Origin of the sequence: Variovorax pasteuri, from assembly GCF_051216435.1 — a bacterium.
Classification (GTDB): Bacteria; Pseudomonadota; Gammaproteobacteria; order Burkholderiales; family Burkholderiaceae_C; genus Variovorax.
In genome coordinates this window covers 109,411-165,313 of the sequence record NZ_JBPJZS010000012.1, presented here as the reverse complement: position 1 = coordinate 165,313, position 55,903 = coordinate 109,411, and the positions used below count along the sequence as shown (strand labels likewise).

The 55,903-nt window shown below is 67.5% G+C and carries 53 protein-coding genes (1 of these 53 cut by a window edge); 34 read left to right on the top strand and 19 right to left on the bottom strand.

What is annotated here, in order from left to right; translation table 11 throughout:
- From ACSFBM_RS30665 to ACSFBM_RS30640, 6 genes are all read left to right on the top strand, one after another.
- On the top strand, positions 1-128 hold part of the coding region annotated (locus tag ACSFBM_RS30665; RefSeq protein WP_435487754.1) for a type VI secretion system Vgr family protein (this coding region is incomplete at its 5' end). The annotated region extends 1,554 nt beyond the left edge of the window; 128 of 1,682 annotated nt are visible.
- Between the two features lie 197 nt (positions 129-325).
- On the top strand, positions 326-670 hold the full coding sequence (locus ACSFBM_RS30660; RefSeq protein ID WP_435487753.1) for a hypothetical protein: 345 nt from the start codon (positions 326-328) through the stop codon (positions 668-670).
- Between the two features lie 316 nt (positions 671-986).
- On the top strand, positions 987-1,631 hold the full coding sequence (locus ACSFBM_RS30655) for a T6SS immunity protein Tli3 family protein (RefSeq protein WP_435487752.1): 645 nt from the start codon (positions 987-989) through the stop codon (positions 1,629-1,631).
- Positions 1,628-2,380, top strand: a complete 753-nt coding sequence (locus tag ACSFBM_RS30650; protein ID WP_435487751.1) for a T6SS immunity protein Tli3 family protein — start codon at positions 1,628-1,630, stop codon at positions 2,378-2,380. Before ACSFBM_RS30655 ends, ACSFBM_RS30650 begins: the two co-directional genes overlap by 4 nt.
- Entirely contained in the window at positions 2,377-4,485 is a 2,109-nt protein-coding gene (locus ACSFBM_RS30645) for a T6SS effector phospholipase Tle3 domain-containing protein (RefSeq protein ID WP_435487750.1), read from the top strand. The genes ACSFBM_RS30650 and ACSFBM_RS30645 overlap by 4 nt, the downstream gene beginning before the upstream one ends.
- The gene (locus ACSFBM_RS30640; RefSeq protein ID WP_435487749.1) at positions 4,482-5,837 is read left to right on the top strand and encodes a hypothetical protein; all 1,356 of its coding nucleotides are present in this window, start codon (positions 4,482-4,484) and stop codon (positions 5,835-5,837) included. The genes ACSFBM_RS30645 and ACSFBM_RS30640 overlap by 4 nt, the downstream gene beginning before the upstream one ends.
- A 51-nt stretch (positions 5,838-5,888) precedes the next feature.
- Here the strand turns inward: ACSFBM_RS30640 and ACSFBM_RS30635 are convergent, their stop codons facing one another.
- From ACSFBM_RS30635 to ACSFBM_RS30625, 3 genes are all read right to left on the bottom strand, one after another.
- The gene (locus tag ACSFBM_RS30635; protein ID WP_435487748.1) at positions 5,889-7,487 is read right to left on the bottom strand and encodes an OpgD/OpgG family glucan biosynthesis protein; all 1,599 of its coding nucleotides are present in this window, start codon (positions 7,485-7,487) and stop codon (positions 5,889-5,891) included.
- Between the two features lie 222 nt (positions 7,488-7,709).
- Positions 7,710-8,552, bottom strand: a complete 843-nt coding sequence (locus tag ACSFBM_RS30630) for a class I SAM-dependent methyltransferase (protein ID WP_435487747.1) — start codon at positions 8,550-8,552, stop codon at positions 7,710-7,712.
- Between the two features lie 142 nt (positions 8,553-8,694).
- On the bottom strand, positions 8,695-10,593 hold the full coding sequence (locus ACSFBM_RS30625) for a sigma-54-dependent Fis family transcriptional regulator (RefSeq protein WP_435487746.1): 1,899 nt from the start codon (positions 10,591-10,593) through the stop codon (positions 8,695-8,697).
- A gap of 213 nt (positions 10,594-10,806) precedes the next feature.
- On the opposite strand from ACSFBM_RS30625, the gene adh reads away from it, so the two are divergent.
- The 11 genes from adh to ACSFBM_RS30570 all read left to right on the top strand — a co-directional run bounded on the left by adh (position 10,807) and on the right by ACSFBM_RS30570 (position 24,692).
- Positions 10,807-12,327: an aldehyde dehydrogenase gene (gene adh / locus ACSFBM_RS30620; RefSeq protein ID WP_435487745.1), complete on the top strand. Its 1,521-nt coding sequence runs from the start codon at positions 10,807-10,809 to the stop codon at positions 12,325-12,327.
- Positions 12,327-12,698: a DUF779 domain-containing protein gene (locus tag ACSFBM_RS30615; RefSeq protein WP_435487744.1), complete on the top strand. Its 372-nt coding sequence runs from the start codon at positions 12,327-12,329 to the stop codon at positions 12,696-12,698. Before adh ends, ACSFBM_RS30615 begins: the two co-directional genes overlap by 1 nt.
- A 221-nt stretch (positions 12,699-12,919) precedes the next feature.
- On the top strand, positions 12,920-13,336 hold the full coding sequence (locus ACSFBM_RS30610) for a YjfI family protein (protein ID WP_435487743.1): 417 nt from the start codon (positions 12,920-12,922) through the stop codon (positions 13,334-13,336).
- A 12-nt stretch (positions 13,337-13,348) separates the two neighbouring features.
- Positions 13,349-14,065, top strand: a complete 717-nt coding sequence (locus tag ACSFBM_RS30605) for a PspA/IM30 family protein (protein ID WP_435487742.1) — start codon at positions 13,349-13,351, stop codon at positions 14,063-14,065.
- 2 nt (positions 14,066-14,067) lie between these two features.
- Complete coding sequence (locus ACSFBM_RS30600; RefSeq protein ID WP_435487741.1) at positions 14,068-14,433, top strand: hypothetical protein; 366 nt, start codon at positions 14,068-14,070, stop codon at positions 14,431-14,433.
- A gap of 38 nt (positions 14,434-14,471) precedes the next feature.
- Entirely contained in the window at positions 14,472-15,125 is a 654-nt protein-coding gene (locus ACSFBM_RS30595; protein WP_435487740.1) for a ubiquinone biosynthesis protein, read from the top strand.
- 106 nt (positions 15,126-15,231) lie between these two features.
- Positions 15,232-17,400: a hypothetical protein gene (locus ACSFBM_RS30590; protein WP_435487739.1), complete on the top strand. Its 2,169-nt coding sequence runs from the start codon at positions 15,232-15,234 to the stop codon at positions 17,398-17,400.
- Between the two features lie 14 nt (positions 17,401-17,414).
- Positions 17,415-17,960: a TFIIB-type zinc ribbon-containing protein gene (locus ACSFBM_RS30585; protein WP_435487738.1), complete on the top strand. Its 546-nt coding sequence runs from the start codon at positions 17,415-17,417 to the stop codon at positions 17,958-17,960.
- 12 nt (positions 17,961-17,972) lie between these two features.
- A complete protein-coding gene (locus tag ACSFBM_RS30580; protein WP_435487737.1) occupies positions 17,973-23,219 on the top strand; it encodes a DNA repair ATPase in 5,247 nt (1,748 codons plus the stop codon).
- Between the two features lies 1 nt (position 23,220).
- A complete protein-coding gene (locus ACSFBM_RS30575; protein ID WP_435487736.1) occupies positions 23,221-23,922 on the top strand; it encodes a phospholipase D-like domain-containing protein in 702 nt (233 codons plus the stop codon).
- Positions 23,919-24,692: a hypothetical protein gene (locus tag ACSFBM_RS30570; RefSeq protein ID WP_435487735.1), complete on the top strand. Its 774-nt coding sequence runs from the start codon at positions 23,919-23,921 to the stop codon at positions 24,690-24,692. Before ACSFBM_RS30575 ends, ACSFBM_RS30570 begins: the two co-directional genes overlap by 4 nt.
- Positions 24,693-24,737: 45 nt before the next feature.
- Here ACSFBM_RS30570 and ACSFBM_RS30565 read toward each other — a convergent pair whose 3' ends face one another.
- Together ACSFBM_RS30565 and ACSFBM_RS30560 are read right to left on the bottom strand one after the other, a co-directional pair.
- Positions 24,738-24,884, bottom strand: coding sequence for a hypothetical protein (locus tag ACSFBM_RS30565; RefSeq protein WP_435439319.1), 147 nt, complete (start codon positions 24,882-24,884; stop codon positions 24,738-24,740).
- 209 nt (positions 24,885-25,093) lie between these two features.
- A complete protein-coding gene (locus ACSFBM_RS30560) occupies positions 25,094-25,936 on the bottom strand; it encodes an oxidoreductase (RefSeq protein WP_435439318.1) in 843 nt (280 codons plus the stop codon).
- 210 nt (positions 25,937-26,146) lie between these two features.
- On the opposite strand from ACSFBM_RS30560, the gene ACSFBM_RS30555 reads away from it, so the two are divergent.
- The gene (locus tag ACSFBM_RS30555) at positions 26,147-27,055 is read left to right on the top strand and encodes an AraC family transcriptional regulator (protein ID WP_435487761.1); all 909 of its coding nucleotides are present in this window, start codon (positions 26,147-26,149) and stop codon (positions 27,053-27,055) included.
- Between the two features lie 21 nt (positions 27,056-27,076).
- Here ACSFBM_RS30555 and ACSFBM_RS30550 read toward each other — a convergent pair whose 3' ends face one another.
- Complete coding sequence (locus tag ACSFBM_RS30550) at positions 27,077-27,643, bottom strand: LuxR C-terminal-related transcriptional regulator (protein WP_435487734.1); 567 nt, start codon at positions 27,641-27,643, stop codon at positions 27,077-27,079.
- Positions 27,644-27,736: 93 nt separating this feature from the next.
- On the opposite strand from ACSFBM_RS30550, the gene ACSFBM_RS30545 reads away from it, so the two are divergent.
- The 5 genes from ACSFBM_RS30545 (at position 27,737) to ACSFBM_RS30525 (ending at position 32,108) form a co-directional block, all read left to right on the top strand.
- Positions 27,737-28,549, top strand: coding sequence for a CoA transferase subunit A (locus ACSFBM_RS30545; RefSeq protein WP_435487733.1), 813 nt, complete (start codon positions 27,737-27,739; stop codon positions 28,547-28,549).
- A 1-nt stretch (position 28,550) separates the two neighbouring features.
- Positions 28,551-29,189, top strand: a complete 639-nt coding sequence (locus ACSFBM_RS30540) for a 3-oxoacid CoA-transferase subunit B (RefSeq protein ID WP_435487732.1) — start codon at positions 28,551-28,553, stop codon at positions 29,187-29,189.
- 95 nt (positions 29,190-29,284) lie between these two features.
- A complete protein-coding gene (locus tag ACSFBM_RS30535; RefSeq protein ID WP_435487731.1) occupies positions 29,285-30,679 on the top strand; it encodes a CoA transferase in 1,395 nt (464 codons plus the stop codon).
- A gap of 12 nt (positions 30,680-30,691) precedes the next feature.
- A complete protein-coding gene (locus ACSFBM_RS30530) occupies positions 30,692-31,768 on the top strand; it encodes a DUF4241 domain-containing protein (protein ID WP_435487730.1) in 1,077 nt (358 codons plus the stop codon).
- A gap of 16 nt (positions 31,769-31,784) precedes the next feature.
- Positions 31,785-32,108, top strand: coding sequence for a hypothetical protein (locus tag ACSFBM_RS30525; RefSeq protein ID WP_435487729.1), 324 nt, complete (start codon positions 31,785-31,787; stop codon positions 32,106-32,108).
- Between the two features lie 9 nt (positions 32,109-32,117).
- Here ACSFBM_RS30525 and ACSFBM_RS30520 read toward each other — a convergent pair whose 3' ends face one another.
- The gene (locus ACSFBM_RS30520) at positions 32,118-33,011 is read right to left on the bottom strand and encodes a LysR family transcriptional regulator (protein WP_435439311.1); all 894 of its coding nucleotides are present in this window, start codon (positions 33,009-33,011) and stop codon (positions 32,118-32,120) included.
- A gap of 169 nt (positions 33,012-33,180) precedes the next feature.
- Between ACSFBM_RS30520 and ACSFBM_RS30515 the strand changes: the two genes are divergently transcribed.
- The 5 genes from ACSFBM_RS30515 to mmsB are packed head-to-tail and all read left to right on the top strand — an operon-like array spanning position 33,181 to position 38,360.
- A complete protein-coding gene (locus tag ACSFBM_RS30515) occupies positions 33,181-34,725 on the top strand; it encodes a CoA-acylating methylmalonate-semialdehyde dehydrogenase (protein WP_435487728.1) in 1,545 nt (514 codons plus the stop codon).
- A 47-nt stretch (positions 34,726-34,772) separates the two neighbouring features.
- The gene (locus tag ACSFBM_RS30510) at positions 34,773-35,135 is read left to right on the top strand and encodes a lysozyme inhibitor LprI family protein (protein ID WP_435487727.1); all 363 of its coding nucleotides are present in this window, start codon (positions 34,773-34,775) and stop codon (positions 35,133-35,135) included.
- On the top strand, positions 35,132-36,286 hold the full coding sequence (locus ACSFBM_RS30505) for an acyl-CoA dehydrogenase family protein (protein WP_435487726.1): 1,155 nt from the start codon (positions 35,132-35,134) through the stop codon (positions 36,284-36,286). Before ACSFBM_RS30510 ends, ACSFBM_RS30505 begins: the two co-directional genes overlap by 4 nt.
- 28 nt (positions 36,287-36,314) lie before the next feature.
- Entirely contained in the window at positions 36,315-37,430 is a 1,116-nt protein-coding gene (locus ACSFBM_RS30500; protein ID WP_435487725.1) for an enoyl-CoA hydratase/isomerase family protein, read from the top strand.
- A gap of 33 nt (positions 37,431-37,463) precedes the next feature.
- Positions 37,464-38,360, top strand: a complete 897-nt coding sequence (mmsB, locus tag ACSFBM_RS30495) for a 3-hydroxyisobutyrate dehydrogenase (protein WP_435487724.1) — start codon at positions 37,464-37,466, stop codon at positions 38,358-38,360.
- 12 nt (positions 38,361-38,372) lie between these two features.
- Here the strand turns inward: mmsB and ACSFBM_RS30490 are convergent, their stop codons facing one another.
- The gene (locus tag ACSFBM_RS30490; protein WP_435487723.1) at positions 38,373-38,531 is read right to left on the bottom strand and encodes a hypothetical protein; all 159 of its coding nucleotides are present in this window, start codon (positions 38,529-38,531) and stop codon (positions 38,373-38,375) included.
- 177 nt (positions 38,532-38,708) lie between these two features.
- On the opposite strand from ACSFBM_RS30490, the gene ACSFBM_RS30485 reads away from it, so the two are divergent.
- A complete protein-coding gene (locus tag ACSFBM_RS30485; protein ID WP_435487722.1) occupies positions 38,709-39,380 on the top strand; it encodes a DUF1345 domain-containing protein in 672 nt (223 codons plus the stop codon).
- 5 nt (positions 39,381-39,385) lie between these two features.
- The gene (locus tag ACSFBM_RS30480; RefSeq protein WP_435487721.1) at positions 39,386-40,120 is read left to right on the top strand and encodes a hypothetical protein; all 735 of its coding nucleotides are present in this window, start codon (positions 39,386-39,388) and stop codon (positions 40,118-40,120) included.
- A 144-nt stretch (positions 40,121-40,264) separates the two neighbouring features.
- Here the strand turns inward: ACSFBM_RS30480 and ACSFBM_RS30475 are convergent, their stop codons facing one another.
- A complete protein-coding gene (locus ACSFBM_RS30475) occupies positions 40,265-41,191 on the bottom strand; it encodes a LysR family transcriptional regulator (protein ID WP_435487720.1) in 927 nt (308 codons plus the stop codon).
- Between the two features lie 98 nt (positions 41,192-41,289).
- On the opposite strand from ACSFBM_RS30475, the gene metE reads away from it, so the two are divergent.
- The 3 genes from metE to ACSFBM_RS30460 all read left to right on the top strand — a co-directional run bounded on the left by metE (position 41,290) and on the right by ACSFBM_RS30460 (position 45,123).
- The gene (gene metE, locus ACSFBM_RS30470; protein WP_435487719.1) at positions 41,290-43,644 is read left to right on the top strand and encodes a 5-methyltetrahydropteroyltriglutamate--homocysteine S-methyltransferase; all 2,355 of its coding nucleotides are present in this window, start codon (positions 41,290-41,292) and stop codon (positions 43,642-43,644) included.
- A gap of 59 nt (positions 43,645-43,703) precedes the next feature.
- Entirely contained in the window at positions 43,704-44,567 is an 864-nt protein-coding gene (locus ACSFBM_RS30465) for a hypothetical protein (RefSeq protein WP_435487718.1), read from the top strand.
- A 208-nt stretch (positions 44,568-44,775) separates the two neighbouring features.
- On the top strand, positions 44,776-45,123 hold the full coding sequence (locus tag ACSFBM_RS30460; protein ID WP_435439299.1) for an alpha/beta hydrolase: 348 nt from the start codon (positions 44,776-44,778) through the stop codon (positions 45,121-45,123).
- 77 nt (positions 45,124-45,200) lie between these two features.
- On the opposite strand, the gene ACSFBM_RS30455 is transcribed toward ACSFBM_RS30460, so the two are convergent.
- On the bottom strand, positions 45,201-45,779 hold the full coding sequence (locus ACSFBM_RS30455) for a DNA-3-methyladenine glycosylase I (protein WP_435487717.1): 579 nt from the start codon (positions 45,777-45,779) through the stop codon (positions 45,201-45,203).
- Positions 45,780-45,838: 59 nt separating this feature from the next.
- On the opposite strand from ACSFBM_RS30455, the gene ACSFBM_RS30450 reads away from it, so the two are divergent.
- Positions 45,839-47,581: a dipeptidase gene (locus ACSFBM_RS30450; RefSeq protein ID WP_435487716.1), complete on the top strand. Its 1,743-nt coding sequence runs from the start codon at positions 45,839-45,841 to the stop codon at positions 47,579-47,581.
- Here ACSFBM_RS30450 and ACSFBM_RS30445 read toward each other — a convergent pair.
- From ACSFBM_RS30445 to ACSFBM_RS30405, 9 genes are all read right to left on the bottom strand, one after another.
- The gene (locus tag ACSFBM_RS30445; protein WP_435487715.1) at positions 47,565-48,077 is read right to left on the bottom strand and encodes a MerR family DNA-binding protein; all 513 of its coding nucleotides are present in this window, start codon (positions 48,075-48,077) and stop codon (positions 47,565-47,567) included. The genes ACSFBM_RS30450 and ACSFBM_RS30445 overlap by 17 nt on opposite strands.
- 134 nt (positions 48,078-48,211) lie before the next feature.
- A complete protein-coding gene (locus tag ACSFBM_RS30440; protein WP_435487714.1) occupies positions 48,212-48,535 on the bottom strand; it encodes a chaperone modulator CbpM in 324 nt (107 codons plus the stop codon).
- A 2-nt stretch (positions 48,536-48,537) separates the two neighbouring features.
- Positions 48,538-49,500, bottom strand: coding sequence for a DnaJ C-terminal domain-containing protein (locus ACSFBM_RS30435; RefSeq protein ID WP_435487713.1), 963 nt, complete (start codon positions 49,498-49,500; stop codon positions 48,538-48,540).
- A 61-nt stretch (positions 49,501-49,561) separates the two neighbouring features.
- Entirely contained in the window at positions 49,562-50,206 is a 645-nt protein-coding gene (locus ACSFBM_RS30430) for a histidine phosphatase family protein (protein ID WP_435487712.1), read from the bottom strand.
- Positions 50,207-50,240: 34 nt separating this feature from the next.
- Complete coding sequence (locus ACSFBM_RS30425) at positions 50,241-52,646, bottom strand: penicillin acylase family protein (protein ID WP_435487711.1); 2,406 nt, start codon at positions 52,644-52,646, stop codon at positions 50,241-50,243.
- 96 nt (positions 52,647-52,742) lie between these two features.
- Positions 52,743-53,318 (bottom strand): glutathione S-transferase family protein, encoded by a 576-nt coding sequence (locus ACSFBM_RS30420; RefSeq protein WP_435487710.1) that lies wholly within the window; start codon positions 53,316-53,318, stop codon positions 52,743-52,745.
- Positions 53,319-53,354: 36 nt separating this feature from the next.
- Positions 53,355-53,987 carry a CDP-alcohol phosphatidyltransferase family protein gene (locus tag ACSFBM_RS30415; protein ID WP_435439292.1) on the bottom strand — a complete coding sequence of 211 codons (633 nt, stop codon included), beginning with the start codon at positions 53,985-53,987 and terminating at the stop codon, positions 53,355-53,357.
- A gap of 135 nt (positions 53,988-54,122) precedes the next feature.
- Positions 54,123-54,863, bottom strand: coding sequence for a glutamine amidotransferase (locus ACSFBM_RS30410; RefSeq protein ID WP_435487709.1), 741 nt, complete (start codon positions 54,861-54,863; stop codon positions 54,123-54,125).
- Between the two features lie 47 nt (positions 54,864-54,910).
- Positions 54,911-55,810: a LysR family transcriptional regulator gene (locus tag ACSFBM_RS30405; protein WP_435487708.1), complete on the bottom strand. Its 900-nt coding sequence runs from the start codon at positions 55,808-55,810 to the stop codon at positions 54,911-54,913.
- Between the last annotated feature and the right edge of the window lie 93 nt (positions 55,811-55,903).

The window sequence follows — 55,903 nt, the reverse complement described above, 5'->3', positions numbered from 1 at the left end:
ACAAGGCCGATGGCTTGCCCAGCCGCGCTTACAGCCTCGTCAAGGCCAGCGGGGGCGGTAGCAATGCGCAATCCGGCGGTGACGCGATTTCCAGGCTCGACGAGAGCAAGCCGTTCGATATCACTTGAACCACACCCAGCACTCGACAAGTCAAGACACGAGGACATATGAGGATGAAGAAACCACGCTCTTTCCCCTGCAAGGCCCAAGCCGTGGCCGGGAGCATTGCGGGACAAACGGCCAACTTCTTGTTGGGGGTGCTGGGCGCTTGCGCAAGCACATACCCAGTGGCCAAGAAAATCAGCGCTGTCGCGAAGGAAATGACATGAAGCTCATTTCAATCGCATGCGCTGCGTTGCTCGTGTCGTTTCTCTTTGGGTGTTCTTCGCCGGCGCCCAAGTCGAAGAAAACGCCAGAGTCCGTGCCGGAAAAAAACGTCGCGTTTCCAAGGGCACAAGGCATCGCGCCAGCCAAGAGCGGCCAAAACAATCTCCGGATTCCCTATCCCAATGGAGAGGTCGCCGTTAGAACGCGCGACGGGAAGATCTCACGTTTCAAAAGCGACGACAAGGGATTGGTCCGCCTGCCCGATGGCGATCTTTTCGACCCCGAGCAGCTGGAAATTCTGGTGTGCCGGTCGTCGACCGGCTGCCCAGCGCCGACGTACTGACATGAGTGCAGCGCGATGACTTTCGATGCGCAAACTTCCATCGGCCCTTCCTGTCGCTTCGACATGACACTTCGCCGACTTCATCGGCGTGGCCGGTGGCCGTCGCCGTGTGCTGCTCGAGCTGGCGCATGTCGCGACCTGCCCGATGCAGTCGAAATTGTGGTCAAGCCCGCATGTCATGTGCCGCACCTTGCGTGTCCTGCCGATCGCGCACCGACGCGATTTACAGGTGCTCTCGCGACAAACCGTTTGCGCTGCTTGAGACGCACCGCGTCTATTTGATCGGCTTTCAACACAACACAGGGAGAGAATTTTCATGAGCAAGAGCGACTTCAGGTCAGTGTGGGGGCTGACTTTGGCCGCATTGGTATTGGCGCTGAGTGCGTGCGCAGTTGGCAGGGCTTCGCCGCCACCAACGCATCGGCCCGACATTCCACCGCAAGTGGCCTACCGTATCGACGAGCACAGGTATTTCGAGATCACGCCGGAAGACAACTGCTATGGCGACATGCTGTACTTCATCGACACGGCCAAGGGCATCCGTTCGGAAGTGGTGGGCTTCGACGCGGTGATGAACCGAACCACGCTCATCATCGACGCCGCCAACGATCAATATCTGGTGACGCCTGTGACGCGAGGGGGCATCAACTGCTCGTCGGGGGGAGGTGGGTGCGCGGCCGCCACGATGCCTTACTCCATCGATGGAGGTCGAACATGGAGACGAGTGTGGTCACCGGGGACCACCTATGACTTGATGGTCAGCGGGTCGACGGCGTATCAGTCGTATTCCCGCCGTGCTTATGGCATCACAAGCACCGATGCACTGGATCTGACGATATCCAACCCCCAAAGCAATGACTGGCAAGGTCTGGATGACCGGCACTTCATCTTCAAGCCCCGCATTGCACCGATGGATACCAAGGTGCAATGCAAAGCCCAAGACAGCGGGAGCGGCGAATGAGTCGGGACAACGACCTGAGTTCGCTTCTCCCCGTAGTACCCGAACCCGGCAAGTACCAATGGGTCAAAGGCAAATCCACCGGCATCGAAGGTAAGCAGAAAGACCGCACGCACATCCGCCGCCTGCGCTGGCTGACCTCTGTTGCGCTGGTGCTGGGCTTGGGCGCCTGCGCCCAGGGCGGCAGCCCTCCCAAGGTCTGGCCCGCCGAGCCGGCAAAGCCGCCCGCGCCGCCGGTGACGCCGCAGGTTGCCTACCGTATCGACGAGCACAGGTACTTCGAGATCACGCCGGAAGACAACTGCTATGGCGACATGCTTTACTTCGTCGACACGGCCAAGGGCATCCGTTCGGAAGTGGTGGGCTTCGACGCGGTGATGAACCGAACCACCCTCATCATCGACGCCGCCAACGATCAGTATTTGGTGGCGCCTGTGACGCGAGGGGGTATCAACTGCTCGTCGGGGGGAGGTGGGTGCGCGGCCGCCACGATGCCTTACTCCATCGATGGAGGTCGAACATGGAAACGAGTGTGGTCACCGGGGACCACCTATGACTTGATGGTTAGCGGATCGACGGCGTATCAGTCGCACCGCAATGTGGACGTGATCACGGACGGGCTCGATTTGACGCACCCCACACCGCAGAGCAGTGATTGGACGTATCTTCCTGGCTTCGTTTTCAAGCCGCGCATTCCACCTGCCGATATCAAGGTGCAGTGCAAAGCCCAAGACAGCGGAAGTCGCAAATGAGCCAGGACACCGACCTGAGTTCGCTCACCCCCGTAGTACCCGAACCCGGCAAGTACCAATGGGTCAGAGGCAAATCCACCGGCACCGATGACAAGCAGAAGGAGCGCACACACACAGTCGGAGTGCCGGACCTGATGCCCGGCATCATCATCTTCGTACACGGGGTCAATTCCGATGGAGAGTGGTATTTCGATGCGTCAGGGCAGTTTGCAGAAGGATTGAACCAGAGGCTGGGCAGGGACGATCTGAGGCAACTGGCTCAGGACAAGGAAGGCAATAAGGACAAGGTCACTGCCAACCGCTATCTCAAAATCGACAAAGATGGCAAGCGCGTCAAGTCCCCCGTCATCCCCTTCTGGTGGGGCTACCAAACCCAACCCACCGAGCGCAGGATAGTCAAGGGCACAGACCAGCGGGGCAACACTCCTGCCAAGACCGATCAATACGGCAACCCTTTGCGCACCGACGGCGCCTGGGGCGGTGGCCCCTTCCAAAACGGCGGCGCCTCGCTCACCTCCTTCTGGCTTCCCACGGGATTTCGCAAAGACGTCCTGTTCGGCACGGTCGACGTCAACTCCATCAACCCTGTGGTCGGCCGCATGCTGTGCGACTGCCCGCCGCGCTTGTACTACGCACACGCGGCACGACGCCTGGCGAACCTGGTCACGGACATCCGCAAGAACCTGCCCAACGAGCCGATCAACATCGTCTCGCACAGCCAGGGCACCATCGTCGCGCTGTGCTCGCTGTTCTTCCTGGACAAGGTGCGCGGGCCCGACACCGTGATCCTCAACAGTTCGCCCTACCGTTTCGACACGGCGATCACCGACGTCATCAGCGCGTCTGACGGCAAGCGCAGCGTGCAGCCAGGGCCGGCGCGCATCGACACTTTCGTCAATGCCGCGAAGATCGTGGCCGAGGCCACCAAGGGCTACCCGGCGCCGCCGGAGCCGAAGTTCGCATGCACCGTCGAACACAAGCCGCGACACGCCTACGACGACGCCGTGTATTGCCACAAGCCCGCCGACGCACCGCTGTGGCAGGCCGAAATTGGCGGCAAGGTCGAAGACCCCGACGGCCCCCGCGGGCAAGACGGCAAGCCGTGGTGGAGCGACCCCAAGTTCGAGCGCAGCGACACCCGCGGCAAGCTGGTCGTCAACTTCAACCCCGGCGACCGAGTGATCGGTGTATCTGCCGTCTCCGGCATGGGCTGGCGCGGCATTCCGCCCAAATACATGGAGAAGGTCAACCAGGGCGAGAACGTGCAACAGCGTCTTTTTGCGCGCGGCACCAATGGCGAGCACAACCCGCCTGTAGGCGCTAAGCCCACCGGCAAGGCGCAGCCCTACTTCTACAGGCAGCTCGTGCCGGTCGCGGCCGGCCCGAATGGCGAATCTGGGGAGAAGCGCCAGGAGTCGCGCTACCTGGACGGCAGCAAGCCCGATGCCATGTGGAAGATCGAGCCGGAAAAGATACTGGGCCTCGTGCCGGTGCAGGGAGACCTCCTGCCCAACGGGCGCGGCGAGGTGGAGAGCGTGATCGTTAATGCACCGGAAGTGCCATGGCCACTGGATCTGCCTCAAGAGTTTGATGCCGGCTATGTGATGTATGACGGCAAGCAAGGCATGGCGCCGGACGGCACGCCGGTGAAAGCAAGCATTGAACAACAGGAAGACTTCAGAGACGACGTGATGTACCAGGAGCGGCAGACCGTCATGCGGCGGGACGAAAAGGGGTTGCCTACGCATGTGACCTACGAAAGCTGGGAAGAAGTCGAAGAGCGACGCAGGAAAAAGGTCGGCAAGATCCCTGTGTCCCCCACCAATCATGCGGCCATCCTGCGTTTCAAGAATCAGAAAACTGACGCTTCACCTGTGGCGAACGTACTCAGCTACGACGTCACCGTAGGCTTGGGCTACGCCTGGCACGACGAGAAGTATTGGAACTACCTGCTCGACCTGGCCGACTGGAAGAAGAGCGACCCGTACTACGAAACGGGCAAGCTGCCCGACTCCGACAGAACGATGCCGCCCGGCATCGTGACTGGCAACGCGCCGGCATCTGCGTCCCAGTCAACTTTCAATTCGACCGGAGCACCGCAGTGACAAGACGCTATCGCTATCATCCCGCCGCCGCATCTCCCGCCAGGTTCTTGCATGTCTCGGGGGTGGGGCTGCGTGTGGAGCAGGTGCCCGCCGGCCCCCTGTGGGACCGCGTGCGACGCCGGGCATCGCCCGACGAAGAAGCGCCCACACCGCCGGGCTCGCTGGACAAATGCCTGGAGAACGCTGGCTTGTTCCGCAGCGCCGCGCTGCGCGCCGCGCTGACCCACCGGCCGAGAAACGGCGAGCGGGGTCGTTTCGTGGAGAACTACCCGCTTCCCACGCTGATGGCGTTGCCACCGTCCACGAAACTTGACGCGACGGCACTGGCGCAATGGAGCCGCATGTATCAGAGCAGCGAGAGCAAGCGCGGGGTTCCATGGCAGCTGCACAACGGCCCAGCGGGCATGGCGTTCCACCAACTGGGTTTCAACGCGCGCCCGCGTTTCGAGCCCGCAGGCATAGGCCTCTGGCTCTCAGCCTTCGAGGCGTTCGACACCCAGGGCGACCTCAACAGCCTGTTGGTGTGGGCCGAAGACGGCTACGCGGTGCGCGCTGAGTTGGGCGGCTGGGAGAACCCGCAGGGGCAGCGCAGCGAGTCGCTGGAGGACATTCTTGCGCGACCCAAGCGCGCCGGTCAGTTGCGTGACACCTTCTCAGGTCTGCTGCTCACACGTCCCGAGGCAGCCGAGTGGCTGCGCGAGTGGTCGCTGCACGTTCGCGATGCAAGCCAGGACAGTAATTTTCCTAACGGCGTGGTCGGCCGCGGCCCCCACGGCTTCGGCGGCCTGCGGTCGGAAGCCTATGACGGCGGCGCGAACTATCGTGTCTCGCCTGGTGACTTCAGGCCGACGCCGAACGTGCCGGCGTTGTGGAGCCAACCCCAGTACGAGCAGTACGCACAGATGCCGACGCTGGCGCTGCTGTTCAAGCCCGAATTCGCGCGTTTCGATGCGGGCATATCGACCGACCAACGGGCCGACGCGCTCGAGGCCGCGCTGAAAGCCCTGCTGGAAGGGCCATTGCGCCAGCAGCCGCCCAAGCGACTCTTCTACAGCGCTGCACCGGACGGTGACGACACCGCATTGCTCGCGCGCTGCATGACCAAGGTGACATCGCAAAGTGGACTGCTGGACACGGGCGCGGGTTTTCGGTTGGAGCCGTGCCTGGGCGGGGAACTGGGCGCGGCGAGCATGAACGCAGCCATCGGGCTGGCGAGCATCGCCGTCTGGGAAACCGACGAGCCGGCGCTCGTGGTCAACCTGCGCGACCCGCGCGGGGCATTGGTCTTCGCGCTGCTCCCGCCCCGCCCTGAGTATCGCCAGCGTTTGAATCCAAGACCGTACGTCATCTGAGCGCATGCGCAGGTGCCACCCGGCACGCACGGGCAAGCAGATTTCAGCCGCCTACCCCGGCTGGTACTGATACAACCAAGTCTCCGTCAACGTCTGATCCCCGTTCTTCAGATACAGCCGCATGTCGATCGGCTCATTGCCTTCAGGCGTGAAGTCGAACTGCGCGCGCCAGTGCCCTGGCACGCCGTTGGGCACGGCCTCGGCAAAGATGTACGAGAACTTGCCGCGCGCAGCCGTCAGCACCACCTCGGGCTTCACGCCGAAGGGCACCGTGGTCAGCGGCTGGCCGATGAACTCCACCATGAACTTGCGCACGCCCTGCGGCCTCGGCTGGCCCGGCTGGCCGCCGCGGCCGATGCGGGTGGCTACGCAGCGCGCGAGCGGCGACGGAAAGGGCTCCTGGTCGGTCCAATGCAGGCGGTACTGCAGGCTGTAGCTGGCGCCGGCCTTGGCGTCTGCCTTGGGCACCCAGAAGGCGACCACGTTGTCATGAATTTCGTCGTCGGTCGGAATCTCGATGAGCTGCACCGAGCCCTCGCCCCAGTCGCCCAGCGGTTCGATCCACAGGCTCGGGCGCTTCTCGTAGTTCACGCCGTCCTGGTAATGGTCGAAGGCGCGGTCGCGCTGCAGCAGGCCGAAGCCGCGCGGCTTGGTGTCGGCGAAAGCAGACGCGCGTGTCTGCGTCGGGTTGTTCAGCGGGCGCCAGATGCGCTCGCCCGCGCCGTTCCAGATCGCCAGGCCGTCGGAGTCGTGCACCTCGGGGCGCCAGTCGATGGCGGTGGGCTTGATGGTTTCGGAGTACCAGTACATCGACGTGAGCGGCACCAGGCCCAGGCGGGACACATCGCGGCGCAGGAACATGCGCGCGTCGATGTCCATGATCACGGCCTTGTTGCGCTGCATGATGAACTTGAAGACGCCGGTGATGCTCGGGCCTTCGAGCAGCGCGTAGACCGTCATCGAGGTGGTGTTGTTCGCCGCCGGCGTCTCGAAGTAGAAGCGCGTGAAGGTCGGGAATTCTTCCGCCTTGTCGGGCACCGCGACATCGAGCGCCACGCCGCGCGCAGACAGGCCGTACTGGTAGAGCTCGCCGATGGCGCGGAAGTACGAGGCGCCGAGGAACGCGACCCAGTCGTTCTTCTGCCAGTCGAGCTTGCTCTGGTCGCCCAGGCGGCTTTCCTGCAGGCGAAAACCCGCGAAGCCCGCGCCGGGCGGCAGTGCGCGCGCCGGGCTGTCGGGCGGCATCGAGAAGTACGAGGCGTTGTAGAGCACTTCGCGCGAGAAGGCGTCGCCGTCGGCGTTTTCCAGCACGTGCATGCGCACGGGGGTCTGGAAGAAGCGGCCGAGGTGGAAGAAGGTGACCGGGAACGCGCCGGGCCCGTCGCGAAAGAGCGCGTTGGCCGGGTCGAACTTGATCTTGCCGTGGGCGTCGTAGTCGATGCGCTCCAGCACGTCGGGCGCGAGGGGCGCGGCCGCCACATAGGGCTTGGCCGCGAGCGACTTGGCCTGCGCGACCAGCGCGTCGAAGGAAAAGGGCGTGGGCTGGCTCAGTTGCAGCCCGTTGGCGGCCAGCGCCTCCTGGGGCAGTCCGAGTGCGGCGAGTGCGGCGGCTGCGCCACCGGCGGCAAGGAAGGATCGGCGATCAAGCATGTGGTTCTTGAGGGTTGCGAATCTTGCGAGTCTGGGAAAAAGGAAAACGGCACAGCCCGGCCTGGGAGGCGAGCTTTGGAACGATCCTAATGCAGCAAGTGGCGCAAGGGACTTTCCGTGACCGGGAAGAGCCGACAGTCTGAAGGCCCTCGCAAGCCGCCCGCGTCAGCCATTCCGCGCACCCCGGGCCGGACAAAGCCGCCAATCCGGAGAATTGTGCGTTTATGTATCGTCGCCGTCGGACGCCCTCAGCGCGTAGACCGCATACAGCGACACGCCGAGAAACATCATGACCATCGGCGCGAACAGCGTGTACGACAGCCCCATGCCTTCGAGCAGGCGGTAGGTGGCTGTCAGCTGCAGCCGCGGATGCGGCTGTGTCAGCTCGGCCGGGCGGCGCACGCCCCATCGAAACTCCGCGCCGGTGGTGCGCACCGAAGGGTGCTGCTTCGCGCGGCCTACCCCGAGCCAGCACATGGCATCGAAGGCCAGCACCGAGCCCGCGGGCGCCCGCTCGCCGAAGGTGGCGAGCACGGCCTCCACCTGCTCGGGCTCCAGGTACATCAGCACGCCCTCGGTGAAGAGGAACACGGGCGGGGCGTCGCGGCTCTCCGGCAGGCCCAGCTGCTCCCACCAGTCAGGCGCGGTCAGGTCGAGTTCTCGAAGGTCGTGGCGACCGTTGGTCTCGGGGATAAGCTCGCGGCGCAGTTCGAGCACCTCGGGCAGGTCGGCGTCGGTCATGCGGCACCTGCCGTCGTCCAGCCACTGGAAGTAGTGGCTCAGCCCGCAACCCATGTTCACCACCCGCGCGGCGGGGTGGCGCTTGAGGAACTCCTGCGCCAGGCCGCGCAGGCGCCGCGTGCGCGAGAGGATGCTGTAGATGGTCATGCGCTCTTCCGGTAGCGCCTGACCGTCGTCGCGGATCTGTTCGAGGATGCCGGCGGCGTAGGCGTCGCGCACGGCCACCTGGGGAAACATGCGGTCGCCCGACGCGCGCGCGGCCAGGGGAATCCGCAAGGTGGAGGGAACGGCCGACAGGCCCCGCGCGGGTTTGGGAAGGGTCATGAATGCTGCAGCAAAGCCATGCATCGAGTCTGGCGGCTGCGGCCAGGCGGGGCAAGTCAGTCTTTGGTTACGCCCGCAGTGGCGCAGCGCGCATCCACGAATGACGAATGCCACGCCAGGCCCGGCGGTCGGCCGGCGTCCTCTAGTGCGCTGACGGTGCGCCGCGCTCCCGTGCGAGGTGGCGGTAGACGGTGCTGCGGTGAACCCCGAGCCGGCGTGCGGCCTTGGCCACGTCGTGCTCGCAGGCCTTGAGCGCTTCGTCGATGGCATGGCGCGTGATGGCCACCAGCGGCTCGGTCGGCGGTGGCGGGGTGAATGCAACGGCGCTGGCTGCACCCGGCATCTCCACGTGCGTGTGCATTCCCCGCAGATGGGCAGGCAGCGCCGCGGCCGTCACGGAATCCCCCGCATCTGCCAGCGCGACGACGGCGCGCAGCGTGCTGCGCAGCTCCCGCACATTGCCCGGCCACCGGTAGGCGGCCAGCACGGCGAGCGCATCGGCCTCCAGCCGAAGCTGCCTGGCCGCGCCGCCCGCTTCCATGAACAGCCGCTCGATCAGCGCGTGCCGGTCGCTGCGCTGGCTGAGCGAGGGCAGGGCGACGGTGAACCCCGCCACCCGGTACATCAGGTCGGCGCGAAAACGCCCTGCCGCCACCAGCGCGGGCAGGTGGCCGTGCGTGGCGCAGACCAGGTCGAAGTCCACCGCCACGCCCTGGCCGCCGCCCAGCGGCCTGACCACGCGTTCTTCGAGCACGCGCAGCAGCCGCGTCTGCAGCGCCAGCGGAATCTCCGCGATCTCGTCGAGGAACAGCACGCCACCATGGGCCTCGCGGATGCGGCCCGCCATGCCTTTGCGCCGGGCGCCGGTGAAGGCGCCCTCGTCGTAGCCGAACAGCTCCGACTCGATCAGCGTCTCGGGCAGCGAGGCGCAGTCGACCGCCACGAACGGGCCCGCGCTGCGCCGGCTCGCGGCGTGCAGGCGGCGCGAGAACACTTCCTTGCCGCTGCCGGTTTCGCCGTTCACCATCACCGGCACGCCTTCGTTCAGCACGCGCACGGCCTTGTCGAGCAGCGGCTGCACGTCGTCGGCCGCTGGCGTCGGGCCCGGTGCCGAGGTCGTCCGCCGCGCGGTGGCGTTCGATCTGCCCGGCGTCTCGGAACGCTCCATCACCGTGGCGATCTGCCGTCCGCCGGGCAGCGTGAGCAGGCTGCGCCGGTGTTCCATGCGCGGCCAGTTCTCGCCGAGAAAAACCTCTGCATCGAGGTCGAGCAGCCCCTCCCACGAACGGCCGAAGAGCTCGAGCGCCACCCGGTTGGCCGCGACGATGCGCCCGCCCTCGATCACCATCAGCCCCTCGCGTGCGGTGCCGATCAGCGCCGGGCGCGCATGGAAGCGCAGCACGTGGCCCCTGGCCTCGGCCAGCAGCATGCGGTGTTCGACCTGTTGCGCAGCCATGCGCACCAAGCCCAGTGCATGCGGGTTCACTCGCAGGGTCTCGCCTGAAATGTCGAGCGCGCCCGCCACTTCGCCGCGCCCCGTGAAGATAGGCGCCGCAGCGCAGCCCAGGCCGCCGTTCTGCGACAGGTAGTGCTCGCCGCCCAGCACCATCAGCGCCTCGCGCTCGGCCAGCGCGGTGCCGATGGCGTTGGTGCCGCGGTGGTTTTCCGACCATTCCACGCCGGGCTGCAGCGCAATGCGCTGGGCCTTGGGCAGGAAGTCGGGGCTGCCGACCTCCTCGAGGATCAGGCCGCTGGCGTCCGACAGCACCACCACGCACCCGTTGCCGATGGCGTGTTCGGCCAGCCCGTCGAGTTCGGGCTGCGCACAGTTCAGCAGCCGAATGGCTTGCTCGCGCCGTTCGCGCAGCAGCGCGAGCGCCATCGGCTCGGGGTCGATGGCCCGGTGGTCGACCGGGCGGCTGCGCTGCCACGAGCGCGAGATGTGCGGCGCAATCCACGGCGCCGGGTCGCGGCCCTGCCCGAAGAACAGCTCGCGGGCCTGTTCCATCCTGACCGATGGCCACTGCGCTTCACCACTCATGCGTGTCTCCGATGGGTTGTTCGCCTTGTGCGACATCCTAGTCGCCGTGTTCGCACATGCATGTCGCAGATTGCGAATGGAAACCCTCTGCGACACCGTGCTGCGAGGGAAGAAGTACCCAGGGATTGTCCCGACCCGGGCGGGTATGTGGCTTGCGATGGATCAGGCGGGTCGCCGCATGTCGTGGCGCCATCAAGCAAATGGAGACAAGTCATGGACATGCTCGAACCAGGCAAATTCGGCACCGCGGTGCCGTTCAAGAAGCGCTACGGCAACTACATCGGCGGCGAGTGGGTCGCGCCGGTGGACAACCAGTACTTCGAGAACATCACGCCCGTCACCGGCAAGGTCTTCTGCGAGGTGCCGCGCTCGACCGCGGCCGACATCGACCGCGCGCTGGACGCCGCCCACAAGGCCAAGGCCGCCTGGGGCCGCACCTCGACCACCGATCGCGCCAACATCCTGAACAGGATCGCGGACCGCATGCAGGAGAACCTGGCCCTGCTCGCGGCCGCCGAGACCTGGGACAACGGCAAGCCGATCCGCGAAACCATGGCGGCCGACCTGCCGCTGGCGGTGGACCACTTTCGCTATTTCGCGTCGTGCATCCGCGCGCAGGAAGGCGGCATCAGCGAGATCGACCACGAAACCTTTGCGTATCACTTCCACGAGCCCATCGGCGTGGTCGGCCAGATCATTCCCTGGAACTTTCCGATCCTGATGGCCGTGTGGAAGCTCGCGCCTGCGCTCGCTGCCGGCAACTGCGTGGTGCTCAAGCCCGCGGAGCAGACGCCGGTGTCGATCCTGGTGCTGATGGAGATCATCGGCGACCTGCTGCCCCCGGGCGTGCTGAACGTGGTGAACGGCTTCGGCGTGGAGGCGGGCAAGCCGCTGGCGTCGAGCAACCGCATCGGCAAGATCGCCTTCACCGGCGAAACCACCACCGGCCGGCTGATCTCGCAGTACGCGAGCCAGAACCTGATTCCGGTCACGCTGGAGCTGGGCGGCAAGTCGCCCAACGTCTTCTTCGCCGACGTGATGGACAAGGACGACGGCTTCTTCGACAAGGCGCTCGAAGGCTTCGCGATGTTCGCGCTGAACCAGGGCGAGGTGTGCACCTGCCCGTCGCGCGCGCTGATCCAGGAGTCGATCTACGACCGCTTCATGGAGCGCGCACTGAAGCGCGTGGCCGCCATCAAGCAGGGCAGCCCGCTGGACATGGCCACGATGATCGGCGCGCAGGCCTCGAGCGAACAGCTCGAGAAGATCCTGTCGTACCTCGACATCGGCAAGCAGGAGGGCGCGCAGGTGCTGATCGGCGGCGAGCGCCAGACGCTCGAGGGCGACCTGGCCGGCGGCTACTACGTGAAGCCCACGGTGTTCAAGGGCCACAACAAGATGCGCATCTTCCAGGAAGAGATCTTCGGCCCCGTGGTGTCGGTCACCACCTTCAAGGACGAGGAAGAAGCGCTCGCCATCGCCAACGACACGCTGTACGGGCTGGGCGCGGGCGTATGGAGCCGTGACATGAACCGCGCCTTCCGCATGGGCAAGGGCATCCAGGCCGGCCGTGTGTGGACCAACTGCTATCACCAGTATCCGGCGCATGCGGCCTTCGGCGGCTACAAGCAGTCGGGCATCGGGCGCGAGAACCACAAGATGATGCTCGACCACTACCAGCAGACCAAGAACCTGCTCGTGAGCTACAGCGAGAACAAGCTGGGCTTCTTCTGATGACAGGCGAGGTCCTGTGCGTCACCGCGACGGATACCGCGCTCGCGTTGATCGACAGGCTCGCCGCCAGGCACGGCCCGCTGATGTTCCATCAGTCGGGCGGCTGCTGCGACGGCAGCGCGCCCATGTGCTACGGGCGCGACGAGTTCATCGTGGGCGACTACGACAAGCTGCTGGGCCACATCGGCGGCATGCCGTTCTACATCAGCGGGCCGCAGTTCGAGTACTGGCAGCACACGCAGCTGATCATCGACGTGGTGCCGGGGCGCGGCGGGATGTTCTCGCTGGAGGGGCCGGAAGGGTTGCGCTTCCTGACGCGGTCGCGGCTGTTCACGGACGAGGAATGGGCTGTGCTTGAGGCGACGAAGTAGGGGCGCTGTTCAGGGCTCGCTCACGCCGATGGGGTGAGCGTGTTCAGGGCTGCCGTCGATCGTCTCCTCCGCCCAAATCCAGAGAGCACGCAAGTGCACAAAGTCACCTTGTCCGTCGAATGAGAACCAAAGGGCTCGTTTGACATGTTATGTCGGCTCACCTACATTGAGCCCATCGACGAACCGCGCGTTTCGATCGGTACATAACCACAAGGAGAGGTATGCAATCACTGCTCGATCAACTCAAGGGACTGGATGTACTGGCCGGCGCCGAGATGGGTGGGCTGCCCGTGCAGCTGCAGCCCATTCCGGGCAGCACCCCCGTGATCCAGGTGAGCATCGAAGGCCGCGACGAGCTGCCGATCTTCGTCACCAGCTCCGACATGCAGATCATCTGCATCTGCTACCTCTGGACCGACGAAGAAGTGAAGCCCGAGCGCCGCACCGAGCTGCTCGAATCGTTGCTTGACCTCAACCCCTCGGTGCCCCTGTCGTCCTTCGGGCGCGTCGACGGCCGCTACGTGCTCACCGGCGCGCTCGGCCGCGATGCCAGCGTGCAGGACATCGCACGTGAAGTGGCCGTGCTCAGCGACAACGCGCTCGACGCACTCGACGCCCTGTCCGAATTCCTGAATTAAGCGGAGAACCCCATGACAGTCATCAAGAAGCTGGTCACCTTGCTGCGCGGCAGCGCACGCGAAATCGGCGAGAGCGTGGTCGACAGCAACGCCACGCGCATCTACGAGCAGGAAATCATCGACGCCAAGCACAGCATCGAGAAAGCCAAGGGCGACCTCACCGGCGTCATGGCCAAGGAAATGCAGTCGGCCCGCGAAATCGAACGCCTGAAGAACGAAGCGAGCCGCTACGAAGGCCTGGCGCTCGAGGCGCTCAACAAGACGCAAGAGGGCCTGGCGCTCGACGTGGCGTCCAAGGTCGGTCTGATCGAGCAGGAACTCGAGGAGCAGGCCAAGGCGCACGCGTCGTATTCGCTGCAGGTGTCCAAGCTCAAGGAACTGATCAAGTCGGCCGAGGCGCGCATCCGCGAGCATGAGCGCGAGATCGGCATCGCCAAGACCACCGAGAGCGTTTATCGCGCCACGCAGTCCATCTCCGAGAACATCGGCAGCGGCGGTTCGCGCCTGGCCAATGCGCGGGAGTCGCTGGAGCGCATCCGCGCACGGCACGAGGACCTGTCCGACCGCATGACGGCCAGCCAGCAGCTGGACAACGAGTTCGGCCACGGCGCACTCGAGAAGAAGCTCGCGGCCGCGGGCATCGGCAGCGACGCCGACCGCACCGGCAAGGTGATGGCGCGCATCCGCGCCCGCCAGGCCGGCGACCCGGCGGGAACCGGGGCGCCATAAGCATGCGCGCCAAGCCGGTTCGCTGGCAGGGCTCCGACGAGGCAATACGCGCCGTCCAGGTGGCGTTCGACGTGGAAGAGGCCGTGCTCGAGGCCGTGCGCAGCGCGGCGTTCGAGCAGCACGTGTCCACGTCGGACCAGATCCGCCAGGTGCTGGGCCTGGCGACCACCTCGAAGCCGAAGCGGCCGCGCCTCACGGTGTCGTTGAGCGCCACCGACTACGAATTCCTGGCGCAGCGCTACGGGCTCGCCGCGGACGACCGCCTGGCCATCAAGGAGAGGGCCACGCGCGACCTGATCGCCTTCGCGAGCACCGCAACGGCGAGTGCAAAGAAGAACACCGGCACGGGGAAGCCGGGGCGCAAGTAAACAGAACAACGAACAACAACCCGCAAGCGGGAGGATCAATGGGCAATTTCATGGGCGCGGTGACGGGGTACCCCACCGCGATCTACACGGTGCTGCTGGGCGTCGTGGTGATCTACTGGGTGCTCGCGATGCTCGGCATGGTCGACATCGAACACAGCGGGCTCGACGTCGACGTCCACATGCACACGCATGCCGACGGCGACACCAGCGACGTCGGGCAGCTCGCAAGCTATGTGGTGGCCATGGGCCTGAACGGCGTGCCGTTCTCCGTGGCCGTGAGCCTGCTGGTGCTGGTCTCCTGGACGGTGTGCTGCCTGGGTGGCGAATGGCTGCTGCCGCTGGTGCCTACGCTGCCGCTGCAGCTGCTGGCCGGCACGGTGCTGCTGGTGGCCAGCGCGGTCATCGCCATTCCCATCACCGCCGTGGCCATCCGGCCGCTGCGCGGCCTGTTCGTGACCCACACGGCCGTGACCAACGCCGCGCTGGTCGGACAGCTCTGCCGCGTCGTCACCGGCGTGGTCAACGAGAAGGACGGCCGCGCCGACGTGGCGCGCCGTGGCGCGAGCCTGAACATCCGCGTGTGGGCCATCACGCCCAACACGCTCAAGCGCGGCTCGCGGGCGCTGATCGTCGAGTACGACGAGGTGGCCGGGCGCTACCTCATCGCCGCGCACGACGACCACGCAGCCTGATCCACACCCCAAGCCGTCCGGCTGAGCCGGCCGTCAGGGCGCGCCTTCGCGGCACGCCGCACCCGTCACCTGTTTCTTTCGCTCTCAAAGCAATTCTGGAGAAAAAATGGAGCCCATCATCTTCGCCATCGTCATACTGGCCGTTGTCATCCTCGGCCTGTTCGCGATGTTCGCCAAGTTCTATCGCAAGATCGAACAGGGCCACGCCCTCATCGTGAACACGCTGCGCGCGGAGCCCGAGGTGACCTTCACCGGGCGCATGGTCTACCCGATCATCCACAAGGCCGAGCTGATGGACATCTCGGTCAAGACGATCGAGATTGACCGCTCGGGCAACGAAGGCCTGATCTGCCGCGACAACATCCGCGCGGACATCAAGGTGAAGTTCTTCGTGCGCGTGAACAAGACCGCCGACGACGTGCTGAAGGTGGCGCAGGGCATCGGCTGCGCGCGGGCCTCCAACCACGAGACGCTCGAAGAGCTGTTCTCGGCCAAGTTCTCCGAGGCGCTGAAGACGGTGGGCAAGTCGATGGAGTTCGTCGACCTGTACCAGGCGCGCGACGGCTTTCGCGACCAGATCATCAGCCAGATCGGCAACGACCTGTCGGGCTACGTGCTCGAAGACGCGGCCATCGACTTCCTCGAGCAAACGCCGCTGTCGGAGCTGGACGCCAACAACATCCTCGATGCGCAGGGCATCAAGAAGATCACCGAGCTGACGGCGGTCGAGCATGTGCGCACCAACGAGCTGCGCCGCAACGAGGAAATGCAGATCAAGAAGAAGAACGTCGAGACGCAGGAAGCCATGCTCGAGCTGGAGCGCCAGCAGGCCGACGCCACCTCGCGCCAGCACCGCGAAATTGCCAGCGTGCGCGCCCGTGAAGAGGCCGAGACCGCCAAGATCCAGTCCGAGGAGCGCACCAAGTCCGAAACCGCGCGCCTGCTCTCGGAGCAGACCGTGTCGGTGCAGCAGGAGAACGTGCAGCGCGAAAAGGAAGTGGCCGAGAACAACCGCAAGCGCGCGGTGGCCATCGAGGAAGAAAAAGTCACCCGCGCCCGCGACCTGGAAATTGTCGACCGCGAGAAGGAAGTGACGCTGCAGCGCATCGAGAAGGACAAGGCCGTCGAAGTGCAGAAGAAGGCCATTGCCGACGTGATCCGCGAGCGCATCGTGGTCGAGCGCACGGTGGCCGAGCAGGAAGAAGCCATCAAGGAACTGCGCGTGGTGGCCGAGGCCGAGCGCACCAAGAAGTCGGTCGTCATCATGGCCGAGGGCCAGGCCGAAGAGAAGATGGTCATCGACGTGAAGGCGGCCGAAACGCAAGAGAAGCGCGCGCGTCACAAGGCGGCCGAAGAACTCACGCTGGCCGACGCCAAGCTCAAGGTGGCCGAGCGCGACGCCGAATCGAAGAAGCGCGAAGCCGAAGGCGTCGAGGCCATCTCCGCCGCGCCGGGCCTGGCTGCCGCCAAGGTCGCGATCGCCACGGCGCAGGCCAAGCTGGCCGGCCTCGAGGCCGAAGCCTCGGGCAAGGAGAAGCTGGGCCTGGCCGAGGTGCATGTGCGCCAGGCCGACGCCGACGCCATCCTGAAGTCCGGCCAGGCCGACGCGCAGGTGATCGAGGCGCGCTCGCAGGCCGAAGCCGCCGGCATGCGCGCCAAGTTCGAGGCCGAAGCCTCGGGCAAGGAAAAGCTCGGCTTGGCCGACGTGAACGTGCGCACGGCCGACGCCGAGGCCACGCTGAAGTCCGGCCAGGCCGACGCGCAGGTGATCGAGGCCCGCTTCAACGCCGAGGCCAAGGGCCTGCACGAGAAGTTCGAGGCCATGAAGTCGATGAGCCCCGAAACGCGCGACCACGAAGAGTTCCGCATGCGCCTGGAGAAGTCGCACATCGAGACGATGAAGGGCATCGACGCGCAGACGTCCATTGCCAAGGAGCAGGCCGAGGTGCTGGGCACCGCGCTGTCCAACGCGAAGATCGACATCGTGGGCGGCTCGGGCGACTATTTCGACAGCTTCGTGCGCTCGCTGTCGGTGGGCAAGGGCATCGACGGCGTCATCTCCAAGAGCAATGCGCTGCAGGTCGCCTTCAAGGACCAGCTCTCGGGCGAGCGCGACGTGGTGAAGGACGTGCGCGACATCGTCGGCGCGCTGGGCACCTCATCGGGCGAAATCCAGAACCTCAGCGTGGCCGCGCTGATGAGCAAGATCTCCAGCGACGGCAGCGAAAGCCAGAAGACCGCACTGCAGAACCTGATCTCCACCTTCCGCAACTGACCCCGGGGCGTGCGATGAATCCGAACCTGAAGTGCAGTTGCCCGGCGCATGCGCCGATGCAGCCGGTCGCGCTGGCCGAAGCGCTGCTCGCGGTGGAGTGCGGTGACTGCAGCGGCATGCTCATGGCGATGGACGACTGGCGCGCCTGGAAGGCCGGCGACGCCAACCGTGTGCCGCATGCCGTCGACGACGAAGTCATCGAGGTGTTCGATGCCGCGGCCGTGCGGCACTGCCCCGCCTGCGACCGCCTGATGCAGCGCCTGCGCGTGAGCGCGGCCCCCGACTTTCGCATCGACCGCTGCGTGCCCTGCCAGAACCTGTGGTTCGATCCGGGCGAGTGGCGCGCCCTCGTGAGCCGCGGGCTGGCCGGGCGGCTCGACGAGCTGCTGTCCGACGGCTGGCAGCGCCGCCTGCAGACCGAGGAGTTGCGCGAGGCGCGCATCGACGCGCTGCGCCGGCGCTACGGCGACGACTGCATCGACGAGCTGGACCGCATCCGCGCCTGGCTCGGTACCCAGCCCCACCGCGACGAGCTGCTCGCACTGCTGCGCGCGGACTGACCGCGCCGACCTATGCAATCCACGCAAGACATCGAAGACACGGGAGCGCCGCCCGGCACCGAGGCACAGACCGCCCAGACCGAGGCGCTGGTGTCCGGCAGCGGCAGCTACGACCTGCTGAAGAAGCGCCTCGAAACCCAGGGCGAGGGCCTGCTGAAGAAGACGCAGGCGCTCAACGAGCAGCGCCTGGCCGAGTTCGGCCGCTCCGACCAGACGCTCATCCTGCGCACCCGCGCACGCACGGAGAACAACGCGGCGGCGCGAGACCTGGTTCGCATCGGCGACCTGTTGCTGTTCGGCTACAACGTGTTCATCGGCCTGCGCAAGGAAACGGCCGTGGGCGACGTGTTCGGGCTGTACCGCCTGCTGTCGCCGGGCGAGGCGGGTGCCGACAGCGACGAGCTGCAGCCCGTGCCGATTGCCGGCACCTTCCTGGAAGACACGCGCTTCGCCTCCGACTTCCGCGAGCTGTACGCTTACTACAAGCAGGCCACGCTGCTGCAGCTGCGCGTGACGCAGGACAAGCTGCTTGCCGCCTTCCAGATCGGCCAGCAGCTGCACGACGTGCGCGTGTTCCGCTGGGCCATCGAGCGCGACGGGCGCATCAGCTACATCGACAACCGCGGCGAGCGCGACATCGCCTTGCCCGCCAGCCATGATTTCGAGTGGACCGTGGCCACGCGCGAAGACCATGTGGGTGGCAAGCACCCGCACGTGAACGTGCTCGACACGGTGTTCGTCGAAACGCTGGGCGGCGACCTCACGGTCAAGATCGAGAACAACACCGAGACCGGCCTGGGCATCTACAGCGAGCCGGTGGAAGACAAGAGCCAGTCGCTCACCGACGCCGAGATCGCGTGGGCCAAGCTCGGCATGCTGATATTGCTGCGCGTGAGGCCCTACCGCGAGCAGCTCACGCGCTACCTGGTGTTCAACATCCGCACGCAGCAGGTGGAGCGCATCGACGCCATCGGCGGTTCGTGCGTGCAGCTGCCCGAAGACCACGGCATCATCTTTCCGGGCGGCTACTACCTGCAGTCGGGCGAGCACAAGCGCTTCGACCTGCCAGCGGACATGGTGGAGAACATGCGCTTCAAGCGCATGCTGCGTTCGCCGAACGGCGAGGACGTGGCCTACGTCTTCTACGACCCCAAGCCGGGCCGCTACGCGCTCTTCAACTACAACCTGATCGACAAGAAGCTCGCCACGCCGATCATCGCCAACGGCTACGCGCGCTTTGCCGACGGCCGCATCCTGGTGTTCCACGACAACGACGGCGAGCCGACGCGCGTGCACCCGATGCAGCTGTGGCAGACACCGTTCGCCAGCGAGGAACACGTGGGCGCGCAACCGCCCGCCACCGGCTTCTTCGGCAAGATCGGCAATGCCGAGCTGGTGCGCGGTGTGAGCGACCTGATGGGCATTGCCCGCGCGGTGCGCGAGCAGGCGCCGACCAAGGCGGCCTACGAAGACCTCATTCGCCAGTGCACCCGCGTGAGCGACGCCTACTTCTGGCTCGACGCGCCGGAGGCCACCGGCCTCATGGCCGAGCTGCGCAGCATCAGCGAGGTGGCGCGCAGCACGCTGGCCGAGTTCGAGAAGGTCGACACCATTCGCCGCGAAACAGCGCGTGCGCTGGCCCGCGCGGAGGACGAGCAGCATGCGCTGCTGGTCGACATTGCCAGCACGATCTGGCGCGCGCCCGACGACTTCGTGAAGGCGCTGGGCCGGCTGCGCGAACGGCGCGGTGCGCTGCAGATGCTCAAGGAGCTGCGCTACGCCGACCTGCCGCGCATCGCCGCGATGGATGCGGCGCTCGAAGCCGAGCAGCAGCGCATCGGCGAACGCGCCATGCAGTTCCTGGCGGCCGACACCGCCTTCGCCGGCCAGCGCCAGGCGCTCGACAAGCTGGCGCTGACGCTGCCCAGCCTGGCCACCTCGCCGGCGCTGGGCCAGCTGCTGACCACGCTCGACGAACAGGCGGCGGGGCTCGACCTGCTGACCGAGCAGCTCGGCAGCCTGCCGGGCGGCGACGCGGTGGTTCGCACGTCGATCCTCGACCGCATCTCGCTGATCTACGCCGACATCAACCGCATGCGCGCCGATGCGCGCGCACGCCGCAAGTCGCTGGGCGCGACCGAGGCACGGGCGGAGTTCGGCGCGCAGTTCAAGCTCTTCGGCCAGGCGGTGGAAAACGCGCTGGAGTTCGCCGACACGCCCGAGAAGTGCGACGACGCGCTGACGCGGCTGCTGGCGCAGCTCGAAGAAATCGAAGGCCGTTTCGCCGAGCAGGAAGACTTCCTGGCCGACATTGCCGAGAAGCGCGAGAACGTGTACGAGGCGCTGTCCGCGCGGCGCCAGAGCCTGGTCGAGGCGCGCCAGCGCCGCGCGCAGGGCGTGGTCGATGCCGCCGGGCGCATCCTGGACGGCGTGGCGCGCCGCGTGGCGCAGTTCGGCGAGCTGAGCCAGGTGCACAGCTACTTCGCGGCCGACCCGATGATCGCCAAGCTGCACACGCTGATTGCCGACCTGCGCTCGCTGGGCGCCGCCGTGCCCGCCGACGAACTCGACACCCGCCTGAAGACCGCGCGCGACCAGGCCCTGGGTGCCGTGCGCGACAAGCGCGAGCTGGTGAGCGAGGGCGGTGACACGCTGCGCCTGGGCCGCCACGCCTTCACCGTGCACCGCCAGCCGGTCGACCTGACGCTGGTGGCCCGCGAGGAAGGCATGGCCTACCAGGTCACGGGCACCGACTACCAGAGCCCCGTGAACGACGAGCGGCTGCAGGCCTTGCAGGTCTACTGGAACCAGTCGCTGGTGTCGGAAACCCGCGAACTGGCGCGCGCCGAGTACCTCGCCGGCCGCCTCCTCGAATCGCTGCTCGACGGCAAGGCCGAGCGCAGTTGGGCCGAGGTGCGCACGCTGCTGGCCGAAGACCCCTTGCACCCGCAGTTGCTGGACATGGTCCGCCGCTTCGCCGCCGCGCGCTACCAGGAGGGCTACCAGAAGGGCATTCACGACGACGATGCATTGCGCCTGCTCGGTGCGCTGGTCGTCATGCAGGACCAGGCCGGCCTGCTGGCCTGGGGCCCGACCGAGCGCGCGCTGGCCTTGCTCTACTGGCAGCACGGCCACCTCATCGCGCACCGCGAATCGCTGCTGCGGCGCGCGCGTGCCGCAATGCAGATGCAGGACATGTTCGGCCGGCGCGATGCGCTCGAACAGCTCGAGGCCGACACCGCCCGTTCGCTGGGCCATTTCGCACGCGACGTGCTCGCCGACCTGCTGCCGCTGGCCGAGACGGCGAGCGAGGAGGCACGCGAAGCGCACAAGGGCCACATGGCCACGCTGTGCGACCAGGCGGCGGCGTACCTGGTGCGCGAGCTCGCGGCGCACGCGGGCGACACCTGGGTCGTGTCCGGCGCGGGCGAAGACCTGGCCGCGGCGCTGCTGCGCGAACTTGAACGCGGTGGCCGCCGCGAAGCGTGGCAGGCCGACCTGGACGCCGCGCCGCCGCCCGAGCGCTGGCGCCTGGCGCGCGACTGGGTGCGCGCCTTTGCCGTTCACCAGTCGCCGCAGTCGCTCGACTGGGTCGACGATGCGGCCAGCGTGCTGGCCATGCCGCTGCAGCGCACCCGCGTCAACGTGGCGCTCGACCAGACGGTGGAAGGCCTGCGCGGCGAGCATCCGCGCGTGGCCGACGGCCGCATGGTGCTGAACCTGAACGACTTCTGGCGCCGCTTTCTGTTCCACGTGCAGCACGCCGTGCCCGGCTACGAGGCGCTGCAGGCGCTGCGCCACGAACTGCTGGAGCGCGAGAAGTCGCGCCTGAAGCTGGGCCAGTTCCAGGCCAGGCCGCTGTCGACCTTCGTGCGCAACCAGCTGATCGACGAGCTGTATTTGCCGCTCATCGGCGACAACCTCGCCAAGCAGATCGGATCTTCCGGCGCGGGCAGCCGCACCGACCGCATGGGCCTGCTGCTGCTGATTTCGCCGCCGGGCTACGGCAAGACCACGCTGATGGAGTACGTGGCCGACCGCCTGGGGCTGATCTTCGTTCGCATCAACTGCCCGGCGCTGGGCCACGGCGTGACGGCCATCGACCCCGCCAACGCGCCCAACAGCGCAGCGCGCCAGGAGCTGGAGAAACTCAACCTGGGCCTGGCGATGGGCAGCAACGTGATGCTGTACCTCGACGACATCCAGCACACGAACCCGGAGTTTCTGCAGAAGTTCATTGCGCTGGCCGACGGCACGCGCCGCATCGAGGGCGTGTGGAACGGCGAGCCGCGCAGCTACGACATGCGCGGCAAGCGCTTCGCCGTCGTGATGGCGGGCAACCCGTACACCGAGTCGGGCGACGTGTTCAAGATTCCGGACATGCTGGCCAACCGGGCCGACATCTACAACCTGGGCGACGTGCTGTCGGGCCGCGAGGCGGCGTTCGCGCTGTCGTACATCGAGAACAGCCTGACCTCGAACCCCACGCTCATGCCGCTGGCCTCGCGCGACCCGAGGGACGTGCAGCTGCTGGTGAAGATGGCGCAGGGCCACGAGGTGCCGGGCAGCGCGCTGTCGCATGCGTACAGCGCGGTGGAGCTGGAAGAGATCAAGGCGCTGCTGCAGCGCCTGTTCCGCGCGCGCGACCTGCTGCTGAAGGTGAACCTTGCGTACATCGAGTCGGCCGCGCAGCAGGAAAACTACCGCACCGCACCGCCTTTCAAACTGCAGGGCAGCTACCGCAACATGACCAAGCTGGCGGGCAAGATCACCGCGCTGATGCGCGACGACGAGCTCGACGCACTGTTGCGCGACCACTACCGCGGCGAAGCCCAGACGCTGACCACCGGCGCCGAAGAAAACCTGCTGCGGCTCGCGCAGCTGCTCGGCAGTCCGACGCCGGAAGAAAGCGCGCGCTGGAGCGCGATCTGCGAGGAGTTCGTGCGCCAGCGAAAGCTCGGCGGTGCCGACGTGGACGGCAGCCAGCGCATTGCGAGCAGCATGCTCGACGTGGCGCGCGCGGTCGATGCGTTGAAGCCGCCGCCGGCGGAGCCCGCGCAAGGCCCCAGCGAAGGCCAGCGCCTGGCCGACGCGATGCTGCAGATCGCGGTGACCTACCGCGAGCTCATCCTGCCGCTGGTGACGGCCACCGAGCGCCGGCTGGAGCTCGATCGGTCGATCAAGCAGGACATGGAGCGGCTGGCCTCCGAATTGCGGCCTGCGCCGAAGCGCACGTCCAAGCCTGACAAGGAGTCCTGACATGTCGACCTTGCCGGAACTGCTGGTTCAGCTGGACGCCTCGCTGGCCGACGCCCGCCTGAGTGACGACGAACGCCGCGTGCTGGTTCACACCCTGCGCGAAGCGTCGCCGCCGGAAGACGGCCTGCGCCAGCTTCGCAACCGGGCCTTCGACCTGGTGCGCGCCCGCACCGCCGACCCCGAGCAGCTGTCCTTGCTGAAATGGCTCGAAGGCGTGGTGCGCGCCATCGACGCGGGCCGCTCGCCCGACAACGTCGCGGTGCGCTCGCAGGCCTTCTTCAGCCCCGGCACGGCGTGCCTGCAGGCCATCAACCAGCAACTGAGGGCTGCGAAACGCTCGGTCGACATCTGCGTGTTCACGCTGTCGGACGACCGCATCACGGCCGAGGTGTTGGCCGCGCACCGGCGCGGCGTGTCGCTGCGGTGCATCTCCGACAACGACAAGGAGTTCGACCTGGGCAGCGACATCGGCCAGCTGCGCGCGGCCGGCATTCCTGTCGCGCTGGACCGCACCGACGCGCACATGCACCACAAGTTCGCCATCTTCGACGGCATGCGCCTGCTCAACGGCAGCTACAACTGGACGCGCAGCGCCGCCTCGTTCAACGAGGAGAACCTGGTGCTGAGCAACGACCCCTCACTCGTTCGTCGCTTTGCCGACGAATTCGATTCCTTGTGGAAAGAACTGCAGGCCTCCCGATGACACGACGGATCGACTACGACTGGGAACTGCCGCCCGCGCTGCAGCAGCGGCTGGGCACCTCCAGCTACGGCGCGCAGCGCATCATTCACGAGCAGGGGCACCTGATGGTGATCCTGCACGAACCTCCCGCGGGCACCGGCTCGGAGCGCAAGCCCGCCGTGTTCCTGCGCAAGCCCGACGGGGCATGGCTGCACAAGGGCAACAACCCCGGCGAGCGGGCGTTGCAGAAGCTGCTCGAGAGCTATCGCGCGACGCTCAGCACCTTCGAGATCAGGCACGAGGCGGCCGAGACCTCCGAGGCGCTGTTCCAGATCCTCGGGCCGCTGATTCCGCTGTCGCGCGCCGCCTCGAACGTGCAGGCCACGCTGCAGGCCGCCCGCGAAGCCGTGCCGGAAGATGCGCTCGTCACCGACATGCGCGACCGCGCGGTCGAGATCGCGCGCGGCACCGAACTGCTGCTGGCCGACACCCGCATGTCGCTCGACTACCGGCTCGCGCATGCGGCCGAGCAACAGGCGCGCGCAGCCATGGAAGTCAGCCGTGCGCAGCACAAGCTGAACACCATCGCGGCCTTGACGTTCCCGCTGATGGCCATCGGTGCGGCCTTCGGCATGAACCTGCACAGCGGGGCGGAGAACCTGCCGGGCTGGGTGTACTGGGCGATCTTCGGGGCGGGGCTTTTCTTCGGCGTGCTGCTGAGGGGATGGGTCAAGGCGCCGGAGGCGGCAGCGCCGCCCATTGCACGACCCGGGCTGGCCAGAAAAAAGTGAGTCACCGGGCGGCAGGCTCGCCCCGTCCTCGGCCCCTCGACGCGGCTACAGCCTGACGTTGACGATGGACAGGATGATGGCCGAGAGCGTCAGCGCCACGGGCAGCTTTTGCACGGCCAGCGCATGCGCACGCGCCACGGTCACTTGTGTCTGCAGCAACAGGCTCTTTTCGGAATGAAGGGATGTGGACATTTCAGGCTCCTTGGACGATGTGCGGACGGCTTGTTCGCATGCCTCCAAGATAGGCTTCCACAGCGACTCCGACGCACGCCTTTCGCGGACACGGCGTTTCCGTTTTTGCAACGATCCGGCGCGAAGCCGGGCGCGCAGGACGAAGAAGGACACCACCCCCAAGTCAGGCATTCGAAGCGCCGCTGCAGCTGTGCGCTTTCGACTGCCTTTCAGTCGTGGTCGGTGGAGGCCGACACGGCTTCCCACGCGTCGATCTCTTCAGCCATCGATGCGAGCTTGGCGCGCACCAGCGCCAGCGCGTCCTTTCCCAGTAGCAGGTGCACGGGCGGCTTCTCGGCCGCGATCACTTTCAGCAAGGCCTGCGCGGCCTTGGCCGGGTCGCCGGGCTGCCGGCCGTTCTTGGCTTGGCGAGCTTCGCGGATCGGGTCGAAGACCGCGTCGTAGTCGGTCACGTGCCGTTCGGCCCGCACCATCGAGCGCCCCGCCCAGTCGGTGCGGAACGACCCGGGCGCGATCGCCGTCACATGCACGCCGAAGGCCGCGACTTCCTTGGCCAGCACCTCGGAGATGCCTTCGAGCGCGAACTTGCTGCCGCAGTAGTACGCGATGCCCGGCATCGTGATGAAGCCGCCCATCGACGTGATGTTGACGATGTGGCCGCTGCGCCGCTCGCGCATCGCGGGCAGCACGGCCTTGGTCATCGCGACCGCGCCGAACACATTGACATCGAACTGGCGGCGAATGTCGTCGAGGCCGGATTCCTCCATCGTGCCTTCGTGCCCGTAGCCCGCGTTGTTGACCAGCACGTCGATGCGGCCGACCTTGCGCAACACGCGCGCCAGCGCGGGCTCGATGGCGGCGCTGTCGGTCACATCGAGCACCACGGCGTGGGCGCGGCCGGGCGCCAGGGCCTCGAATTCGGCACACGCGCCGTCGTTGCGCAGCGTGCCGACGACGATGTGGCCCGCGTCCAGCGCGGCGGTCGCGAAGGCGCGGCCGAAGCCGGAGCTGACACCGGTGATAAGCAGGGTCTTGGAGGCGGATGCGGTCATGGCGAAGTCCTGTGAATGAATGCCATGGATGCTAGGTTCGGGCCAGAGGATCGTGAATATCCGGCCGTCTTCGGTGCTTGCCTGAAACTATGAATGGGCAGATATTTCGGCCAGACCGTGGCACATTGCCATGCCCGCTGCGCACAATGAGAACTCGTGACGAATCGCCCCGCATCCGAGCCCACCGTCGCCCAGCGCACGGTGGCGCTGATGGCCCGCCTGGCCCCGCTCGACGGCTACAACCAGACGCCGCTGCCCGACGTGCGCATGCTGCGATCGAACCGCCCGCTGGCGCGCGCGCCGGTGCTGTACGAGCCGGGCATCGTCATCGTCTGCCAGGGGCGAAAGCGCGGCTTCTTCGGCGGCGAGTTGTACCTCTACGACGCGCGGCACTACCTGGCCGTTGCGGTGCCCGTGCCCTTCACCATGGAGACGGACGCCAGCGAGCGGGAGCCCCTGCTGGCCATCTATCTGCGGCTGGACTTCGGCGTTGCCGCGGAGCTGATGCTGCGGCTCGATGAATTCGACGTGGCCGGCGCGCGTGCCGCGGCGGCGAAGCCGAAGGCCATGATGTCCACGCCCATGGATGCGCGGCTCGGCCTCTCGGTACTACGCCTGCTCGAGGCGCTGGTGTCGCCGCTCGAAGCGAGCGTGCTCGGTCCGTCGCTGGTGCGCGAGATCTACTTTCGCGTGCTCGGCGGCGAGCAGGGCGCCGTGCTGCGCACGGCCCTGACGCGGCAAGGCCACTTCGGCAAGGTGGGCAAGGCGATCCGCAGGATCCACGCGGCCTTTCACGACGCGCTGGACATCGAGCAGCTCGCGCGCGAAGCGGGCATGAGCGCGCCGTCGCTGCACGCGCATTTCAAGGCCGTCACGGGCACCTCGCCCATGCAGTACCTCAAGTCGACGCGGCTGCACCAGGCCCGGCTGCTGATGCTGCGCGAAGGCATGACCGCGGCCGCTGCCTGCGACCGGGTCGGCTACGAGAGCCCGTCGCAGTTCAGCCGCGAATTCAAGCGGCTGTTCGGCCTGAGCCCGCTCGAGGAGGTGGCGCGCATGAAGAAGGCCTTTGCACTGCCGTACCCCGGGCCGTCTTCGGGCTTCGTCAGTTCGCACTGAAGGTCAGGAACCGGGTATTGCTCAACCCGCGATCAGCTTCTGCACCAGCTCCGCCGTGGTCGCCGCCGCGTACTTGCGCATCAGCCGCGCCCGGTGCAGCTCCACCGTGCGGTGGCTGATGCCCAGCGCCTTGCCGATTTCCTTGGACGTGAGCCCGCGCATCACCTGGGCGGCCACCTCGCGTTCGCGCGGCGTGAGTTCGGCCTTCACGGCGCGGCGCGAGCCCAGGTCTTCGAAGGTCCAGATGCCGGCCTCGTGCGGCGCCTCGCGGTTCATGGCGTGGCCGGTGACGTGGCACCAGAAGGTCTCGCCGGCCATGGCGCCGTGCAGCCCGCCCAGCCGTTTCATCATGCGGTTGTCGGCGTAGTGCCCGCTGGCGTTCAGGAAGGGCTCCATGCGCTTGCCGATGCGCTCGAACTCGGCCACGCTGGGGTACAGGATGCTGAACGAATGCCCCACCAGCGCCGGGGGCGTTGCGCCGAAGATTTCGCACACCCGCAGGTTGCAGGCGACGATGGTGCGGTTGCTCGACACCACCATGCCCACGGGCGCGTGGTCGAAAGCCAGCCGATAGTCGATCTCAGGCATCAGGGGTCACCATTACGAAATACTACGTATGCGGGTACGTAGTATGGTTCAAGGCTTTCCCACCCACTCCCATTCATCCATCAAGGAGCCCGAGTGAACAAGATCTATCCCTCCGCAGAAGCGGCACTCAAGGGCGTCGTCGCCGACGGGCAGATGCTCGCGGTCGGCGGCTTCGGCCTTTGCGGCATTCCCGAGGCGCTGATCGACGCGCTGAAAGACACCGGCGTGCAGAACCTCACCGTGGTGTCGAACAACGCGGGCGTCGACGGTTTCGGCCTCGGCAAGCTGCTGGAAACGCGCCAGATCAAGAAGATGGTCGCCTCCTACGTGGGCGAGAACAAGGAGTTCGAGCGCCAGTACCTGGCCGGCGAACTCGAGCTCGAATTCACGCCCCAGGGCACGCTGGCCGAAAAGCTGCGCGCCGGCGGCGCCGGCATTCCGGCCTTCTTCACCAAGACCGGCGTGGGCACGCAAGTGGCCGAAGGCAAGGAACTGCGCGAGTTCAACGGCGAAACCTACGTGATGGAGCATTCGCTGGTGCCCGACGTGGCGCTGGTGAAGGCCGACGTGGCCGACAAGTCGGGCAACCTGCGCTTTCGCCTGACGGCGCGCAACTTCAACCCGGCCGCGGCCATGGCCGGCAAGGTCTGCATCGTCGAGGTCGAGAAGATCGTCGAAGTGGGTGAACTGGCCCCCGACGACATCCACCTGCCGGGCATCTACGTGCACCGCATCGTGCTCAACGCCAACCCCGAGAAGCGCATCGAGAAGCGCACCGTGAGCGCCGCCGCACCGGTGGACGCCGCCGCCGCCAAGGTCGAGGCGCAGGCCGTGATCGCGCAGGCCGCCGCCAGTGCCGACGTGCCTGTGCCCACCGTGCCTGTCAACAAGAAAGAAGGAGCCTGAGATGCCCTGGACCCAAGACCAGATGGCGGCCCGCGCCGCGCAAGAACTCGAAGACGGCTTCTACGTCAACCTGGGCATCGGCATTCCGACGCTGGTGGCCAACCACACCGGCACCAAGGAAGTGTGGCTGCAGAGCGAGAACGGCATGCTCGGCATCGGCCCCTTCCCCACGGAAGACAACGTCGACGCCGACCTGATCAACGCCGGCAAGCAGACCGTGACCACGCTGCCCGGCTCGGCCATCTTCGGCAGCCATGACAGCTTCGCGATGATCCGCGGCGGCAAGATCAACCTGTCGATCCTGGGCGCCATGCAGGTGAGCGCCAAGGGCGACCTCGCCAACTGGATGATCCCCGGCAAGATGGTCAAGGGCATGGGCGGCGCCATGGACCTGGTGGCCGGCGTGAAGCGCGTGATCGTGCTGATGGAACACGTGGCGAAGAAGAAAGACGGCACCGAGGACCTGAAGATCCTCGAAGCCTGCACGCTGCCGCTGACCGGTGTGGGCGTCGTCGACCGCATCATCACCGACCTGGCCGTGATGGACGTGGTGCCCGAGGGCCTGAAGGTCGTCGAGCTGGCGCCCGGCGTCACCTTCGACGCGCTGCAGGCCAAGACCGGCGCCAAGCTGATCCAGTAAGGCCGCGAACCCGACGACACACCAAGGGCAGGGCCGCGAGAGCGGGCCCTGCCTTTTCGTTTTGGAGAAGCAGAGAAGTAGAGAAGGAGATGGCAATGGATGCAATGGAAGTTCTGGGCGGCATCTGGCGGCAGGCGGGCCTGCCGCCGGATGCCTTGTCGTTCGCGGGGCTCTCGGGTGCCGAGCCGGTGCTGCCGTCGTCCTTCGCGGTCGGCACCGCCGCGCAGAGCACCATCGCGGCGGCGGCGCTCGCGGCGTGCGAACTGGGCCACCTGCGCGGCACCGCGCGCCAGCAGGTCGGCGTCGACATGCAGCACGCAGCGCTGGACTGTTGCGGCTGGTTCAGCCTGGACGGGCGCGTGCCCGAGCTGTGGGACACCTTCTCGGGGCTGTACCGCTGTGCCGACGGGTGGGTGCGCATCCATGCCAACTTTGCGCACCACCGCGAGGGCGCGCTGCGGCTGATGAAGCTGGATCCCGCGACCTGCACGCGTGCCGACGCCGAAGCCGCGATGGGCGCCTGGCGCGCACAGGATTTCGAGGACGCTGCCGCCGCGCAAGGGCTGGTCGCGACCGCGCTGCGCCGCTTCGACGAATGGGACGCCACGCCGCAGGGGCAGGCCGTTGCGGCGCAACCGCTCTTCAGCATCGAACGCATCGGCGACGCACCGCCGCGCCTGCTGCCGCCGCTGCGCGAAGACCAGCGGCCGCTGACCGGCGTGCGTGTGCTCGACCTCACGCGCATCCTCGCGGGGCCGGTGGGCGGCCGCGCGCTCGCGGCGTATGGCGCCGACGTGATGCTCGTCAATTCACCGCACCTGCCCAACATCGAGTCCATCGCCGATACCAGCCGCGGCAAGCTGTCGGCGCATGTGGACCTGCGCACCGACGACGGCCGCGCGGCGCTGCGGCAACTGGCCGCTGACGCGCATGTCTTCGTGCAGGGCTACCGGCCCGGCGGTGTTGCGTCGCTGGGCTTCGGGCCGGCGGAACTGGCACGGCTGCGGCCCGGCATCGTGTGCGTGTCGCTCACGGCCTATGGCACGCAGGGGCCGTGGGCCGGCCGGCGCGGTTTCGACTCGCTGGTGCAGACGGCCATGGGTTTCAACCACGCCGAGGCAGAGGCCGCGGGCGACGGCAAGCCCAGGCCACTGCCCATGCAGATCCTCGACGAGGCCACCGGCTACCTGATCGCCTTCGGCGCCGCCGCCGCGCTGCGGCGCCAGCAGCAGGAGGGCGGCAGCTGGCACGTGCAGGTGTCGCTGGCGCAGACCGGCCAGTGGTTGCGCAGCCTGGGGCGCCTGCCCGGCGGGCTGTCGATCGCAAGGCCCGACTTGCAGCCTTATGTCGAAACCTCGGACTCCGGCTTCGGCAAGCTCGCCGCGCTGCGCCACGGCGCGCAGCTGTCGCGCACGCCCGCCGCATGGCCGCGTGCGTCGATGCCGCCGGGCAGCCATCCACCCGTGTGGCCGGCCGATGTGCGGGAGTGAGAAACTGGGCGCATGCCTTATTTCGACATCGACAACCTGCAAGCCATTTTTCTCGACGACGAGGCGTTGCGCGCGCGCCATCTGCAGCGCAAGCCCTGCGGCCCGCTGAACCTCACGAGCGGGCGCATCGTGGCGTGCGACCCGCTGGTGCAGCCCGAGCGAGCGCCCTTTGCGCGCGAACTGCAGCAACGCGGCGCCTTCCCCGTCGAGGTGCTGCACGACAGGGGCGACCACGCACTGGCGGTGTTGTGGCTGCGTGAGCGCGCCGGGGTGCGCGCCGCCGACCTGCACTGGGAGATGGCGCTGCTCGAGGGACAGTCGCTGGAGACGCTCGAAACCTTGGGGGAGGGCGAGTTCTACGGCTACCCGGTGGATGCGGGTGTCGGCTGTTTCATGGACACCGACGCCGCCGCCGCCATGGCCGAGCGCGACCGGCGCGAAGCGGCCGATCCCGACTACGTGAGCTACTACGACGACGTGCTCGCCGGCGAGATGGGCGACGCCGATACCGTCGACCACTACCCGCTGGGCGCAGGCTCGGCGAGCAACACGGTGATCTTCCGCTCGGGCTGGGGCGACGGCAGCTACCCCAGCTTCTGGGCGCTCGATGCGGCGGGCGAGCCCGTGGCGCTGGTGACCGACTTCATGACCATGACCGGCGGCGACGCGCGCGACGAGAACGACAAGCGCGGCGACGCGTACAAGGCCAGTCTCTCGCCCGGGAAACTGGCCGCGCTCGAGGCACTGGGTGCGGCGGCCGTCGCGGGCGACGCCGCCGCCATCGGCCCGCTGCTGGCCGCGGGCCTTGCGGGCGCGAACGAGATCGTTCCCTCGCTCGGCGAGACCGCCCTCATGAGCGCCATTCGCATGAACCGGCTCGACGCGCTGCGCGTGCTGCTGGGCAGTGTGGCCGGCCTGCCGATGCCGCCGCAGCTCTACACCGTGGACGAGGAGGAGAGCTATCTCGCGTATGTGCGGCGGCTCAAGAAGCCGCGTGTGCCTGGACTGATCGAATTGCTTGAGCAGGCCGAGTCCGAAGCCGCCGAACCGGCGCCGCGACCCGGCCTCTGGAAGCGCATGTTTTCCTGAGCCGTAGGAGCGGACGATGAGCAGATACGAAGGAAGGCCGCTGCTGCGGCTGGTGGATTGTTTGGTGCTGGACGCGATCGACCAGCTCGACGACGAGAAACGGGCCACGCTCGAAGCCCTGGAGCCCAGGCTCGCGCAGACCTTCATGGCGAGCGGTACCTGGCAGGAGATGGTCGGCGCGCAGATGGGCTTTGCCGACGACGTGCCCGACAAGATCCGCCATTTCTGGCGCCGCTACCTCGACCACGCGGAAACGCAGAACCAGCGCGTGGACCCGCAGGCCTTCGTGGTGGATTTCGTGGGGCAGAATTTTCCGGACATCGCCCCGCCGCGGCGCTGACTGCGGGTGTCAGGCGTCAGGCAACAGCAGCGCTCGCTGCGCCTGCGCCGTCTCGCGCAGGAACTCCCAGATGGCCTGCATGCGCCCCAGGTGCTTGGTCTCCGCCGGCATCGACATCCAGAACGTGCGCGTGAAGTTCGCCTGCCCCGGCAGCACCGGCTTGAGCGCGCTGTCTTTCTCCGCAATGAAGGCCGGCAGCACCGCAATGCCCGCACCCGCCGCCACCGCGCTGTGCTGCGCCAGCACGCTGGTGCTGCGCAGGGCGAAGCTGTCGGGGCGGTGCAGTTCGTCGAGGTACTGCAGCTCCTTGCTGAACAGCAGGTCGTCCACGTAGCTGATGAAGGTGTGGCCGCGCAGGTCTTCGCGCGTCTTGACGGGCTTGTGCGCGGCCAGGTACTTCTTCGACGCGTAGAGCCGCAGCGTGTAGTCGGTCAGCTTGCTGACGACCACCGGGCCGCGCGCCGGGCGTTCGAGCGAAATCACGATGTCGGCTTCGCGCCGCGACAGGTGCACCAGGCGCGGCATGGCCAGCAGGTCGATGGTGAGCTTGGGGTGCTGCACCGCGAACAGCGCCAGCTGCGGCGCCAGCACCACGGTGCCGAAGCCCTCCGTCGCGCCGATGCGCACCAGGCCCGACAGTCCTTCCTGTGAGGCTGGCGCCGTGCTCTCCACCGCCCGGAAGGCGCTTTCCATCGCCTCGACCTGCGGCTGCAGCCGCCGGCCCGCCTCGGTGAGCCGGTGGCCGCCCGATTCGCGCGAGAAGAGCGGCGCGCCGACCTCTTTCTCGAGCGCCTGGATGCGGCGCGCCACGGTGGTGTGGTCGACCTCGAGCCGGCGTGCCGCGCTCATCAGCGTGCCCGAGCGGGCGAGCTCCAGAAAGTAGCGCAGGTTGTCCCAGTCCATGTGCGTGTGTGTCTCCGGTTGCTTGGTGTCTGGACTCTGCATTTTTGCAAAGCACCCGCGCATATTTGTCTATTGTCATGGCAAATCTGCAAAGCTAGGATGCACGGCTGAACCGGCCAGACCGGTAGTCGCTTTTGCAAGACCTACAGGATCACAGGAGACAAAACCCATGGACGCCACCACCGCCACGCCCCGAGCACCGACCGCACAGGTCGCCCAGATCGCCACCGTCAAGCTCTTGATCGGCGGCAAGCTCGTCGAGTCCAAGACCACCGAATGGCGCGACGTCGTCAACCCGGCCACGCAGCAGGTGCTGGCCCGCGTGCCGTTCGCGACCCCGGCCGAACTGGACGCCGCCGTCGCCTCCGCCAAGGAAGCCTTCAAGACCTGGCGCAAGACCCCCATCGGCACGCGCGCACGCATCTTCCTGAAGCTGCAGCAGCTCATTCGCGAAAACATGGGCGAGCTGGCCGCCATCCTCACGGCCGAACAGGGCAAGACGCTGCCGGACGCCGAAGGCGACGTGTTCCGCGGCCTCGAAGTGGTCGAGCACGCATCGAACATCGGCAACCTGCAGCTCGGCGAGCTGGCCAACAACGTGGCCAACGGTGTGGACACCTACACGCTGCTGCAGCCGCTGGGCGTGTGCGCCGGCATCACGCCGTTCAACTTCCCCGCCATGATCCCGCTGTGGATGTTCCCGATGGCCATCGTCACCGGCAACACCTTCGTGCTCAAGCCCTCCGAGCAGGACCCGATGGTCACCATGCGCCTGTGCGAACTGGCGCTCGAAGCCGGCATTCCGCCCGGCGTGCTGAACGTGGTGCACGGCGGCGAAGCCATCGTCAACGGCATCTGCGACCACAAGGACATCAAGGCGATCAGCTTCGTCGGCTCGACCAAGGTCGGCACGCACGTCTACAACCGCGCCACGCTGGCCGGCAAGCGTGCGCAATGCATGATGGGCGCGAAGAACCACGCCATCGTGATGCCCGACGCCAACAAGGAGCAGACGCTCAACGCCATCGCGGGCGCGAGCTTCGGCGCGGCCGGTCAACGCTGCATGGCGGTGTCGGTGGCGGTGCTGGTGGGCGAGGCGCGCAACTGGGTGCCTGAACTCATCGCCAAGGCCAAGACGCTGAAGATCGGCGCCGGCACCGAGAAGGGTGTGGACGTGGGCCCGCTGGTGTCCTGCGCCGCCTACGACCGCGTCAACAGCCTCATCGAACGCGGCGAGGCCGACGGCGCCAAGCTGGTGCTCGACGGCCGCAAGCCCACCGTGCCCGGTTTCGAGAAGGGCAACTTCGTCGGCCCGACGATCTTCACCGGCGTGAAGCCCGGCATGACGATCTATGAGCAGGAAGTGTTCGGCCCGGTGCTGTGCGTGGCCGAGGCCGAGACCATCGACGAAGCCATCGAGATGATCAACAGCAACCCGAACGGCAACGGCACGGCCATCTTCACGCAGTCGGGCGCCGCGGCGCGCCGCTTCCAGGAAGACATCGACGTGGGCCAGGTCGGCATCAACGTGCCGATTCCGGTGCCCGTGCCAATGTTCTCGTTCACCGGTTCACGCGCTTCGAAGCTCGGCGACCTGGGCCCCTACGGCAAGCAGGTCATCATGTTCTACACGCAGACCAAGACCGTGACGGCACGCTGGTTCGACGACAGCACCGTCTCGCACGGTGTCAACACCACCATCAGCCTCAAATGAGGCATGGGTTTCGCAGGCACGGGCTTCGCAGTGCGGCCTGGGGCGCGGTGGCGACGGTCGCATTGCTCGCCGGCGGGGCTCGGGCCGCCGCTGCGGCGGACCCGGTCGACTGCAACCCCAATGGCAACCAGTTGCAGATGAACGACTGCGCAGTGCGCGACTTTCGTGCGGCCGATGCCGTGCTCAACATCCGGTACGGCGAGGTGATGAACACGCTCTCGCCGCAGATGCGCGGAGCGCTGCGCACCGAGCAACGGACCTGGCTCAAGGGCCGCGACCCCGCCTGCAAGCGCGCTGCCAAAGCGAACGAGGGCGGCTCCATCTGGCCGCTGGTATTCAACGCGTGCCTGGAGAAATCGACCCGGAAACGGACCGAAGAACTGGAGCGCTGGAAGGGCCGCGAGCAATGAACTTCGAACTGTCTGAAGAACAGAACGCCTTTGCGCAGACCGCGCGCGACTTTGCCCAGGCCGAGTTCGCGCCGCACGCGGCGCAGTGGGACGCAGAGGCCATCTTCCCGAAGGAAGCCATCGCCAAGGCCGGCGAACTGGGCTTCTGCGGGCTCTATGCGCCCGAGCGCGTGGGCGGCCTCGGCCTGCCGCGGCTGGACGCGGCGCTGGTGTTCGAGGAAATGGCCGCGGTCGACCCCTCGACCACGGCCTTCATCACGATCCACAACATGGCGACGTGGATGCTGGGCACCTGGGCGACCGATGCGGTGGCGCAGCAGTGGGGCGAGGACCTCACGAGCGGGCGCAAGCTGGCGTCGTACTGCCTCACCGAGCCGGGTGCCGGGTCGGACGCCGGGTCGCTGAAGACGCGCGCCGAATTGCAGGGCGCCGAGTACGTCATCAACGGCGGCAAGGCCTTCATCTCGGGCGCGGGCGCGACCGACGTGCTGGTGCTGATGGCGCGCACCGGCGGCGCGGGCGCGAGCGGCATCTCGGCCTTTGCGGTGCCGGCGGATGCGCCGGGCATCAGCTACGGCAAGAAGGAACACAAGATGGGCTGGAACAGCCAGCCCACGCGCACCATCAACTTCGACAACGTGCGGGTGCCTGCGCAGAACCTGCTGGGCAAGGACGGCGAGGGCTTTCGCATTGCGATGAAGGGGCTCGACGGCGGGCGCATCAACATCGCGACCTGCTCGGTGGGCGCGGCGCAGGGCGCACTCGACGCGGCGCGCCGCTACCTGCACGAGCGCCAGCAGTTCGGCAAGCCGCTCGCGAGCTTCCAGGCGCTGCAGTTCAAGCTGGCCGACATGGCGACCGAGCTGGTCGCGGCGCGGCAGATGGTGCGGCTGGCCGCATCAAAGTTGGACGCGGGCCATGCGGACGCGAGCACCTATTGCGCGATGGCCAAGCGCTTCGCGACGGATGCGGGCTTCAACGTCTGCAACGACGCATTGCAGCTGCACGGCGGCTACGGCTACCTGAGCGAGTTCCCCCTGGAGCGCCTGGTGCGCGACACGCGCGTGCACCAGATCCTGGAGGGCACCAACGAAATCATGCGCGTCATCGTTGCGCGAAAATTGCTGGAAGGGGACAGCGATATCCGCTGACGCCCCGTACCCGGAACCCCTCAAGACAATGACCGACTCCGTAGTTCTCTTCGACGAAATCAACACCGCCGGTGGCCAGCGCTTCGGCGTGGCCACGCTCAATTCGCCGGCCTCGCTCAACTCGCTCTCGGTGGCGATGGTGCGCCTGCTTACGCCCAAGCTGCGCGAGTGGGCGCAGGACGCCGGCATCGTGGGCGTGCTGCTGCAGGCTGCGGGCGAGAAGGCCTTCTGCGCCGGCGGCGACCTGCGCCAGCTCTACCAGACGCTGCTCGACTGCGGCCCCGAGCGCAACACCTACGCCGAAGACTTCTTCCGCGAAGAGTACGAGCTCGACCACCTGATCCACACCTTCCCCAAGCCCTTCCTGTGCTGGGGCCACGGCATCGTGATGGGCGGCGGCGTGGGCTTGCTGGCCGGCGCGTCGCACCGGGTGATGACGCTGCAAAGCCGCATCGCCATGCCCGAGATCAACATCGGCCTGTACCCCGACGTGGGCGGCAGCTGGTTCCTGCGCCGCACGCCGGGCCGCACCGGGTTGTTCCTGGCGCTGACGGCCGCGAACATCAACGCGCACGACACCATCTTCTGCGGGCTGGCCGACGTGCTGGTACCGCAGGAGCGCAAGGGCGATGTGATCGACGCCATCGCCTCGACCACCTGGGCCGGGGAAGGCAAGGCCGACCGCGCCACGCTGTCGCGCATCCTCGCCAAGGCGGGCGAGGGCGCGGAGATGCCGGCCTCGAAGGTGCGCGAGCACTACGACACCATCAATGCGCTGATGGCCGGCGACGACCTGCTCGACATCGCGAAGCGTCTGCGCGAACTGCAGAGCGACGACGCCTGGCTGCAGACCGCGGCCAAGACCTTCGCCAAGGGCGCGCCGAGCTCGGCCGCGCTGAGCTTCGAACTCTGGCAGCGCGTGTACCGCATGTCGCTGGCCGAAGTGTTCCGCCTCGAGTACTGGGCCTCGCTGGGCTTTTGCGCGCACAAGGACTTTGCCGAAGGCATTCGCGCGGTGCTGGTCGACAAGGACCGCAACCCGCGCTGGAGCCCGGCCACGCTCGAGGAGATCACGCCCGCCTTCATCGAAGACCACCTGCGCCCGCGCGGCGAGATGCCGGCCGAACTTGCATCGCTGGTCTGACACTGCATTCATAAATACGACGGAGACAAACACATGAAGATCGCATTCATCGGCCTGGGCAACATGGGCGGCCCGATGGCCCTGAACCTGCTCAAGGCCGGCCACACGCTCAGCGCTTTCGACCTCTCGGCGGAGGCCTGCAAGAAGTTCGCTGCCGAAGGGCTGCCCATTGCCAAGTCGGCCGCCGAGACGGTGGCCGACGCCGAGGTGGTCGTCAGCATGCTGCCGGCCAGCGCGCACGTCGAGGGCCTGTTCCTCGGCGGCGCCGGCAAGCCCGGCCTGTTGGAGAGCATCAAGGCCGGCACGCTGGTGATCGACAGCAGCACCATCGCCGCGGCCACGTCACGCAAGGTGGCCGAGGCGGCCGCCGCCAAGGGCGTGGCGATGATCGATGCGCCCGTGTCGGGCGGCACCGGCGGTGCGATTGCGGGCACGCTGACCTTCATGGTCGGCGGTGACGCCAAAGACCTGGAGCGCGCGCGCCCGGTGCTCGAGAAGATGGGCGCCAACATCTTCCACGCCGGCGCGGCCGGTGCGGGTCAGACGGCGAAGATCTGCAACAACATGCTGCTCGGCATCCTGATGATCGGTACGTCGGAGGCGCTGGCGCTGGGCGTGGCCAACGGGCTCGATGCGAAGGTGCTGTCCGAAATCATGCGCCGCAGCTCGGGCGGCAACTGGGCGCTGGAAAAGTACAACCCGATGCCGGGCGTGATGGAAACATCGCCGGCGTCCAAGAACTACGCGGGCGGCTTCGGCACGGACCTGATGCTCAAGGACCTGGGCCTGGCGCAAGAGAACGCCACCGCCGTGCGCGCGGCCACGCCCCTGGGCGGGCTGGCGCGCAGCCTGTATGCGGCCCACAGCCTCGCGGGCCATGGCGCACTCGATTTCTCCAGCGTGCTGAAGCTGGTGCAGAAGCCTTTCTGAAGCTGCGCTCGATCAGCCGAAGTGGGCCTTCAGGCCCCACAGGATGCCGATCACCACGACGAACAGCACGAAGAACAGGACCCAGGCACGGGTGAACGCCTGGGTCTCGGTGATGGGTTCGGGCGCAGCCGCGGGGGGTGGGCTGGAAACGGCGGGCGGTGTTGGAGTCATTCCCGACTGTACCCCTCGCCAGCGCTGGCGACGGGGGCTTTCGTGAGGGATGCTCGAAGCGGCCCGTAAAAAGCCCTCTTCGTCAGGTCGCCGCAAGACAGCTTCGCCGACAGTCGAAGGGCAGGCCTTCCTGCCGCCGCAACGCCGGCGTGTCGCTCCCAGGACCCCCAAGCCTTCATGAAACTTCCAAGACACCGACTCCTGCGCCAGATGGTCGTGCGCCCGCGCCTGTTCATTGCCGCGGCCATCGCCATCGCGGTGGGTGTGCTGCTGCCGTCTGCCAACGAAGCGCACCTGGTCACACGCCTGCTGATCGCCTGGAACACCGGCGCCTGCCTGTACGTGCTGCTGGCCGCGGTGATGATGACCCGGTCGACGCAGCAGCTCATGCGCGTGCGCGCAAAGATGCAGGACGAGGGGCAGACCGTCATCCTCGTGCTGGTGGTGGTGTCGGCCATCGCGAGCCTGGCGGCGATCGGCGGCGAACTCGCGGTGGTGAAGGACATGCACGGCCTGGAGAAAATCGCGCACGTCGCGCTGGCCGGGCTCACCGTGGTGTCGTCGTGGGCCTTCACGCAGGTGATGTTCACGCTGCACTATGCGCACGACTACTACGCCGTCACGAGCCAGGGGCGCAAGCCCGGCATCCAGTTTCCGGACGACGACGCGCCGACCTACGGCGACTTCTTCTACTTCTCGGCGGTGATCGGCACGTCGGGGCAGACGGCCGACGTGGCTTTCGTTTCCAAGCCCATGCGGCGCATCGGCTCGGTGCATTGCATCCTGGCGTACCTGTTCAACACGACGGTGCTGGCCTTGCTGATCAACATCGGCGCGAGCCTGTTCTGAGCGCCATGGCACGCGCGCACCACCGATTCGCCGCCGTCGTATTGCTGTGCCTTGCGCCCGCTGCCTGGGCGGACGACGACGCGCCCGAGCTGCCGTTCAAGCTCACGGTCGGCGCCTACCGCGTCTCGGGCGGCGGCCTGCCCGCAGGGCCGGGGCTGGACCTGAACCTGCGCTACACCTACGGCGACGGCAATGTGTGGATCGGCTGGTTCCGCTCGCCGGTGCTCGACTTCGCACAACCGCGCGCTGGCTGGGACCACACCTTCACCGTGGGGCCGGTGCGGGTGTTGCCGTCGCTGCAGGTGGCCTCCGGCGGCTTCGTCGGCGGCAGCCTCGCGGTCGAAACGGGCGACAGCTGGTTCGTCGGCACGGGGCTGGGCCGTACCAACCTGCGCAACTACGCGAACCTGAACTTCGATCCGAACGATTCATACACCGTGTACGGCGGCTACAAGTGGACCGATGGCACGGCGCTGTCGCTCTCGCTGATTCGCGACAACCGGCTGAACCCCGACCAGCAGGACGTGCACCTGGTCTACCGCATGCCGCTGCCCGAGCGGCAGCGCCTGACCGTCGACCTGCTGGCCAAGCAGGGCACGGTCGACGGGCAGTTCATCCGCCGCGCCGGGCTCACGGTGACCTACGACTGGCCGCGCTGGTTCGTTCGCGCGGCATATGACCCGAAGGTGAATTTCACGGCGCAGGACATGGTGCGGTTGTCGGTGGGCACGCGGTTCTAGTGTGTTTTTCCCTCCCCCGCTGGGGGAGGGCCAGGGTGGGGGCTCGACGGCGTCGGATGGAAGCATGCGCTTGGTCGGGGCGTGCCCCCATCCCGGCCTTCCCCCAGAGGGGGAAGGAGCCAAGACCAATGCCGGACCCAACCCCTACAGCAGCTCGATCCCCGGCAGGCTCTTGAAGCAACTCTCCCGCGTGATCCGCACGAAATCCGCCAGCCACGGCTGCCCCGACGTGCCCTGCGTGCATGCCATGTACAGCCGCCCCGTCAGCCCCCTTGCGCCCACGCGCCGCGCCGTGACATAGCCGCGGTCCAGGTAGTTCTGCACCGCCCACAGCGGCAGCGTCGCCACGCCGCGCCCGCTGGCCACCAGTTGCAGCATCGCCACCGTGAGTTCCGTGGTGCGCCGGTGCGCGGGCTCCACGCCGGCGGGCGCGAGCACCTGACGCACGATGTCGAGCATCTCGTCGGGCACGGGGTAGGTGATCAGCGTCTGGTCGGCGAAGTGCCGCGCCGTGAGGTGCGTGCGGGCCGTGAGCGGATGGTCGTTGGCCAGCAGGGCCATGATCTCGAAGCGGAACAGCGCGTGGTAGTCCACCGTTTCGTCGGGGTCTTCCTCAGACACGATGGCCACTTCGGCGCGGTTCTGCATCACCAGCGCAATGGGGTCGGGGTGGAAGCCGGAGACGATGTCGAGTTCGATCTCGGGCCAGCGCTGGCGGAACGCATCCATGGCCGGCATCAGCCAGTCGAAGCAGGTGTGGCACTCGACCACGATGCGCAACTGCCCGCTGCGTCCCAGCGCCAGCCGCGCCACATCGCGCTCGGCTTCCTCGATCAGCGGCAGTGCGGTGTCGGCCAGCTGCAGCAGCCGCAGGCCGGTGGTGCTGAACTGCGGCGGCACCGACTTGCGCTCGAACAGCTGGGCGCCATAGCGGTCTTCGAGCAGCTTGATCTGGTGCGACAGCGCCGACTGTGTGAGGTTGAGCAGCTGCGCGGCGCGCACCAGGCTGCCGGTGTCGCGCAGCGCGATCAGCGTGCGCAGATGACGTATTTCAAGGACGGACTGCAACATGAAAATGATTCAAGCGAACGGGCAAAAGGTTTCGTTTGAATCATATTCCGTAAACGCAGACCATCGTGGATTCAAGATCAGCGACCGGACCACCTGCAATGACGACCCGTATCCACACCCTCGGCTTTCCGCGCATGGGCGCCCAACGCGAACTGAAGTTCGCCCTGGAGCAGCACTGGCGCGGCGAGATCGACCGCGCCGCGCTCGAAGCCGTCGGCGAGACGCTGCGCGCGCGCCACTGGCAGGCCCAGCGCGACGCCGGGCTCGACTTCGTGACGGTCGGCGACTTTGCGTTCTACGACCATGTGGCCAACCACATCCAGCTGCTCGGCTGCGAGCCCGCGCGCTTCGACTTCAAGGGCGGCGAGGCCGAGCTGTCGCGCTACTTCAAGATGGCGCGCGGGGTGGAAACCGAAGTGGGCCATGTGCACGACGACAGCTGCGACCACGGCGCGCAAGGCACCTTCGCGCTGGAAATGACCAAGTGGTTCGACACCAACTACCACTACTTGGTGCCCGAGTTCAATGCGGCCACGCAGTTCAAGCTCGCATCGACGCGCCTGTTCGACGAAGTGGCGCAGGCGCAGCAGGCCGGCCATGCGGTCAAGGCCGTGCTGCTGGGGCCGCTGAGTTTCCTGTACCTGGGCAAGGAAAAGGAAGCCGGCTTCGACCGCTTCTCGCTGCTCGATGCGTTGCTTCCCGTGTACGAACAGGTGCTCGCGCGCCTGAAGCAGCAGGGCGTGGCGTGGGTGCAGATCGACGAGCCCATCCTCGGCCTCGACCTGCCCGAGGCCTGGCGCAACGCCTTCGAGCGCGCCTACTGGCAGCTCGCCCGCAGCGCGCCCAGGCTGCTGCTGGCCACCTACTTCTCGCCGCTGTCGGACAACCTGCGCCTGGCCTGTCAGTTGCCGGTGGCCGGCCTGCATGTGGACGCCGTGCGTTCGCCGCAGGAGCTGACGGGCGTGGCCGACTGGCTGCCGGCGCACAAGGTGCTGTCGGTCGGCGTGGTCGACGGGCGCAACATCTGGCGCACCGACGTCGACGCCGCGCTGGCCAAGCTGAAGCCGGTTGCTGAAAAGCACAAGGGCGAGCTGTGGATCGCACCGTCGTGCTCGTTGCTGCATGTGCCGTTCAGCCTTGCGGCCGAGGCGAAGCTCGACGCCGAGCTGAAATCGTGGCTCGCCTTCGCCGTCGAGAAGCTCGACGAGCTGCGGGTGCTGCGCGCCCTGCTCGATGGCGGCGAAGCCTCCGTCGCCGAAGAACTCAAGGCCGCCCGCGCGGCGGTCGCCGCTCGCCGCCGCAGCCCGCGCGTGCACCGCGCCGACGTGGCGCTGCGCCTGGCGCGCAGCGTGGTCGGCGACGACGCCCGCACGTCGGTCTTCACGCAACGCCAATCGGTGCAGCGCACGCGCTTCGCCTTGCCCGCGCTGCCGACCACCACCATCGGCTCGTTCCCGCAGACGGCGGACATCCGCGCCGCGCGCGCTGCCTTCAGGCGCGGCGAGCTTGACGCTACCGGCTACCGCGAGAAGATGCGCGCCGAAATCGCGCTGGCGGTGCGCAAGCAGGAAGAACTGGGCCTCGACGTGCTGGTGCACGGCGAGGCCGAGCGCAACGACATGGTCGAGTACTTCGGCGAACAGCTGGCCGGCTTTGCCTTCACCGCCAACGGCTGGGTTCAGTCGTACGGTTCGCGCTGCGTGAAGCCGCCGGTGATCTTCGGCGATGTGGCGCGCCCCGCCGCCATGACGGTCGAGTGGACCGCGTATGCGCAAAGCCTCACGAAGCTGCCGATGAAGGGCATGCTGACCGGCCCCGTGACCATCCTGCAATGGTCCTTCGTGCGCGACGACCAGCCGCGCGCCACCACCTGCGAGCAGATCGCCTGGGCCATTCGCGACGAGGTGGTCGACCTCGAAGGCGCGGGCATCGGCATCGTCCAGATCGACGAGCCCGCCATCCGCGAGGGCCTGCCGCTGCGCCGCGCCGGTTGGCCCGCCTACCTGAAGTCGGCCACGCGGGCCTTCCGCATCAGCGCCTCGGGCGTGCGCGACGAGACGCAGATCCACACGCACATGTGCTATTCGGAGTTCAACGACATCCTGCCGGAGATCGCGGCCATGGACGCCGACGTGATCACCATCGAGACCAGCCGCTCCGACATGGAGCTGCTGCGCGCGTTCGGCGGATCGGGCGGCCAGAACAACGCGGGGGGCTTTCGCTACCCGAACGAGATCGGCCCGGGCGTGTACGACATCCATTCCCCGCGTGTGCCGTCGGTCGAAGAGATCGTGCGCCTCATGCGCAAGGCTGCGGGCGTGGTGCCTCACCAGAACCTGTGGATCAACCCCGACTGCGGCCTGAAGACCCGAGGCTGGCCCGAGACCGAGGCGGCGCTGTCGAACATGGTCACGGCGGCGAAGCTGCTGCGCAAGGAACTCGTGGTGGCCTGACGGCCCGAGGGCCTCAGGGCCAATTCCACGGCCAATGCATGCGCGCCAATAATGGCGCCATGCTTGCACTGAACCGCCTCTCTTCGCTCTTCGCGCCTCGTTGCTCCCTGTTTGTCCTTTTGTTCCTGGCCCCCTTGGTGGGCTGGGCGCAAAGCCGTGCCGAGGCGCTGCTGCAGTTCGAAGGCGTGCCGGCGCGCTACCAGGCGTCGTATGCGTCCGGCGCCGTGGCGCGCGGTGCGAAGGAGCTGCTGGACCCCGACGACGCGGCCATTGCCGGCAAGGCGCTCAAGGCGCTGGACGCGGCGGCCTCTCGCGCATTCAATGCCAAGGCCTCGGTGGCCGCCATCCGGCAGGAAGTGGATGCCGCAGGCAAGGGCGGCGCCGCCCCCAGCCCTGAAGTGCGGGCCGCCGTGGCCCGCTTGGCGAAGCTGCGCACCGACTACGCCGCCATGAGCGAAGCCGGCAAGGCCGAGTTCTTCAACCGCGAACGCGCGCGCCCCGCCGACCCGGCCCGCACCGAGCTGCTCGAACGCATGGCGGTGGGCGAAGTGCGCGAGATCGACTTTTCCAGCCAGTTGCTGATGAGCGCGGTGGTCAAGCAACTGGCGCGCGGCAACGGCGGCCAACTCAGCGGCCTGCCCGACAGCACGCTCGACATGGCGCTGGACACGCTGTGGTCGCGCGGCGTCACCTCCACGCGACCGCGCAACCTGATGACCGTGGCGCGCGAGTTCGAGAAGCAGATCACGCAGGCGCTGTTAGCGGCCTTGCCCGATGCCGACGTGGCCGCCCTGCTGGCGTGGCGCAACGACCCGCAGGCGGCGGCGGAGCGCGAGGCGCTGGTGGGAACCTACCGCGCCGAGGTCAAGGGCAGCGGTGGCGTCGCGCTGCGCACGCTGGTGCGCGCCTGGCCGCGGTCCTGAGTGGTTGGTCAATGGCATGAAAAGTGCTTGCGTTGCAGGCACATCATTGCCGTTCGGCACACAGAAAAGACAGTTGGGTTAGCGTTGTCAGAAAGTTCCTCTTCATTGTTTCAATTTCATGAACACTGCGATTCGATTGAATAGGGTTTTCCCTAGGAATCGTCGTGCACACTTGCGCAACACAAAGCCAAGTTAATAAGGAATTGATATGAAGACCTCGAAGATCCTCGCCGCCGCTGCCCTGTCCCTGCTCGCCGCCGCTGGCGCACATGCAGAAACCTACGAAGGCGTGCAAGCCATCACCTCCGGCTACAGCCGTGCCGACGTGGCACCGCAAGCCGTTGCCGCCGCTCGTGCCGGCAACGTGTACGGCGACGGCGTGTCGTCGACCGTGGCTCCCGCCCTGACCGCTTCGGCCGACCGCGCCACCATCCGCACCGAAGCCGTGGCCGCTGCCCACGCACCTGGCCAGAACCTGCGTCGCGAATCGTTCGCCGACAGCGTGGTGCCTGCTCAGGCCAAGGCCCGCACCTTCACGCGCCAAGCCGGCCTGTAATCGGAAGGCGGCGCAAGCCGCTTCGATTCAAGCCACGCGCTCCAAACCGGACCCTGCGAAAGCAGCGTCCGGTTTTTTCATGGGGCCTTGCGTCGGGTCCCATGCCGGTGGCAGTCGGGCGCATGGTCGTCCACGACGCCCGTGGCCTGCAGCCACGCATAGACGATGACCGGCCCCACGAACTTGAAGCCGCGCTTCTTCAGCGCCGCCGACATCTCTTCCGACAAAGGCGTTTTCGTCGGCACGCTGCCGGTGCGGTTGACGATGGGTTTGCCACCCGCCATGCCCCACACGAACGCCGAAAAGTCTTCGCCCGCCGCCTGCATGGCGAGGTAGGCGCGCGCATTGCCGATGGTGGCCTCGATCTTCGCGCGCGAGCGCACGATGCCCGCGTCCTGCATCAGCCGGTCGACATCGGCCTCGGTGAACTTGACGATCTTCTCCGGCACGAAACCCCTGAACGCCTTGCGGAAGGCGTCACGCTTGCGCAGGATGGTGAGCCACGACAGCCCGGCCTGGAAGCCGTCGAGCATGAGCTTTTCCCACAGTGCGCGGCTGTCATGCTCGGGCACGCCCCATTCGGCGTCGTGGTAGGCCGCCAGCAGCGGGTCGGTCTGGGCCCAGGCGCAGCGGATCTTGTCGGTGCTGTTGCTCATTGTTCGGTTCGTTGCTCGGCTATCGTCGGGTGGTGTTCAGCATTGAGGGAGTCAGGTACATGCCGCATTTTCAATTTCCATTGTCGGCCCTGTCGATGGGTCTGGTTGCCGTGCTCGGCCTTGGTGCGCCCGTGCACGCCGACACGCTCAGAAAGCCCCAACTCGATCAGCTTGCCGCCGCATGGCAAGGCGGCAGGCGGCCCGCGAATTTCAACGCCTTTCTCGCTCAGGCCGCCAAGGCCCACCCCGCGCTGCAACCCGGCGTGGCCGCGTACCGAGCGAAAAAACCGCTCGCCGGTGACGACCTCGTCAACATCGCGCGCCTGCTCGGTTTGTACAACCGCCTCCAGAACCAGCAGGCCGTGATCGCGAGCATCGGCACCATGGTGGCCATTCCGACGGTGCGCAACGTGCAGGTCCCGCCGCACGAAAGCGCGCAGATCGCCGAGTTCGGCAAGCTGGTCGAAAAGATGGCGGGCGACTTCGGCCTGTCGTACCGCAACGTCGACAACCGCATCTTCGAAGTCAGCCTGAAGGGCAGGGGCAGCGAAGAATTCGGCATCCTCACGCACGCCGACGTGGTGCCCGCGGTGCTGTCCGAATGGGTGCTGGACGACGGCACCCGGCTCGACCCCTTCAAGATGACCCGTGTGGGCGACTTCCTGTACGGCCGAGGCACCATCGACGACAAGGGCTCCATCGCCGCCGTGCTCTTCGCCATGAAGGCCGTGAAAGACAGCGGCCTGCCGATCGAGCGCAGCGTGCGGCTGATGATCGAGACCACCGAGGAAACCGGCGGCGACGCCATGCAGTACTACCGCACCAGGACCCAGCTGCCGGCCTACAACATCGTGCTCGACAGCAAGTACCCGGCGGTGGTGGCCGAGAAGGGCTCGGGCGCGCTGAAGGTGCTGTTCCCGGCGGAGCAGGCAGACGGCGCGTCGACGGCCATCATGGCCATGACCGGCTCGGCATCGGCCAACGCCATTTCGCAGACGGCCACCGCCACGCTCAAGGGCGGCGACCTCGCCGCCGCGGCGGCGAAGCTCGAAGCCGCCAAGTCCACCTTCCTGCAGAAGTACGAAGGTCAGGGCGGCAAGTTCGCCATCGACATTGCGCGCGGCGCCGACGCCATCGAAATCAAGGTGACCGGCGTCTCGGCGCACGGCTCGCGCCCCGAAGAAGGTGTGAACCCGCTTCCCCGCCTCGCGTTGTTCCTGCAGGAGTCCGGCGTGCCACTGGCCGCCAATCACTACCTGAAGGCCGCGAAGTACATCGACGCGCTCTATGGCACCGGCTACCTCGGCGAGAAGATGGGGCTGGGCTACGCCGACGACTTCATGGGCCCGCTGACCTTCTCGCCCAATCTCGTTCGCACGGGCAGCGACGGCAAACTTGAAGTGACGGTCAACGTGCGCATGCCGCGCGGGCGCACGCCCGAGGAACTGAAGGCGCAGGTCAGTTCGAAGATCGACGCGTGGGCGAGCACGAACGGCGTGAAGCTCGAAGTGGCCTACGACCAGGGCAACTGGATGGCGCGCGACCCCCAGGGCGCGTGGCTGTCGACGCTGTTGAACATCTACGGCGACACCACCGGACTGGAAGCCAAACCCGTGCCCACGGCCGGCAGCACCACGGCCAAGTTGATGCCCAACGCCATCAACTTCGGGCCCGCGATGCCCGGCAAGAAGTACACCGCGCACAACGCCAAGGAATACAAGGAAGTGCCCGACCTCGACGCCGACATGCAGATGTTCACCGAGATGCTGGTGCGCATCGGCAACCTCAAGCAGATGGACTGAGCGGCCCGCAGGCAAATCCCTTCAGCGCCAGCAACTCGTCCAGGATGGGGCACGCGGGTTGGTGGTCGCCCAGGCACAGGTCCGCCAGGCGCTCCAGCAGCCGTTTCTTCGTCTGAAGCGCCTCGATCTGCAATTCGAGGTCCTCGGTCCGGGTCAGGGCAATGCGCTTCACGTCGCAGCTCGCGCGATGCGCATCGCGCCAAAGGGCAAGCAGGCGGGCGACTTCGTCCATCCCGAAGCCCAGGGCGTGCGCTCTTCGAACAAAGCGCAGCACGCAGATGTCCTCGTGCGTGTACCGGAGCCCGGCGGCACCGGCCCGCTCGTCCGTCGCAATCAGGCCGCGCGCCGCGCATTGGCGAACCAGCCTTTGCGAGACGCCCGCGCGCGCCATGACCTCATCGATGCCTATCCCCATGCGATGTGACGGGGTGCCTGGCACGGTTGCCGCTTCGGGCACGTCCGAACGGCGCTGTGGTGCATGGGTGCAAGGATTCATCCGACCTCCTGTGGAAGAGCTTCGGAGTGTTCGGCCTCGCACGGTGTCAAGGTCAAGCGGCTGGCCCGCTTTCCCTTGGCGGCCAGAGGGAAATGCGAGGGCAACGAGGAGGACCGGGACGAACCTCGGTCGGCCTACCGCAGGCCGCGTGCCTGCAGCGTGGCCTTCAGCCGCCGCACCTCGTGCTGCAGATCGAGGATCAGCGCGGCCGCGTCGAGCCCCACGCCGAAATCGCGCTCCAGCCGGCGCGCTTCCAGCGCATGCTGCAGGTCGGCGCTGGAGAACTGCCAGCGCTCGGGCGGCGTCTGGGCCTCGGCCGTCTCGATGTGCAGGATGCCGACCTCGACCAGCTGCACGACCCAGGCGGTGTCCGCGCCCACGGCATGCGCCAGTTCGGCGGCCGCCAGCGGCTGCGAGGCGCTGATGGCGGTGGCGGTTGTGAGGGTGAAATTCACCATGCTCAGGCTCCCAGATGCTGGCGTGGGTTGAACGATGCCGTGGCCTTGGCCAACTGCTCGTAGGCCTGGCGCGCGTCTTCACTGTCGGCGGGCGGCAGCGCAATGTCCAGAAGCAGGTACAGGTCGCCGGGCGTCTTGCCCGCGAGCCCGCGGCCCTTCAGGCGCAGCTTGAGGCCGCTGCGCGCGTTGCGCGGCACGGTCACCTCGACCACGCCGCCGGTGGGTGTGGGCACCTCCACCTGCGCGCCCAGCGCCGCCTCGGCGGGCGTGACTGGCAGCGTCATGTACAGGTCGCGTTCTTCCACGCGGTAGAGCTTGTGCGGCGTGATGCGCACCTCGAGGTACAGGTCGCCCGCGGCTTCGCCGCCGTGGCCGGGCATGCCTTGCCCCGCGAGGCGGATGAACTGGCCCGGGTGCATGCCCGGCGGGATCTTCACGCTGAGCGTGCGGTTCTCAAGTTTCGGATGGCCCTGCGCGTCGACGGTCTGCGCGCGCAACGTGATCTCGCGCTCGGCGCCGTTGAGCGCGTCTTCCAGCGAGATCTCGATGGCCGCATGGTGGTCTTCGCCGCGCGCGCGAAAGTTCTGCCGCGCGGCGCCGCGCCGCTCGGCATCGCCGAACATCGAGGAGAAGAACTCGCTGAAGTCCGCATGATCGGCCGGGCCCTGGCGCGGGCCGCGGTGAAATTCGTAGCCTTCGTCCCAGCCGGGCGGCGGCTGGAAACCGCCTTCGGGGCTGCCGCCGCGCGCCACGCGGTCGGCCAGGGCGTCGTAGGCGGCGCGTTTTTCCTTGTCGCCCAGCACGTCCTTCGCCTCGTTGATGTCGCGCATGCGCTTCTCGGCGTCGGGCTCCTTGCTGACGTCGGGGTGGTACTTGCGCGCAAGCTTGCGGTAGGCCTTGCGCACCTCGTCGTCGGACGCGGTGCGTTCGATGCCCAGAGCGCTGTAGTAGTCCTTGAAATCCATGGTGTGTGGCTGTTCGTTGGGTGGACGGCTTGGCGGGTTCCGGGCGTTTGTGGCGGTGGTTCTACGCCAGGGAGGCCTCGCCGTCTGCATGCCGCAGCAGCGGCGTAACCGCCCATGTGGGGCCGGTGCGCTGGAAACGCAATGGCTGCGCGTTGCCCAGCACCGTGAAATCGACCGGCACCCCCAGCAGCGCGGCCAGCACATACAGCGTGCCGCCGTGCGCCACCACCAGCACCGGCGCGGGTTGCTGCAGCGCTGCGTCGAGCGCGGCGCGCTTGCGGCTGACGAACTGCGCCAGTGTTTCGCCGCCCTCGGGCTCGCAGGCCCAGTCGATGTTCGCCGACGACGTGCCGATCAGCGCGCCGAAGTTGCGCTCGCGCAGCGTCTCGTGCGCGGTGGGCGTGAGGCGCAGCGCGGCGCCCACGGTGTGCGCGGTGTCGAAGGCGCGCCGCGCGTCGCTGCACACGATGGTGCGGATCGGCTCGCCCGCCAGCAGCTCGGCGGCGTGCGCGGCCTGCTGCAGGCCCAGTTCGCTCAGCGGCTCGTCGGGCGCCTGGAACACGCGCAGCGCGTTGCGCCCGGTCTGGCCGTGGCGCAGAAAGTAGAAGTGGTCGCAGGCCGGCGCGAGCGGCTGCGCCTGCGCAAGGCGCACCAGCTGGTCGAGCCCGCCTGCGGCGGTGTGGGAGGAAGGGTTCTGTGTGGACATGGATTCCGAATCAATAGGCCCGCTCAGTACCGGCTCAGTAGGCCAGCTGCAGCGGCTTGCCTTCGCGCTGCGCCTGCACGTCGGCCGGGTGGAACGGCAGCGGATGCCACTGCTTGGCCGCGAACAGGGGCAGCTGGTCGTAGGCGCGCGGCGAAGCCGGGTCGCTGCTCTGGCCGTAGGTGAGCAAACCTTGGGCCACCGGGCCGCTCGCGTCAAAGGTCACGACCTGGATGTAGCTGCTGCCGTAGTTGACGTTGTAGCCCTTCGGATCGATGAGCGACTGCCCCTGCGACTCCAGCTTGTTGAGCACGCCCTCGAACTCGTCGCCGCCGTGCAGCGCGATCTGCTGGCCGCGCACCAGGCGCGACTGCGGCACGCCCAGCGCCACGTCGGCCGCGAAGCCGGCGGTGCGCAGCGTGGTCACCGCGTCGCCGACTGCCTTGAAGACGGCCTCGCGCGTGGCGGGCGTGGCCATGTCCAGGCCGGCCGGCGTGGTCACGGGTTGTGCGGGGTCGAAGGGCTGGCGCCACACCTTCGGAATGTCCTTGGCCTTGCGCCAGAACTCGCGGAACAGCGCGGCGCCCTTCGAATCGGCATTGCTGGTGCGGTCCCACGCCGTCAGCACGCGGCAGCCCTGCGCCTGCTCGACGCTGAGCGACGTGCCCGCGCCGGCACAGGCGGCCCGCAGGTCGTCCATGACCAGCATGCCGGCCAGGTTCCTGTCGCGGAAGATCACGCTGCGCAGCTCGGTCGCGCCCATGCGGTTGCCCGCCAGGCCGTCGCTGCCTGCAAGGCGGCCTTCGATTTCCATGATGGCGCTGCGCGTGCGCAGCCGCTGCGGCACGCCGATGGGGCCGACCAGCGGAGAAACCCCCGCCATCGGCGCCACGCTCGGGTTGGCGAGCCAAAAGCTGTCGTTGCTGTTCTGCACGTAGTCGGGCGTCACCAGCACCGGCATGCGTGCGGGCGCGATGATGCCGGGCGCGGCGGCCGTGGTGTCGCGGTTCCAGGCGCAGGCGCTGCGCGAGCCGTCGAGCACCGGCAGGCCGGCCGCGTTGAGCAGCGCCGCGGCGGCGGGCGAGGGCGCACAGGCGCGCAGCATGTCGGCCGACACGTCGGGCACCACCGACAGGTCGGCGTACATGGCGTTGCCGTCGCGGTCGGCGGCGATGGTGTTGATCCACGGCATGCCCTGGTTGCCCATGGCGGCGCGCAGCTCGCCCACATTGCGGGCCAGGGCCATCTTCATCCAGCTTTCGGCCGATCGCACGTTGAGCGTGTTGGCGTCGCGGATGGCGTAGGCCTTCTGCGCGGTCCAGCCCAGGCCGGCGCGCGGCAGCGAGATCACCGGGCCCCAGTCGGTTGCGTAGAAGGTGTGCTGCGCGGGCGCGCCGCTGCCGCCGGTGGAGGCGTCGGGCAGCACCACGGTGCGCGCGACCATCTTCTTCGGCTGGCCGTCGACCCAGTACACGGTCGGGTCGGCGGGGTCGAGCTTGAGCTCGTACAGCGTGAAGCGCTTGCCGGTGGACACCGTGTGCGTCCAGGCCACGTCCTTGTTGAAGCCGATCGACACCACCGGGCTCAGGCCGCCGGTGGCGCCCATCACGTCGAGCTGACCGGGAATGGTCAGGTGCATCTGCCAGAAGCGGTTGGTGCCGTTCCACGGGAAGTGCGGGTTGCCCAGCAGCAGGCCCTTGCCGTCCGGCGTGGCGTTGCGCCCGAAGGCCCAGCCGTTGGAGCCCAGCTCGCCGCCCTCGGGGTTGGCGTTGAAGCTGTGGCGGCCGATTTCGGCCACGGCTTCCTTCAGGTCGACGGGCACGGCGCTGGTCCTGGCGCCCGGTGCTGGCGGCACGGCGGCCAGCACGGCGCCGGCCAGCGCACCCAGGCCACCCTGGATCATCGATTGCTCGGTGGCGCGCGACAGGTCCGCCATGGTCATCGGCCGCACCCAGGGCTTGCCGCGGCAGGCGGCGGGCAATCCATTGGGGCCGGCGTCCTGCAGGTAGCGGTTGTAGCCCGCCACGTAGCCGCGCAGCGCGGCCTTCACGTCGGGGCCGGTGGCGGCGCCGGCGCGTGCCAGCGCGGCGTCGTCCATGTGGTAGCGGATGAACAGGTCGATCTGCGCGTTCGGCATGCGGCCCAGCCCCAGCTCGCCGGTGTTCTGCGCGCCCAGGAACTGCGAACGGTCGCCGCGCAGCGTGAGCAGGTGCTCGGCGGTCTGGCAGACGTTGTCTTGTGCGTGCGCGTAGGCGCTGCCGTAGGCCAGGCCTTCGTAGTCGGGCGCCGTGATGTGCGCGATGCCGAAGGTGGTGCGCTCGATGGTCACGTTGCGCCCGCCGGGCGGCGGCGCACTGGCGCAGGCGGCCAGCAGGGTGGCTGTGCCGACGGCAAGAACCGTCAGGGAAAACCGGGGAAAGGAGCTTGTCTTCTTGGGTGTCATGGTGCGGGCGTGTTGTTCTTTGAAAAAAATCGGCAAGCCGATTAAAGGGCGTGCCCGCCGCCGCGTCTGTCACCGTTGCGGCACGCCGCGCGCTGTTCAGCCGAACTTCATGCCCTTCGGGCGGGCCTGCAGCCGGTCGATGTAGGCGTCGATCTTCGGCCGGTTCGAGCGCCCGCCGAACGCGCGGTGCCAGATGAACATGGAGCCGATCATCACGTCCGCCGCGGTGAACCGCGCGCCGAACAGGTACGGCCCTTCGCCGAGTTCGCGCTCCACCGCATCCTTGGCGTGCTCGAAATCGGTCCAGCCGCGCGCGCTGTTGTTGCTGCGGATCTTCATCAGGCTGTCGCCCATCGCGGGCTCCAGCTGCGAGGTCGAATAGACCATCAGCGACAGGTAGCGCCCGCGCTCGGGCGAACCCACCGGCGGTGCGAGCCGCGTGTGGGGAAACTTTTCGGCCACGTACATGCAGATGGCCGCGTTCTCGAAGACGCGCGTGCGCCCGTCGACCAGCGCGGGCAGCTTGCCGGCAGGGTTGATCTTCAGGAACTCGGGCGTCTTGTGCGCCTGGTCCTTGATGAGCGTGGTGACGATCTCGTAGTCGACGCCCGCCTCGTCGAGCATCCACTTGGCCACCTGCGAGCGGCTGTGCGGGTCGAAATACAGCTTCATGGGCCTTCTCCTTCGTCGTGAAAACTCAGAAAGAACTCAGAACTTGGGAATGCGCAAGGTCTTGCTGATCATGAGCGTGCCCGACAACGCGAACATCAGCGTGAGCGGATGCAACTGCCACGGCCCGACGACCCATGCGCCGCCCCACAGCGCGCTGCCGATATGCCCCTGCCAGGCCGCGTACGCCAGCACGCCGACCAGCACCACGCTGGTGGGAATGGGCGTGCCCTCGAAGTACTTCACCTTGTTCGCGCCTTCGGACAGCGACTCTGCCGTCACGTTGTAGCGCGCGAGCCGGCTCACGCCGCAGCACACGAAGTAGACCAGGATGGCGCAGTCCCAGCCGCCGTTCAGGCCGGCCGCGAAGCCCAGCGCGGCGGGCGCCACGCCGAAGGAGATGATGTCGGCCAGCGAATCGAGCTCGCGCCCGAGCGCCGACTGCGTCTGGCGCCAGCGCGCGATGCGTCCGTCGAACACGTCGAAGATGAAGGCCGCCGGTGCCAGTGCCGCCGCCCACAAGAACTGCGTGAGCGACTGGCTCGCCATGTAGGCCATCGCCAGGAACACCCCGCCCACCCCGCATGCGGCGTTGCCGAGCGTGAATACATCGGCCAGGTGGAACTCCCGGATCATCGAGAAATGCTTGCGGGTGGGTGAGGGCGTGGTCATGAAGAAGGAAGAGAGGCAGGTCTCGAAAGCGGCGGATGGACCGCACCTTAACCCAAGCGCGGGGCGCCTTTTGTAGTCGCGGTCCGACGAAAAGTCGGCGAGCCGGGGCGGCCGGGCGCGCCGCTGCAGGCCCGGTCAGACGCCCTGGTGCGATTCGACGATCCGCGCGAAGCGCCCGAGCAGCCCGGCCGCCGTGTCGGTGTCGGCCACGCGCTCGCGCAGCGCGGCCGGGTCGGCGCCTTCGCGGCGCAGGCCGTCGGCCAGCATGTCGATGTAGGCGCGCATGGTGTCGGCGTCGAACTCGGGATGGAACTGAAGTCCCCAGGCGTTGTCGCCAACGCGGAAGGCCTGCACCGGCTCGTGGTCATTGCCGGCGAGCCGCACCGCGCCCTCGGGCAGCCGCAGCGCGCTTTGCCAGTGCACCACGTTCGCCGCAAACTGTGCGGGCAGGCCGCGCATCAGTTCGTCGGTGGCGGCGGCGTCGTCGAGCGTGACGTTCACGGTGCCGACCTCCGCGCCCTGTGGGTGGTTGCCCGCCTCGCCGCCCAGCGCGTGCGCCAGCAGCTGGTGGCCGTAGCAGATGCCCAGCACCGGCGTGTGGCGCGCCACCAGTTGCGCCAGCCAGGCGGCGGTGGTCTCGCTCCAGGGTTCGCGGTGCGACACCATCGCATGCGAGCCTGTCACCACCACGCCCGACACCGCGCCTGCATCGGGCAGCGTGTCGCCCCGGCGCGGGTCGACCACCAGGATCGGCAGCGCCTGCGTGCCGAGCCCGTCGGCGATCCAGTGCTCGAAGTCGCCGCTCTGCGCGCGAAGGGCTTCGAAGGTGCTTCCGACCTTGACGATGACGAGCGGATGAGGGGGCGTGTTCTGCATGCCTGCGATCATGCCGCAGCCTGAAGGCTTCCCTGGAGCGCTCGGTTTCAGCGCCGGGTGCCGCCGTGCTGCAGCAGGTCCATGAACGCCCGCCCCACCGGCGACGGCGAGCGGCCCGCCCGCGTCACCAGTCCGATGGGCCGCGACATGGCGGGCCGTTGCAGCGGCACCGTCACCAGGTCGTCGTTGCGCGTGAGCTGCAACGCCAGCCGGGGCAGCGCCGTGATGCCCAGTCCCGCGGCCACCAGCGCACCGGCTGCGGCCACGCTCGGGTATTCCAGCGCCGGCACCACCTGCAGACCGCGCTGCAGAAAGGCCGCGTCGGTGATCGGGCGGATGCTGCTGTGAAAACCGCTGGCAATGAAAGGCCGTGTCGCAAACACCGACCATGCCACCGAGGCCCTGCCCGCCAGCGCATCGTCGTGCCGGCACAGCAGCACGAAGGGGTCGTCGATCAGGTGGCGGTACAGCATGGGCTCCTGCGGTGCGGGGCGCACGGTGATGCCGAAGTCCGCGCGGCCCTCGTCCACGGCTGCGCGGACCTGGTCGGCCGGTCCCTCGATCAGCGAGAACGTCACCTCCGGGTGGCTTAGGCGGAACCCGGCGATGGCATGGGGCAGCAACGCAACGCCCGTCGAGGGCAGCGCGGCGATGGTGAGGTGGCCGCTGCGGCCCTCCAGAAACTGCGACAGCTCGCTGAACGAGCTGTGGAAGTTCTCCAGGATGCGCAGCGCGATCGGCAGCAGCTCGCGGCCCGCGGGCGTGAGCTCCACATGCCGCGTGTCGCGGTCGAACAGCCGCGTGCCGGCCAGTTCCTCGACGATGCGGATCGTGCGGCTCAGCGCTGGCTGCGACACGTGCAGCGCGAGCGCGGCGGCGCGAAAGTTCAAGGTCTTCGCCAGCTCGGCGAAGGCCTCCAGTTGCTGCAGCGTGATGTCGATTCGCATGGACTCAGCCCGTCGGGATTGATCCGTTCAAGTTATCACAGATATAGAAATATTCGTCTTCCCAGATCAATGGCCGGCGACCAGACTTGCGGC

Bases quoted from the DNA above. Each gene is read 5' to 3' on its own strand.
- ACSFBM_RS30660 (WP_435487753.1), top strand. From the start codon at position 326: ATGAAGCTCATTTCAATCGCATGCGCTGCGTTGCTCGTGTCGTTTCTC.
- ACSFBM_RS30655 (WP_435487752.1), top strand. From the start codon at position 987: ATGAGCAAGAGCGACTTCAGGTCAGTGTGGGGGCTGACTTTGGCCGCA.
- ACSFBM_RS30650 (WP_435487751.1), top strand. From the start codon at position 1,628: ATGAGTCGGGACAACGACCTGAGTTCGCTTCTCCCCGTAGTACCCGAA.
- ACSFBM_RS30645 (WP_435487750.1), top strand. From the start codon at position 2,377: ATGAGCCAGGACACCGACCTGAGTTCGCTCACCCCCGTAGTACCCGAA.
- ACSFBM_RS30635 (WP_435487748.1), bottom strand. From the start codon at position 7,487: ATGCTTGATCGCCGATCCTTCCTTGCCGCCGGTGGCGCAGCCGCCGCA.
- ACSFBM_RS30630 (WP_435487747.1), bottom strand. From the start codon at position 8,552: ATGACCCTTCCCAAACCCGCGCGGGGCCTGTCGGCCGTTCCCTCCACC.
- ACSFBM_RS30625 (WP_435487746.1), bottom strand. From the start codon at position 10,593: ATGAGTGGTGAAGCGCAGTGGCCATCGGTCAGGATGGAACAGGCCCGC.
- adh (WP_435487745.1), top strand. From the start codon at position 10,807: ATGGACATGCTCGAACCAGGCAAATTCGGCACCGCGGTGCCGTTCAAG.
- ACSFBM_RS30615 (WP_435487744.1), top strand. From the start codon at position 12,327: ATGACAGGCGAGGTCCTGTGCGTCACCGCGACGGATACCGCGCTCGCG.
- ACSFBM_RS30610 (WP_435487743.1), top strand. From the start codon at position 12,920: ATGCAATCACTGCTCGATCAACTCAAGGGACTGGATGTACTGGCCGGC.
- ACSFBM_RS30605 (WP_435487742.1), top strand. From the start codon at position 13,349: ATGACAGTCATCAAGAAGCTGGTCACCTTGCTGCGCGGCAGCGCACGC.
- ACSFBM_RS30600 (WP_435487741.1), top strand. From the start codon at position 14,068: ATGCGCGCCAAGCCGGTTCGCTGGCAGGGCTCCGACGAGGCAATACGC.
- ACSFBM_RS30595 (WP_435487740.1), top strand. From the start codon at position 14,472: ATGGGCAATTTCATGGGCGCGGTGACGGGGTACCCCACCGCGATCTAC.
- ACSFBM_RS30590 (WP_435487739.1), top strand. From the start codon at position 15,232: ATGGAGCCCATCATCTTCGCCATCGTCATACTGGCCGTTGTCATCCTC.
- ACSFBM_RS30585 (WP_435487738.1), top strand. From the start codon at position 17,415: ATGAATCCGAACCTGAAGTGCAGTTGCCCGGCGCATGCGCCGATGCAG.
- ACSFBM_RS30580 (WP_435487737.1), top strand. From the start codon at position 17,973: ATGCAATCCACGCAAGACATCGAAGACACGGGAGCGCCGCCCGGCACC.
- ACSFBM_RS30575 (WP_435487736.1), top strand. From the start codon at position 23,221: ATGTCGACCTTGCCGGAACTGCTGGTTCAGCTGGACGCCTCGCTGGCC.
- ACSFBM_RS30570 (WP_435487735.1), top strand. From the start codon at position 23,919: ATGACACGACGGATCGACTACGACTGGGAACTGCCGCCCGCGCTGCAG.
- ACSFBM_RS30565 (WP_435439319.1), bottom strand. From the start codon at position 24,884: ATGTCCACATCCCTTCATTCCGAAAAGAGCCTGTTGCTGCAGACACAA.
- ACSFBM_RS30560 (WP_435439318.1), bottom strand. From the start codon at position 25,936: ATGACCGCATCCGCCTCCAAGACCCTGCTTATCACCGGTGTCAGCTCC.
- ACSFBM_RS30555 (WP_435487761.1), top strand. From the start codon at position 26,147: ATGGCCCGCCTGGCCCCGCTCGACGGCTACAACCAGACGCCGCTGCCC.
- ACSFBM_RS30550 (WP_435487734.1), bottom strand. From the start codon at position 27,643: ATGCCTGAGATCGACTATCGGCTGGCTTTCGACCACGCGCCCGTGGGC.
- ACSFBM_RS30540 (WP_435487732.1), top strand. From the start codon at position 28,551: ATGCCCTGGACCCAAGACCAGATGGCGGCCCGCGCCGCGCAAGAACTC.
- ACSFBM_RS30535 (WP_435487731.1), top strand. From the start codon at position 29,285: ATGGATGCAATGGAAGTTCTGGGCGGCATCTGGCGGCAGGCGGGCCTG.
- ACSFBM_RS30530 (WP_435487730.1), top strand. From the start codon at position 30,692: ATGCCTTATTTCGACATCGACAACCTGCAAGCCATTTTTCTCGACGAC.
- ACSFBM_RS30525 (WP_435487729.1), top strand. From the start codon at position 31,785: ATGAGCAGATACGAAGGAAGGCCGCTGCTGCGGCTGGTGGATTGTTTG.
- ACSFBM_RS30520 (WP_435439311.1), bottom strand. From the start codon at position 33,011: ATGGACTGGGACAACCTGCGCTACTTTCTGGAGCTCGCCCGCTCGGGC.
- ACSFBM_RS30515 (WP_435487728.1), top strand. From the start codon at position 33,181: ATGGACGCCACCACCGCCACGCCCCGAGCACCGACCGCACAGGTCGCC.
- ACSFBM_RS30505 (WP_435487726.1), top strand. From the start codon at position 35,132: ATGAACTTCGAACTGTCTGAAGAACAGAACGCCTTTGCGCAGACCGCG.
- ACSFBM_RS30500 (WP_435487725.1), top strand. From the start codon at position 36,315: ATGACCGACTCCGTAGTTCTCTTCGACGAAATCAACACCGCCGGTGGC.
- mmsB (WP_435487724.1), top strand. From the start codon at position 37,464: ATGAAGATCGCATTCATCGGCCTGGGCAACATGGGCGGCCCGATGGCC.
- ACSFBM_RS30490 (WP_435487723.1), bottom strand. From the start codon at position 38,531: ATGACTCCAACACCGCCCGCCGTTTCCAGCCCACCCCCCGCGGCTGCG.
- ACSFBM_RS30485 (WP_435487722.1), top strand. From the start codon at position 38,709: ATGAAACTTCCAAGACACCGACTCCTGCGCCAGATGGTCGTGCGCCCG.
- ACSFBM_RS30480 (WP_435487721.1), top strand. From the start codon at position 39,386: ATGGCACGCGCGCACCACCGATTCGCCGCCGTCGTATTGCTGTGCCTT.
- ACSFBM_RS30475 (WP_435487720.1), bottom strand. From the start codon at position 41,191: ATGTTGCAGTCCGTCCTTGAAATACGTCATCTGCGCACGCTGATCGCG.
- metE (WP_435487719.1), top strand. From the start codon at position 41,290: ATGACGACCCGTATCCACACCCTCGGCTTTCCGCGCATGGGCGCCCAA.
- ACSFBM_RS30465 (WP_435487718.1), top strand. From the start codon at position 43,704: ATGCTTGCACTGAACCGCCTCTCTTCGCTCTTCGCGCCTCGTTGCTCC.
- ACSFBM_RS30460 (WP_435439299.1), top strand. From the start codon at position 44,776: ATGAAGACCTCGAAGATCCTCGCCGCCGCTGCCCTGTCCCTGCTCGCC.
- ACSFBM_RS30455 (WP_435487717.1), bottom strand. From the start codon at position 45,779: ATGAGCAACAGCACCGACAAGATCCGCTGCGCCTGGGCCCAGACCGAC.
- ACSFBM_RS30450 (WP_435487716.1), top strand. From the start codon at position 45,839: ATGCCGCATTTTCAATTTCCATTGTCGGCCCTGTCGATGGGTCTGGTT.
- ACSFBM_RS30445 (WP_435487715.1), bottom strand. From the start codon at position 48,077: ATGAATCCTTGCACCCATGCACCACAGCGCCGTTCGGACGTGCCCGAA.
- ACSFBM_RS30440 (WP_435487714.1), bottom strand. From the start codon at position 48,535: ATGGTGAATTTCACCCTCACAACCGCCACCGCCATCAGCGCCTCGCAG.
- ACSFBM_RS30435 (WP_435487713.1), bottom strand. From the start codon at position 49,500: ATGGATTTCAAGGACTACTACAGCGCTCTGGGCATCGAACGCACCGCG.
- ACSFBM_RS30430 (WP_435487712.1), bottom strand. From the start codon at position 50,206: ATGTCCACACAGAACCCTTCCTCCCACACCGCCGCAGGCGGGCTCGAC.
- ACSFBM_RS30425 (WP_435487711.1), bottom strand. From the start codon at position 52,646: ATGACACCCAAGAAGACAAGCTCCTTTCCCCGGTTTTCCCTGACGGTT.
- ACSFBM_RS30420 (WP_435487710.1), bottom strand. From the start codon at position 53,318: ATGAAGCTGTATTTCGACCCGCACAGCCGCTCGCAGGTGGCCAAGTGG.
- ACSFBM_RS30415 (WP_435439292.1), bottom strand. From the start codon at position 53,987: ATGACCACGCCCTCACCCACCCGCAAGCATTTCTCGATGATCCGGGAG.
- ACSFBM_RS30410 (WP_435487709.1), bottom strand. From the start codon at position 54,863: ATGCAGAACACGCCCCCTCATCCGCTCGTCATCGTCAAGGTCGGAAGC.
- ACSFBM_RS30405 (WP_435487708.1), bottom strand. From the start codon at position 55,810: ATGCGAATCGACATCACGCTGCAGCAACTGGAGGCCTTCGCCGAGCTG.